This is a genomic window from Acinetobacter sp. NIPH 1852 (genome assembly GCF_022549455.1).
Lineage (GTDB): Bacteria > Pseudomonadota > Gammaproteobacteria > Pseudomonadales > Moraxellaceae > Acinetobacter.
On the sequence record NZ_JAKZGG010000015.1, the window covers coordinates 1 to 57,671 of the forward strand.

The following is a 57,671-nucleotide window of genomic DNA, read 5'->3' on the forward strand; positions in this document are numbered from 1 at the left end:
ATGATTCGTCACCATCAAGCTAGGTCGGCTATATTACTCTTAATCTCTTAAAAGTCAACAGGCAATTTAGATATTTTTAAAACTTATTCTCAAACTCAAGATTTAAATCTTTCAATCCAAATCCTTGTTTCTCAACAAGTTTTTATCTGCATCACCGCCGATGGATGTGCATTCTACAGCATTTCCAATACCACACAACCCCTTTTTTTAACTTTCCCTTTCGCTTGTTTCTTTTTTCTACAAAAACGATTGGTTTGGTGCTTTTATCGGCATAAATATGATTTTTTATGCCTTAAATAGCAAAAAAGAAGTCCCTAAGGACTTCTTTTTTGATTGTTTCCTGCTTTTATCAGCTTCTCACAACGTTAAGGAAATATAAGTGGCGTTCGTATTGATCAATAATATCTTGGATCAAGTCCTCCTGTGTCCAATCCATTACATCGTAATTTTGCCCACCTTCACGCAAGAACACCTCAGCTTGAAAGTATTCACTATCATCCGCTTCACTTTGCCCAAGCATAAAGCTCGGTGGCGTGGTCTTGCTTGAAAAAACAGTATATTCAAAGTTAATTTCTTGGTGATGATCGACACGCAAACGTAAACCTTGTTCGGTTTCATCAATAGCGACGCTTAACTTCCGACGTTTAAATTCGGCTTGGACTGCCTCAAATGCTTTTAGCACTTGAGTTGCAATATATTGCTTCACCTCATCTTCCGTATGAGGGTAATGCATAATTAAGCCTAAACGCTGTTGCCAACTGCGTGGATTGTTCATCGCTCTTGGCGTGGTTCGAGCCTCGGTCAACATTTTTGATTTGGTTGCATCGAGATTCAATGCTTTCAGTAAACCCCAAGCCATCAGCAGCATAATCACGGCAAATGGTAATGCGCTCACCAACATTGAAGCCTGTAACGTGGACAGACCACCAACCAAGAGCAAACAAATAGTGAGGATCGAGATCAACACCACCCAGAATACACGCTGCCATGCAGGTGTGTTTTCATCTTTAGCCGTGAGATAGTTCACAACTAAAGCACCTGAATCCGCAGAGGTCACAAAGAAAAGTAAAACCAGTATTGCCGCCAATAAGCTCATCACAGCCGAGAACGGCAAATGATTTAAAAACTCAAAAAGTGCCACTGATGAATCTTGTTGCACCATTTGCATCAACGCAATATTGTTTTCTTGCATGATGCTAAAGAGTGCGGCATTTCCCCAGAAACCCATCCAAACAATAGTAAAACCTGTCGGAATCAGAATAACGCCGAGAATAAACTCTCGAATGGTTCGACCTCGTGAAACACGCGCGATAAACATCCCAACAAATGGCGACCAAGCGATCCACCAAGACCAATAAAAAACCGTCCAGCCGCCGATCCAACCCGTCGACTCATAGGCCTGTAAATTAAAAGTCATCACAAATAAGTTGGAAAGATACTGTCCCGTATTTTCAACGGTAGTGCGGAGTAAGTGTAGTGTTGGTCCTGCCAAGAAAACAAAAACAACCAATATTACTGCAAGTATTAAATTAAGTTCTGATAGGCGCTTTACACCTTTATCTAACCCAGCAAAAACCGACAAAGCAGCCAAGATACTAACGAAAATAATTAAACCAATTTGTGTGCCAGTACTCTGCTCGATACCCACTAAATAATTTAAACCAGCATTGACCTGTAATACACCAAAGCCCAATGACGTTGCGACACCAAAAATCGTCCCAACAGTGGCAAAGGTATCAATGGCATCGCCCCATCGACCATAAATTCTTTTACCAATCAGTGGATACAATGCAGAACGTGTTTTTAGCGGTAAATTATGGCGATAGGAAAAATAAGCGAGAGATAAGCCCACTAAGGCATACACAGCCCAAGCATGTACACCCCAGTGAAAGAAGGTGATTCTTATTGCTTCTTTAGCTGCTTGAACCGTCTCAGGATCACTAGTTGGAGGAGTGACATAATGCATGACAGGTTCTGCCACACCAAAGAACATCAGTCCAACCCCCATCCCTGCGGTAAACAGCATCGCGAACCAAGAGCCGTTACTATAATCTGGCTGGCTATGATCGGGTCCCAATTTAATATTGCCGCTTGATGAGCACGCAATATAAACCAACAACACAAGGAAGATGGCAACACACAAAATATAGAACCAACTAAAAGAGTCCGTAATCCATTGTTTTGCTTGTGCAGTTAAGTTTTCAAAGAGATCAGGTGCAATGATTGCAAATGAAAGAAAAACGACAATGATCAATACCGTACTAAAGAAAACATTTCGGTTGACGTTAGCCAACCAAGATGATGTTTTGGAATGCATATTTTCTCCATACTGTTCTAATAGCTATTGCTTGGCTTAGGCACACTAGAAGACGGAAATTGAATAATAAAAAACGTCTAATATGTAAAAAAACTCATCAGAGTTTATCAAATGGAAGTACCAATCTTGCTCACACAAAACTGACCACTTTCCAATAAAAACCTTTCTTTCGGTTATTTTTAGGGTAACAAAGAATGTACTAAACAGCTAATCATCAACCACTTTGCTCACCAATACCCTACATATTGCAGCAAATAAAGCATGACCGTGTTCGACTTAAACTGTATCTAAAAAAGCAATAATCATTTTTCCAAGTTCTTGTTGCAATCGTTGCTCTTCAATCAAAAAAGTATTCTTACTGACATAGCGCATCATGGTAAATAAAGTACTGTTAATAATCACAAAAGATTTATGTTTCAAGGTTTCAAAATCCCAATGCGGATAATAACGTCCAAATAAATACATCCCGATTTCTAAAAAATGTCTTTCCAATAGCTGTGCCGCATCTGAATCACTATAAGCATGCCAATTTTTTAAAATTTCAATAAAAAAACCTTGATCTGATTTCAAAGATTCAAAGCCAAACGCAATACTTAATGTGATGATGTCTTGAATAGACGCTTGCTGCTGCAAGGTCACCAACTGTTTTAAAGCTTGTCCTAGATCTTCGCTTTTGCGTAATAATAATTCAGCAATAATCTGTTCTTTATTCTCAAAATACTGATAAATAGATCCAACACTAACGCCTGATTTTTCAGAAATTTTGGGCGTGGTGACATGCAATACACCATATTCTGAAATGCATTTTTGCGTTCCTTCCAAAATACTTTCCACAATCATTTTGGCACGTTGTTGCTGTGGTCGCTTCCTCATACTTCGTCTCAATTTAAATGCGAATTGAATACGAATATTTATTCATATTATGCTTTGATTAAATAACAATCAGAGGCATTATGCAATGCAAAGTATGATTAGACCAAAACGCTTAGCATCCTTTAAGCAAATGATTCAGTCAAATATCAAAACTAAAATCTTAAGTTATATGACTGATCAAAAAGTCCAACCCAGTTACGAAGAATATCTCGCCCTCAACATCGCATTGCAAAGTGGTGATGAACCGATGGATCAAGTCATGCGTTGGGTGATGCTCAACCCTCGACAACATCGAAAATATTTTGAAACGGCGCTATATCAAGGTTTAGATCAACTGCCACATGAGATTCCTGAACTGACGACCTTTTTTGATTTGGTACAACAGCCCCCTACTTGGTATGAACCGAGTAAAATAGATGCCGCACTCAAATTCACCTATCGCTTAGGTGCCAATAATGGTTTTATTTTAAGAGATTTATCCTTAATGACGGGTTATATGTATCCCGGATTTAATCAACCTTTGGTACTGACAGGCGCATTAAACAAACAAGCAGGTACACGTTTGGCTGAAACCACCAAATGGTGGATCGATATTACCGAACAAGATGGTTTTGCGCGTTTCAGCAAAGGTTTTACCTCAACGATCTATGTCCGTTTCATTCACTCCTTAGTTCGTCATCAATTGCAAAAATCGGAGAAATGGGACGCTGAAACGTGGGGTGTACCGATTAACCAGTACGATCAAGCGATGACCAATATTGCGTTTAGTGGTGTGGTTCTGATTGGCATTCGTGCACTCGGAATTTTCCCAAATCAGCAAGAAGTAGGCAGCTTTCTGCATTTTTGGAAATATGCAGGTTGGTTGATGGGGATTGATGAAAAATGGCTAGTAGATAAAGAATCAGACGGTTGGAAACTGATCTATTGGATGCAATTCGCGCACCCACAATCCGATGCCAGTAGTATTTCACTTGGTTCGAGTCTTTCTAAAGAACCTTTTGAACGGCAATATCGCTATCTTGGTACTTTTCAACAAAAGCTAGCTTATCGACAACATTTAGAAATGACCCAGTTCTTTATTGGACGTAAGAAAATGAAAAAATTGGGACTTGCCCCTCGATTCGCATCTTGGTTTGCTTATTATCTGCTGTTGCGCAATCTGACACTTTATACAGGCGCAAGATTCATTCCTCAATTGAATGTTTTGTTGGAGCGTAACGGTCGACACATGCAAAAATCGGGATTGTCTTTGTATCAGAACCAATCAAAACAGCTCGCGAGCATGCATCAATAAACATATAAAAAAACCCTCATTTGATATGAGGGTTTTGTTTTTAAGGATCAAATGTGTTTAGTGATCTGAAGCGCCTGTAGCTCCGACACCTGTCATTGAACGCACATACTGCGCATCAAATGCTTTGCGTTCTTTTTCTGCACGTGCTGACTTATCCGTTACAGAGAAGAACCAACAGCAGAAAAATGATAATGGCATTGCAAATAATGCTGGACCATTAAATGGATTTGGCGCTGTTTCAGCAATACCCAACGTATCCACCCAAACCGCTTTAGAAAGAATAATCAAACTTACAGCACCGACCAAACCAACCAAACAGCCAATCACTGCACCACGAGTGGTTAGACCTTTCCAGAACATTGATAACACAAGAATTGGGAAGTTTGCACAACATGCGACAGAGAATGCCAATCCAACCATAAATGCTACGTTTTGCTTTTCGAACAAAATACCCAAGATCATCGCAAAAATAGCTAAACCTAAAGTTGCCATTTTTGACATACGCAACTCAGATGCAGGTGTGGTTTTACCTTTTTTAAACACGTTTGCATACAAGTCATGTGAGATCGCAGAAGCACCTGAAAGGGTCAAGCCTGCAACCACCGCAAGGATCGTTGCAAAGGCCACCGCCGAAATGAAGCCCATAAACAAATCGCCACCAACGGCATCACTCAGATGCACCGCAGCCATGTTGTTACCACCCATTAGTTCTAACTTGCCTGTCACTGCCATTTTTGCAAGATCAAGGAATTGCGGATTGTTCGCAACGAATAAGATCGCACCGAAACCAATGATAAAAGTTAACAAATAGAAGTAGCCAATAAAGCCCGTCGCAACCACAACCGATTTACGTGCTTCTTTTGCATCTTTCACGGTGAAGAAACGCATTAGAATATGTGGTAAACCTGCGGTACCAAACATCAACGCTAAACCAAGTGAAACTGCATCAATTGGATTTGCGGTCAGTGTTCCCGGCCCCATAATTCTAAGTGCTTCATCCCAGCTTAAATGGTGTGCTTGACTGTACACGTCGATCGCTTGGTTAAACATATTGGTAAAGCTAAAACCAACTGCTTTCATCACCATAAAGGCCATGAAGGTTGCACCGCTGAGTAACATCACCGCCTTAATGATTTGTACCCATGTGGTGGCTAACATTCCGCCAAACATGACATAGGCCATCATCAATAGACCAACGATCACCACCGCAAGATTATAGTTCAAACCAAATAACAGTTTGATCAACTGACCTGCACCCACCATTTGCGCAATCAGATAGAAAGCCACCACCACCAATGAGCTAATGGCTGCCAAAGTACGGACTGGCTTCTCTTCCAAGCGGAATGAAACCACATCAGATAGATTATATTTACCTAAGTTACGTAAACGCTCAGCCACCAAGAATAAAACAATCGGCCAACCAACCATAAAACCGAGCGAGTACAACAGACCATCAAAGCCTGACATAAAGACGAGCGCAGAAATACCCAAGAATGATGCAGCAGACATATAGTCGCCTGCAATCGCTAAGCCATTTTGGAAGCCACTAATGCCGCCACCTGCGGTATAGAAATCTTGTGTTGATTGGGTTTTTTTGGCTGCCCATTTGGTGATCAATAGAGTTAAACCCACAAAGATCATGAACATGATGATCGCATGCCAGTTGGTCGCTTGTTGCTCTGCTGCACCGAGATCAGGCCCAGCCAATGCAATACTTGAACAACACATGCTGGTCAGTGCCAAGAGTGTCGCTTTAAATGATGTCCCTTTCATCTCAGTGCTTCCCTTTTTCATGTGCAATCGCCTCAACTTCCGTGAGTGCCTCTTCATTGAGTTGGTCAAGTTTATTATTGGCAATGTACGAATACACACCACATAATAAAAAGGACAATACGATAATGCTTAAACCGAGAGGAATGCCCCAAGTCGTGACACCACCACTAAATGAGCTTGCTAGAAATTCTTTGTTGTAGCCAACCAAAAGCATAAAGCCAACGTAGATAAACAACATGATCGCTGTTAGCGTCCAACTTAAAATACTTTTCCTTCTCACCATTTCTTTAAACTTTGGATTTTGTAGAATCTGCTCTACTTGTGAATCATCCATAATCAACTCCTTATTTTTGTGTCCAACCATGGACCCCTTTTTCTCTATGGGATTCTTCACTATCCAACTTAGCAAGTTTATGATGATGCCGTAACTTAGACTTTGGTCGTTACAAGCAGATCTGTACGCTTCACTATGCCCACGCTTCGGGTATGATAAAAAATGGAATTGATCACGTGAGCAATATGAATAGCTGGCTTATTCTTGGCATACTCGCGCTTTATATCGCGCTGTTATTTGGCTGTGCATTTTTTGGAGAAAAACATGCCAGTCGACTCAGTACGCGTGGGCGAATGTTGCTGTTCAGCTTAACCCTAGGTGTATATTGCTCATCTTGGACATTTTATGGGGCAACTGGCGCAGCAGTTCGTGAAGGTGTGTTGTTCTTACCTATTTATCTCGGACCATTGCTATTTCTTTGGTTTGGTTATGATATTTGGAAGCGTTTAGGTCGTATTCGCCAATACCACTCGATTTCATCGATTGCCGATTTTATTGCTGCCCGTTACGGCAAAAGTGGCAGCTTGGCCGCCCTTGTAACCATTTTGGCTGTGATTGCAATTGTGCCCTATCTGGCACTCCAGCTACATGCGATTGCACTCAGTGCTGCGGTGATTCTTGATCAAAACGCCAATATACATACCACCACCAATAGCGTTCTGATGTTAACTGCGGTACTTGCAATTTTGGCGATGATTTTTGGCACACGACATATTGCCAACACCGAACAACACGGTGGTCTAATGCTGGCAGTCGCATTTGAGTCCTTCGTAAAACTGTTTGCATTACTCTGTGTAGCAGGATTTTTCTTATTACAATCGCCTGAGAATATTAAACAAGTCAGCAATGACGTCTCGGAGCATTTTTATAATTTACAACAACTCGGCGTACCCGAAACCTTTTGGGTGCAAACCTTACTCGCTGCACTGGCGATGATCTGTTTACCTCGCCAATTTCATGTCGCTGTGGTTGAACTCCGCGATGAGAAACATATTCGTGGCGCACGGCATTGGTTTGCGGCTTATTTAATTCTCACCATAATCGCCATCATTCCAATCGCCAGTTGGGCACTACATGCACTTCCTGAATCCCTTGGCTCTTCTGATATTGCCGTTTTAGCACTGCCACTCAGCTACCAACAAGATTGGTTAGCATTATTGGCATTTTTAGGTGGTTTTTCTGCTTCAACTGGCATGCTATTGGTTTCATCAGTGGCACTTTCGATCATGCTCAGCAACGACTTGATCATGCCTGCGCTATGGCGCTTCAAAATTATTTCTCGACATGACCGACAGTTACCTAAAGTGCTCAAACTAACACGGCGGATCAGCATCCTGAGCGTGATGTTACTGGGCTTCTTATTTTTTAATTTCTTTAATGATATTAATCAGCTTTCGGTCTTCGGTCTGCTGGCATTTAGTGCCGTTGCACAGTTCGCACCCGCCCTCATTGGCGGACTATATTGGCGTGGGGCAAGCCGACAAGGGGTTTATGTCGGTCTGATTGTCGGTTTTGTAATGTGGAGCTACACGCTGCTTTTTCCGACTTTGCTGCGCAGCTTACCTGAACATTATCAAAACTTTGCACAACATATTTTGTTATTCGGGCCATTTGATATACATGGCTTACGTCCAGAAGCACTGCTCGGCTTTGAATCTTTTGCGCCGCTGACGCATGGTGTGCTTTGGTCTTTGGGTCTCAACCTTGTCTTATATATTTGGATCTCGCGTCTTTATCGTCCCAGTGTTGCAGAACAGATTCAGGCAGAAAGCTTTTTTTATTATGAAAGCAAACCACTTCCCTCAGCGCAATCTGCGGCTGATCTGACGGATTTACATCAAAATGCAGCCCGCCTAAAAGTCGGTGACTTATTGGCTTTGGCGAAACGGATCACAGGCGAAAGACCAACGACCCAAGCCTTTCAACAATTCTCTGAACAAAATCATGTACTTTTAAATGAGAATCATGTTGCCAATGGCATGTGGTGGCGCTTCACTGAGCAATATCTTGCAGGGATTATTGGAGCAGCTTCTGCACGTACCTTGCTGACCACTGCCATGATCAACAATGGTTTAGCTTTGGGGCAAGTTGCCAATATTTTAGACCAAGCGTCACAGTGGCAACGTTTTAACCAAAACTTACTGATGACCATGATTGATCACATGACCCAAGGTGTGAGTGTGGTTGATAAGAATATGTGTTTGGTGGCATGGAACAATCAATATCTAAAACTGTTTGATTATCCTAAAGATCTGGTTTATGTCGGCTGTCCAATTGCAGATCTAATTCGCTATAACGCTGAACGTGGTGAATGTGGACCGGGTTCAGTAGAAGAACATGTCCGCAAACGGATTCACTGGATGAAAGTCGGTAGCGCGCATGAGTTTGAACGTATTCGTAAAGATGGCTTGGTCATCCAAATGCGCGGCAACCCGATTAAAGGCGGCGGTTTTGTCACAACTTTTGCAGACATCACCGCATTCCGTACCAATGAAGCTGTGTTAGAAGAACGTGTCCACGATCGCACACAACAACTGGCAGATGCGCTCACTGAACAACAGTTGGCATTGGAACAAGCCGATAAAGCCAATCAATCCAAAAGCCGCTTTCTTGCTGCAGCCAGCCATGATTTATTGCAACCAATGCACGCTGCACGATTGTTTAGTACTGCACTGGAACAAAGCATACATTCGTCTGAAGATCAACAAACCTTACAACAGCTTGATCGTGCACTATATGGTGCAGAAAGTATGTTGTCCGCGCTATTAGATATTGCACGTTTGGAAGGTGGAACCATTCAACCTAAACGACAAGCCTATGCCTTGCATGATTTGCTCAATGATCTTGAACTGCAATTCAAATCCATCGCTGCTCAAAGAAACATTCAGCTCAAAGTCCATGACACCAAGTTTTGGGTCGATACTGACCCACAATGGATGCGACGAATTATTCAAAATTTTGTCAGCAATGCGCTCCGCTATACCGCTCAGGGTCGCGTTGTGGTGGGCGTATTACGCTCCGCACAACGACCCAATCATATCCGGATCGGGGTTTGGGATACTGGGCCGGGCATAAACGAGCAACAACGGGTTAAACTGTTCCAAGAATTTGAGCGTTGCGGGCACACATCACCTTGGGGAGAGCAAGGTCTTGGGCTGGGGCTGGCGATCGTACAACGCATGACCCATCTCTTAGATTTCCCCGTCCATGTACATTCCGAATTGGGCAAAGGCTCCTGCTTTATGATTGAAGTGCCGTTGACAGCAGCCACAAAGATACATACACCTGTCGTACCAACCACAGCACTACAACACACGGCTTATAAAGTTCTTTGTCTGGACAATGATGAAACTATTTTAGACGGGATGCGAACTTTACTCAGTAAGTGGGGCTATCAAGTTTTCACCGCAACCGAACCTGAAGAAGCGCTACAACTCATCACACAGCATGATATTCAAGTCTGGTTGATTGATCAGCATTTAAATCACGATCAACGTGGTTTAGATTTTATTGAACAACATCGACCCGCACATGTTCCGGTGGCACTGATCACGGCAGATTCAGATCCTGAATTGCCACAACGACTGAAAAAACAGAATATTGTACTGCTCAAAAAGCCACTCAAACCCGCAGGTTTACGCGCTTGGTTATCAGGTTTAAAAATCTTGCCGATGTAATAGACTGCTTTCATCATTATTTATACCCTCCTTGTATTTCACCATCGGGAGAATGAGGAACGATTGAAGTTCCGCAAGGGGATTTATGAAAGAAGTCGAATAAATAGCATAATATTTTGAAACATAGGCAAAAACCATCAAAAATCTGCACTTTGGTTGCTAAAAAATTGACCGAAGTGCTCAAATAGTTTTTGACTATGGCAAAAATTTCCACTTACATTAGTGAACGATTGTACACTTACTTACAATTTCATAATATATTGTTTTAATTATTATTTTATATCAAAAACCGCCATATAAGACTTTAGTCGTATTCTACTTGCTTTCTGAATAAAGCATAAATTTATGCGAATCAATAGAAACCTATTTGCACGTCTTTAGGATTTCTCACAATAATACCGCCAGAAAGGATATTGATCATGAATAGCCCCCAGCTTAGCTCTGAACATCGCTCGCAACAGTTTTATCGTCAATACAGCGCCAATGCACTCTTACCACAACTCAACTGGCAAACTATCTTTGCTCAAAACAAATTAAATGATACCCACTTACGCGCATTGAATACGCTGTATCAAGCGGCTGTTCCTCTGGCTTTAAATGTTTTCGATGAGCTGCATTTTGATGTATTCGCACCTGCTGCTTATCAGCCACAGGGTTTAGGTTTATTTGAAAAATTAGCCCAACAAGAAGAAATTTTCTTAAAAGCACTCGAAACTGAGTCATCTCATCTAGATCAAGATACTCGCCATCAAATGTGGAGCATGTTGTTACGCGGTGGTGCGGTACTGGTCTTTAAAGCGTGGTTGGGTCATGTAAAAGCAGGTGAAAATCAGCTCGATCGAACTCAATTTGATGAACTTTCAGATTTGCTTTTTATCAAAACACGCCCTGAAAATTTAGCGCAGCGCTTAAAAATTGAGAGTGATGCTGAAATTGAACATATTTTTTTAATGTATGAAAATGACGTCTTTTTAGATCACTTTAATAGTCTAGAAACCGCCGCATTATTTGTTGATTTAGGTGTATACGATGCTGCGTTTTTGAGTTTGCGTGATGACCGTGTAGCAGAATATCTCAAAGCCGAAGGCTATGTCACTCAAGAGCAGATTGATGATTTACAATGTGCATTAAACCCGCTGTATTGCGATAGTTTAATGCCAAAACAAGATTGTTTGGCTTAGATTTCCTATTTTAGAATAAAAACAAGGTGGGCAGTCCACCTTGTTTTTTGTTGCTTAGAACTTCATGCTCATGCGCATCCAGTAATTCCGTCCAATATTATTAAACTGTTCACTGGCGCCATATCCAAACATGGACGCACCCGCTTTATTGAGATGTTCGGTGTAGGTCTTATCCAAGACATTATCGACACCAACTGACACATCAACAGTATCTGTTAACTTATATGTCCCATTCAAAGCCAAAGTATCGAACGCTTTACTTGGATTCATGTCATAGCCAACCACATTGCCTTCATTTAGGCTAATACGATTTTGTTTAGCAACCACACGCCATAATAGCCCTAAACTATATTTCTCCTCGACATAGCGAAGATTAATACGTCCTTCTAAAGGTGCAATTTGCGGCAAAGCACGATCATCCGAGGTGTTTTTACCCCAAGCATACATCGTTGATACATCTGCTTGGATCTGATCATTAAACTGATAACCCACGCCTGCTTCAGCACCTGCAATGGTTGCATCAACATTCCGTGCTAAAGGTTTTCGCTTATCAGGCGTATGATATTCCAACAAAATAAAGTCTTTAATTAAACCTGCGTAAGCAGAAGCCCATGTATTCCATACGCCATGTTCAGCCTGAAAACCAATATCGAATTGGGCTGTACGTTCATTTTTCAGATTGTCTAAATTATCAATCATACGATAAGTGGTGACACCCATCATATCGGTTGTCCCCACCCCACGATTTGTTGAAGTACTATACAACTCCCAAAAATCAGGGGTGCGTTCAACATAGCCCACGCCTGCATAGGTTTTCACGCCATGTTCAGGTAACGCTTTTTCAATACGGATAAAGCCACTTGGCACGGTATCCTTGCGGTTTTTACCATTTTGAAGTTGATCAATTTTGACTTGATCGACGCGCATACCTGCAACTAATTTTTGATCAGCATCAACGTTATAGGTCCACTCACTAAACGCACCATAAGACTGGAACTTCAAATCCTCAGCATAAGGCGAACTCATTTTAGGCATGGCATACATCATCATGTCACCACCATGCTTGTTATGCTGGCTATCCAGTCCTGAAACCACGCTGAATTTATCCCAATCTGTCGTGACCGCCAAACGGGTATTTAAGGTTCGGCGATCGACACGCATCGACATTTTATTCGGTACCATCATCTGCATGCCGTGCATATTCATATTGGTCATCGGCGGAGTACGTAAACTAAAATTATCCATAATGTGATCGTTATAGCTATAGTCCACTTGTGCTTGGACTTTTTTAATCACGTTGTTCAGATTTTTCTGCTCGGCATGTAAGCTCAAACTTTCACGTTTAAATTGCGCGCCATCCATACCACGACCTGCATAAGCAGCTTCACCATCGCCTTTACCTGCACGAAGTTCTAACCAAGCATCCTCAGTCGGTTTCCAGCCTAAGGCAAGATCAGCACCCCAGCGTTCCCAGTTGGAGTGAACATTTTTCCCGTCACCATCTTGATAATCATTTGACACAGAACGATTGGCATTCAAACGTGCATATTTCGTTTCATCACCAATTGCAGTTTCAACATTATGATCTAAACGTCCGTAAGAACCGACCAATACACTGGCTTGACCGCGATAGGGTTGATCTTTGCTTAGGTTTTCAGGCTGACGTTCAAAAATCACCGTGGCAGCAGAGCCAGGCGTTGCATATTGAACCGTTTGCGGCCCTTTAATCACCGTGATTTGGTCAAAGCTTTCAGGTTGAATATAAGAGGTCGGTGCATCCATCCGTGATGGACAAGCACCTAGGTTTTCACTGCCATCCACCAACATTTTAATACGCGAACCAAACATACCACGGAAGGTAACATCGCCATTGCTGCCTCCATTTTTAATGGCACTGAATCCCATAATGCTTTGTAAATAATCTGCACCATCGGTTGCAGGTACAGGCTGAATCGGTTGCTTAGGATCGGCTTGAATGACCAATCCATTGCTCTGATTGGGTTGTTGTGCAGTGATGACGATCGGTGCAAGCACGACTTGAGCAGATTGTTGCGTTGATTGAGTTTCCGTACTTGCCCACACCATCGCGGTATTTGAGACAGCAAGCATCGCAACCATGAGCGGTTGTAATAAAAATTTAGGCTGAGCCATAAGAGCTTTCCTTAAAACATAAACACGGCTTGAGTTTGCAAAATCAAATTTACAAACTCTCGTAGGGGCGAATTGGATTCACCCTATTTAAAAAGCAATGATTTATGCAAAGTGTGGCGGGGCTCGCCCTTGGGGCAATAAAAACAGTTGTTGTAGCGCAAAATAAACATGTCTAAAGGCATGTTGATAGGCCACTAAACGGATCTGAATCCGAACCAAGACCTCTTTAATCCCAAGCTCAGGCGGCAGGATCAAGTTGGCATAGACAGTACAATACTGACATTGATGATTCGGATCATGATGATCATGTTGCGGCATCGAAACTTGAGTATGTTCAAGCTGATGTGGGTGATGATGCGAAGAATGTACGGCTTGGCTTGATAGGACTTGTATTTTAGGTAATAGCAAAGCTTGGGTAATGGTTTCACACACAGGTGCGATTTGATATTGCTTCGGAAGTAATGGCTGCAAAAATACCGCGATCTGTAAACAGACCGCGGCGAATGCAAACAGCAAACCACAACGAAACAAAGTAAAAATCTCCCCTACCCCTCTTTACTAAAGAGGGGAACTCTATTTTGACTTAACGTTTAACTGCCACTTTCTCTTTTTCACGCTGGCGAACCAATTTTTCCACTTTTTCACGGGCACGCTGACGTTTTAATGGCGATAAATAATCCACAAAAAGTTTGCCATTTAAGTGATCCATTTCATGTTGGATGCAAACAGCGAGAAGTTCGTCAGCTTCTAACTCAAATGCTTGACCTTCAAGGTTAATTGCTTCGATTTTTACGCGTGACGGACGCTCAACTTTGTCGTATATTTGAGGCACGGAGAGACAGCCTTCTTCATAAGGCTGAGTATCTACAGTCAGCGGAGTGACTTTGGGGTTAATGAACACCATCGGTTGGTTTTTCTCTTCAGAGATGTCCATAACAATAAGCTGAATATGATGATCAACCTGAGATGCCGCTAAACCTATACCCGGTGCCTCGTACATGGTTTCAAGCATATCTGCTGCAAGCTGACGAATATCATCAGTGACTTCTTCGACTGGCTTGGCAATGGTGCGAAGGCGGGGATCAGGAAAACTTAGAATAGGTAATAAGGCCATACTGACATCCTCAACTTATGCCGTTGATCAGAAAACCGACTGAAGGGAATGCTTGATCAAAAAAAAATGTGGGTAATGTCGTTATTATAACGCAACTACGCACATAATTTTTAGGAATTATGATAATGAAAAAGGTTTTAAACGGCATACACTCATTTCATGCCTTGGGGTTAAAAAAACAACTGATTGCCGTGGCAATTTGCGCGGGATTGGGGATGAGCGTCAATATCGCACATGCTGCAAGTCCAAACGTTAGCCCTCCTGCTGTCAAAGCAGGTGCACCCCATGTTTATGTGGTGAAAAAAGGTGACACGCTTTGGGATATCTCAGGCAAGTTTTTAAGCAAACCTTGGCGCTGGCCAGAAATTTGGGCAAGCAATAAACACGTGAAAAACCCACACTGGATTTATCCAGGTGATCGTCTGTTATTGTGCACATTGAACGGCAAACCTTTAATTGGCAAAGATGAGGGCGATGGCTGTGCTGGGATCATTCGTCGCCACAGTGGCAATACCTCAACCTTACGTCCACAGGTTCGTGTTGAAGCTCTAAATAATAGTGTTCCCGTGATTCCACTGGCGCATATTCAACAATGGTTAGAACGCACCTCGATTCTTCCAGTAGACACCATTGCTCATACTCCATATATTTTGGGTACAGCTGACAAACGCGTCCTTGCAGGTAAAGGTCAAAGTGTCTATGTACGTGGTAAAGGACTAGAAAATGGTCAGCGCTATGGCGTATTCCGCGAAGGCGAACCCTACATCATTGTTGATGAGCACGGTAAAAAGCAGAACCTCGGCATCGAACTCACTCAAGTGGCTTCAGGTGTTGCCATTCGCAATGAAAATGACATCACCACAGTTGAATTAACCGATAGCTACAATGGTGAAGTGCGTCGTGGCGATCGTGTAATGGCTGAACAAGATGCGATGTTGCCGACATTGTTCTATCCAACAGATGCAAATCAAGTCAAAGATGGCGGTAAAATCATTCGTGTCATGGGTTCAATTGGGACTGCTGCTAAAAATGGTGTCGTCACCGTTGACCGTGGTACAAATGATGGCATTGAAATCGGACAAGTGTTTCATGCTTATCAAGACGGCGAAACTGTCAAAGACCCTAAAACCAAAGAAATGGTCAAATTACCTGGACAATATGTGGGTAATGTCATGATCTTTAAGAGCTTTGATCGTCTTAGTTATGCCTATGTAATTGAAAGCGATTTACCAATTAAAGTCGGTTCAAACATCAAACCGCCTCGTCTTGAAGACTAGTTGATGACTGAGCACTGATCTGAAATGTTGAATCAACTATCACCTCATCACTACCACACTGTGTTGTTGTGGTATTTGGTTCAACATTCGCTTTCTAGTTTCAAAAAAGTCATCCACTATTTTGGGGATTGTGAACAAGCGACCCAAGCAGATCGCTTTTCGGAATGGCAACAACTCGGCTTACACGCCAATCACTTAAAACGCGTAGAAACATTCCAAACAACTCAAGGGCGACAACAGTTTGAACAACTGGTTCAACTGATTTGTCAACATAGCGATTTTATTCTAACCCCTGACGATATCGGCTACCCCACCCAACTTTTACCTTATGCTGATCATCCACCGATTTTATTTGGACAAGGTCAAGCGCACGCGCTATTACAACCACAAATTGCCATGGTTGGCAGCCGAAAGCCCAGTCCACATGGGCGACAAGTCGCTTATGATTTCGCCTATTATTTAAGTGAAAAAGGTTTTTATATTAGCAGTGGCTTAGCACATGGCATCGACCAAGCCGCGCATCAAGGTGGACTCGCTCATCAGCGCACCATTGCCGTGGTCGGCACAGGTTTAGATACCGTTTATCCAGCGCAAAATAAACAACTTGCGCAACAGATTATTCAGTCAGGTGCGATTGTGACCGAATTTCTACCCACCACAATGCCTTTACAACAACATTTTCCACGGCGTAACCGTATCGTCAGTGGTTTAAGTCTCGGTGTGGTCGTGGTAGAAGCTGCATTAAAAAGTGGTTCTCTGATCACCGCAAACGAGGCGGCTCATCAAGGCAAGATGGTCTTTGCGATTCCCGGACATATTTATAGTGAGCACCATCAAGGCTGCCACCAACTGATTCGTGAAGGCGCGATTTTGGTCGATCATCCTGAGCAAGTGATTGAAGATTTGGCTTTGCCCACCCAATGGCAAGCACAACAGCAACACGCTGAAAAACCGAACACCACCACACCGAATCTCCCCTCTCATTTGATCGGACTCTATCAACGCTTAGACTGGGTCGGACAAGACTTAGATCAACTTGCTCAAGCCAACCAAGCTGCAATTTCAGAGTTAACAGCACAATTGATGGAACTTGAGTTATTAGGTTTATGCACACAACAAGCTGGGCGCTATTTACGTTGTCGCCCAATGCTTTAAACTAAGCTTCTCTTATTAACACTCTGCACACCTCACATGATAACGTCCTCAATCTCTGAAGCCGCTCAGCTCCTCAAACAAGGTCAAGTACTGGCATATCCGACAGAAGCTGTTTGGGGATTGGGCTGTGATCCATTCAATGAGCAAGCTTTTCAAAATATACTTGAGCTAAAACATCGCCCAATCGAAAAAGGCGTAATTTTACTGGCGGGGAAAGTCGCACAAGTCGAACATTTATTACAAAGTTTGACTCCCAAAATACGTCAGCAAGTGATCAACAGTTGGTCTAACCGCACACCAGTTGAGCGCGCAACGACATGGTTACTGCCTGCTGATCAACAGATTCCAACATGGATTAAAGGGCAACACCCTTTAGTTGCTGTGCGTGTCACCACCCATCCATTGTGTGTCGAACTATGCAATGCTTTTGGTGGTTTTATTGTCTCAACCAGTGCCAATCCAGCAGGTTTAACGCCTGCGCATAGCTTCGAACAGGCACGAGGCTATTTTGGTTCTGCATTGCATTATCTCGACGGTGCTTTGGGACAAAGCCAAGAACCCAGTCGAATTTTAAATGCGCTCACTGGCGAAGTGATTCGGGCATAAAACAATGGATAAAAATGAGCCAAAATGCAGGCAAAAAAAAGCTCAGTTATATAGGGATAACTGAGCATAAAAAGGATGTGTATAATCACATCCAGAGGGTTCGTAAATTCGGCAAGCAATCTAAACACTAAAATGTATCAATTTGCTTCTGCGCTTATTATGGATCAATCATCTCATTTATACAAATATATTATTTGCCGTGCAAAAAAGGTGAAAAGCGTACCAATTTTGTCACTTCTATATTTTCAATAAAATTATATTTCTATTTTTATTCAGCTTTTTTTTGATCACAAATTTAGCATTTCTTCAAAATATACGTTTAATATCAAATAGAAAGAATTGTCTTCATATCTATTATTTTGCGCGTTTGTCTATTTTTTAAACAAGCGCGCATTTTAAATACATCTTAAATCGTCGGCTTTAACACTCGGGATGATAATTTCACGGTTTTTTTCTGTGCCATCACAATACCTACAAGAATCATCGCCCCTCCAACAGTATGATAAATCGTCCAGCTTTCTGCGAGCCAAAAACTGGCAATAATGGCAGTAAACACTGGCATTAAATTCATAAAAATACTGGTTCGGTTTGGACCGATCGATTGCACAGCAAGCATCCATAATAATGGCGCAATCAATGATGGGAACATGCCTGCATACAATACACTTGCGGCATTGTCAGCATTGATACGGTCTAGCCCAAACCACAGTAAAAATGGCAGGTGGTACAGCAGTGCAAATGAAATTTGTACATATAAACTGGTCATTAAGGGCAATTGCAGTTGCCATTTTTTCAGGAATACACCATAGAAAGCATAGAAACCAACGGCAACGACCATCACCGCATCGCCCCAGTGCCCACCTTGAGCAAACAAACTGGAAATATGCCCTTGGCTCATGACATAAATCAAACCTGCAAATGACAACAGACTACCGAAGATCGCAAAACGATTCGGTCGATCTTTCAAAATCAGATACGAAATAAATATGGTAAATACAGGGACAAAAGCATTCACAATGCCCATATTGGTGGCAGTGGTATAATGTGCGGCTGTATAAGACAAGCCTTGGTATAACACCATACCAAATGCACTCAATATGGCTAACTTACCGATCAATGGCCGAATTAAAGTGCGTTGCTGCCAAACCTTCGGCAACATAAATGGCGTCAAAATAAGAAAAGCCACAAACCACCGATAAAAACTAATACTGACAGGTGAAATCAGGTCAGCCACATAACGGGTCACCACAATATTCAGTGACCAAATTAAGACCGCTATCAATGGCAGCACAAATGCCCATTTTTGATATTTTGTTAACTGACCCATGACCTTTCTCACAATATTTCAGCAATGTGAGTATTGTGAAAGATGTCCAAATTAATTGAAATATCGTATTTCAGACATTTATATCGCAGTTACGACATCCTTTAAAATAGCTCCCAAGCACGCATCGCGTGTTCAACCACTTTGTGCAACTGTGCGACGGTTGCCCCGTCTCTTGCTTGTATGGTTAAACCTTGTAAAACCGTTGCGTAGAAATCAGCCATTTCTGCTAATGGGGCTATTGCTTTCAAATCACCATCAAAAACACCTTGCTGTAAACGTTGCAACATTTTTTGTTTAGTTTTCAATCGCTTTTCAAGAATATTGTGCTGTATCGCTTGGGTATTATCAGAACAATTCATGGTTGCAACCACCAACATACAGCCTGAAGGTTTATCGGGTTGCGCTAGACGTTGTACATTGTCATAAAGAAAAAGTTCAAAAGCCACCTTTGCGGTTTTGGCTTCTAAAAAAATTGCTTCAATTGGACAAGCTTCATGGGCGAGATAGTAATCAATACATTTATAGAATAGCCCTGTTTTATCGCCAAAACTACTATAGAGGCTCGGAGCTGTAATCGTTAAAGCCTGAGTTAAATCGCTAATCGAAGTCGCTTCATAGCCATGTTCCCAAAATAACAACATCGCCGTTTCTAAAGCCTGCTGCTCATCAAAACACTTTGGGCGTCCACGCTTCTTTTTTAGCGTGTCATCACAAGGTGACGGCAGAGACATATCTGGATGAGTCATAAGGGTCACAAATATTTTTATAACGTTCACTATAAAATAATTGACTGAATGGCTTTTATCAACTATTTTATTTTTTAACGATCGTTATAAAACATTATTCTTTTTCAAATTTTATTGTTATCTTACTAACAATAAAGGAATTTTTATGGAAAACTCCCTTTCTAGCGAAATACCCCCCATTCAGTCAAGTCAAACACAAGGCAATTGGTTTGCACTTCTATCCGTGACCCTCAGTGCTTTTGCCTTGGTCACAGGTGAGTTTCTTGCGGTTGGGGTACTGAATGAAATCGCGCGTGATTTTCAGATTTCTGTGGGCACAGCAGGTCTCACCGTTTCTTTAACTGCGGTTGTCGGGATGTTTGCAGCAGTACTCATTCCTGTATCTGCCAAAACACTAGATCGGCGGCCGCTGTTACTAATGTTAACCTTATTGATGATTCTCGCGAATTTCATCACGGCATTTGCACCAAATTTCACGCTCTTACTGCTCGGACGAATTATTTTAGGGATTGCGATTGGTGGCTTTTGGGCAACCGCAGTTGCTTTGAGTGGTCGTCTTGCCCCACCACATTTACCTATTGCCAAAGCAACCGCATGGGTCGCGTTCGGTGTCACACTGGCAAGCGTACTGGGTGTGCCAATGGGTACCTGGCTCGCGCAATATAATGGATGGCGTACATCTTTTACAGTCATTTCATTAATGGGAATTTTGCTTTTTATCTTCCAATACTTATACCTACCTCAATTAAAACCATCTTCTTCGCTACGCTGGAAAGAACTCCCAATCCTCGTACAACATCCCGCTGCTCGTAAAGGACTGATTATTTTTATCTTTATGGGTTTTGCACACTTTGCCGTTTATAGTTATTTTTCTGCCTTTTTTAAGCACCAGATTGACTTTTCTGACAGCCTGATTAGCCGTTTACTTCTGGTATATGGAATTGCAGGAATTTTTGGCAATATCTTTGCGGGTTATCTCGGACAAATCAATATTCGCTATACTTTTGCAGTCAGTGGCGTTGCCTTCTTTTTGGCATTTTTAAGCCTCCCTATGTTTGGCACACATATCATGGTCGCGATCGTACTGACGGCGTTGTGGGGCTTTGCCTATGGCATCATCCCAACGGCGGTAAATATCTGGATGTTTACTCATGCACCTGAAGCGGTGGAAAAAGGTATGCCGATGGTGACATTGACCTTCTTAATTTTGATTGCTTTAGGCAGTATGTTTGGCGGAATCATTGTCGATCATTTTGATGGCACGATCTTGTTTTTTGCCATGCTCCCGCTGGTACTCTGTTCTCTGGTATTGATTTTTACCCTCGCACGCGGTTTAAATAATCCTAAACTCACCTGCGAAAATTAACATGAGCGCCCCCAATGAAGCATGATGTCGCTGCACAATTTCCCTTTCTGAATGGTATCGAAGTACATGAATTTCTTTATCAGAAAGATGATGTTGTCAGTCCTCATACTTCACTTTGGGGTGACTTTAATTTTAGTTTAAACGGTACTTTAGAATTTGACATTGAAGGAAAGTACTATTTATCACCACCCAGTTATGGGCTTTGGCTACCACCGCGTACTGAACACCAATCTTTGCCTGTTGAACATGAAATTCATTATATTTGTATTCGGATACACCCTAAATTCGGGCAGTTTTTAGGCAATAGCTGTCGTTGCTTTAGTATCGAACCTTTTTTTCGTGCTTTGATCGTGCAGATTTTAGAACAACAAAAACAAGCGGCGCAGCCTGAATACCTTGAACATTTACTGCAAGTTTTATTTGATCAACTCAAACAAGCCCCAGCCCATTCGCACTATTTGCCACAAAGCAGCCACCCAATTTTGGCACCGATTTTAGAAAAATTATCCGATCCTGATTTATTCAACATCAGCTTACAGCAAATTTTACAAAACTTTTCTGTCAGCGAGCGTCATGTACTGCGCTTGAGCCAACAAGAATTACAACTCTCATTATCCGAATGGCGTAATCGAGCGAAAATCATTTTCGCCATTCACCAAATCCGCCAAGGCATGACCATCAAACAACTGGCCTTTGCATTGGGTTATCACCATAGTTCGAGCTTCATCGAATTTTTTAAACGCTATACGGGGCAAACGCCGATTCAACTTAAAAATGCTGCAATATAAATATTATTTTTATGTATTCATATCAATAGCATTGCACTCTAAAAGATTAGCAGTTAAAACAAACAAGTGATTTCACAACAACAAATTAGGACATACTCCATGAGCCAATCGGTTTATCACATCCCTGTTCAGGATATCAAAGGTCAAGACGTTGATCTCGATCAGTATCAAGGCAAAGTTCTACTGATTGTTAACGTTGCTTCAAAGTGTGGTTTAACACCACAATATGAAGGGCTAGAAAAACTCTATCAAGCAAAAAAAGAGCAAGGTTTAGAAATTTTAGGCTTCCCTGCCAATAATTTCTTAGAACAAGAACCCGGTTCAAATGATGAAATCCAACAATTCTGTTCTCTCAACTATGATGTGCATTTCCCATTATTTGCCAAGATCTCAGTCGCTGGCGATGATAAACATCCTTTGTACCAGACCTTAACCCAAGCGATACCAGAACGTACTGGCGAAGGCCCTTGGTGGAAAGATCTGGTTGATTATGGTCTAACACCAAATAATCCACCTGAAGTGTTATGGAATTTTGAAAAATTCTTAGTCAATAAGAATGGTGAGATCGTGGCTCGTTTTGCGCCAGATATTACCGCAGATGATGAGCGTATCGTGACTGCAATTGAAGCTGAATTAGCCAAATAAGTTACAAATGTTCAAGGAGAAGGATGGTTTTACCGTCCTTTTCTTTTAAATCATTATTATAATTTCATTTTGAATACTTTAATCAGGTAGGGGTTTCATGGCAAAATTTCTGAATACAAGTGCCACCAGTTTTTATTTAGAAGAATTGATTAAAAATGCGAAAGAAAGATTAATTTTAATTAGCCCATTTTTAAAACTGAATGATCGAATTAAAGAACTGCTAGAAGATAAAAATCGCTTAAAAATTGACATCCGCATTGTCTATGGTAAGAGTGATTTACATCCTGATGAAATTAAATGGATGCAACGATTAGACTATGTTCGTGTTAGCTTCTGCAAAAACTTACATGCAAAATGCTATTTAAATGAATCAACCTGTATTATTTCAAGTCTTAATCTTTATGAGTTTAGCCAAATTAATAATAATGAAATGGGTATTCTTATCGAAAAAGACCAAGATGAACTTGTCTTTAAAGATGCGTATGAAGAAGCACAACGCATTATTCGCATTAGTGATGAAGTGCGTATTTCTTTAGATGAAGTCAAAGGAACTGAGATCGTACAAGATATCGCTGAACAAGAAGAGTTTAGTAAGCTTACAACGTCAAAACTGGCTGCAAAACATAAACTTAAAACCACAGAACTTTTAGATCAATTTGTTCAAAACGGTTTCTTAATCATAAATGACAAAGGGAAACACCAACTGACTGATCAAGGAAAAAGTATAGGCGGTGAGTTTAAGCCCAATACTTATGGTGGATACTTTCTTTGGGCGGCAGATATGAATATCTAATAAATTGTTTTACATTAGCTCAAACATGCCTATATTTTTCTCAAAATAACAAATAGTTTGAGCTAATTACCTCCCCGAAATATCATTCAATCTATTCTTAGTTCTCATTACAATGTTAATGAATTGCAAAAATCACATTTTTCTTCATACTTTCTCATTATAGTGACGATCTTCTCATATTTTGGTGCAGTTCAGCCACGATGAAAAATCTAGCCATCAAAGCCATTTTCTCTGCAACAGTACTTGTTACTGCATTCGCGTTCGTCGGTTGTGATCAAGTGCCTCAAGAAAACCATCAAGTTGCTGAACCAAACACTGAGTTTGACTCAAACATCAGTACCGATGATGCCAATACAACAACACCGCAGGATATTCAAAAGCTAAGCAGTGGCAACCTATTTAATATGGTACGTGATGTAGCACAACTACAGCTAAAAACTGATGATTATACGACTCTGCTCAAAAGCTCACAAAACCAGCTTGAGCAAGCGATTCAAGAAAAGAATACCCAGCAACTGCAAAATGCAACCACAGATCTCAAACAAAATTTGCATGCTTTACACGATACCTTACAAGCACTTCAACTAAAGAGTCATGAAGTCGATCAAATTCGTCAGAGTCTACTTAATGCAAATCAACAACTTTTAAAAATGCCCATCCTTCATGGCCAACTGGATATTAGCCAATTAGACCTTGAAAAAATTGAGCAGCAATTCAATCGTATTCAAATGGATATGCTTAAACTGGCAACACTTATATTAGGAAAAACGGATACTGAAACTCAGACAGACATCTAAATCTGCATTGTTTGCATCTGATAAGCGGGTTTAGCAACATCATTCGATGCATGTTGAACATTTGATAAGTGCAAACCATGTTGTGTCATCTGTTTATATTTTATGAGTTCGGCATTGAGTTGAATGACACGTTGTTTTAATTCAATCGACATAAACTGATCTGACTGTGCCAGAGCAACCCAGCCCGCTTGTACTCTACGCTTAGGATTTTCATAAGCAAGTTGTTGTTGCATCCATTGATGCAATTTCAATGCACGTTGATAAGCTTCAAATTTATACGCAAATAAAGTCGTGGAAATCACCGCTTCAGGTATTTTACCCATCAGCTTCATCTCAATTTGTCGAAGTTGATACGCATATAAATCAACGCGATATTTTAAAAGGTTTTGATTAAACCATTCGGCAAAATCAATGAGTAAGTCCATTATCTGATTGCACTGTGCAACCAATTGTTGTTTTTCTTGCAACGGCTTTGCTTGCTCAACTTTCTGCACGCGCCAAGTACGATAAACAGCGAATCCGCCGACAACAAAAGCGCCGATAGACCCCGAAACAAGTCCTCCAATCGCGGCGCCGATCGCCAAACTATTTTTGATCACGGAGTTTGATTGTTTATAAGCTAAATATGGACGGGAAACTGGCTGAGCTTGTGAGGCAGAAAAATTACGATACACCGCAAAGCCTGTATTCATCAGTGGAATTGAAACAAAGTCATCAACACTAACCATATGTTGCAAACTGGTTTGGGCGGTGCGTTGCACGGACTCATAACTCAATGCCAGATCAGCAAAAACCGAAGCATATTTCTCTTGCAGATGCGCCAATTCAATATTCACAATAATCGCAATATGCGGGTGACTTTTTGCAAAGGACTCTACTGCATCCGATGCTAAAGTACACTTCACCTGCATCGGTGTACCATCTACAATCAAGTCAAAACCTGCTAAGTGAGCATGTTCTGCAAACTCAATCGTATGTCCCTGCTGGCTTAGGTTATAGGCGACTTGTTGCTTTGCCAAATAAGAGGATAAGCGTGTCAGAGCTGCATCATGATCATCATCAGGCGCTGGAATTTGTTTTAGATTATAAAAAGCATCAGGATGACCTTTAGACGCGGTGACCAAAGCATCCAAAACTAAGGGATTGATCTGTAAGTAGTTCCAGATAAAACCCAGACGATAATGCGCAGGATGAATACCACTGACCAGTTTTAAGTCTCGACCTGTTAAAATTTTCTGCAAAGCATCATTGGCCGCTTTATGCCGATCTAAGCTCACCACGAGCTCACTGTTATTTAACAGCTTCGGTGCACTTTCAATCACATTTTTATAATAAGGCACGATAAACGCATGGGTGACCAGCCAATGGTTTAAAGAATGACCCATATATTTTAATCGGTGTTGTAGATCAATCAGTAGCTTGGTTGATTCAACTGGACTGGATTGTAAGCGCTCAGGCAACATCAATGAAACAGCCCATTGGGTTAACTGCTCATGTTTCGCTTGTTGCTGGATATGTTCTAAATTTCCCAAGTGCTGTAAGGCATCAACCGCATCACGATTACCCTGTTCATTGTGATGACGATTTCGACTCAATAGGCAGTGTATAAAATCATAATGAACACTTTCAGGCTGAATGGCTTGCTGCTGAAATACGACACGGTAGTTTTCAATTGCTGCTGACCAATCCTCTAAACGCTGATAAAAAGCAGCTAAAGCATACTTAATCTCAACATCATCATATTCAGCGTGTAATTGCTTCAAGATACTTAACTTTAGCGGGCTATCTTTACAGTTTGCTAACTGCGTTACCGTTTCATCGCGTTGTTGCTCGCTAAAGCCTTGGGTCAAATATTGCAGGCGAAATGCCACGCATTGTTCAAACCAAGCAAAACGATGGGCATGTTGCTGATAAGCAGGTATAAAAACTTGATGAATCAATGTAATTAAACGTAATGAGCAATTTATTTCTTCTGTAGTATCGTGTTGAAAATGCCATGTTTTAGGCAAAGTGACCTGAAGTAGATGGCTGTATAAGCCCGCAGTTAATTCAGGTTGAGCAAGTGTGACCAACTTCAATTGATCTTTTACAGATAAATGATGTCCCTGTTGTTCAATACGATCCAAGCGCAACTTTAAGACATTACTTGCTAACATATTTTTCCTAATTTTTTATTCAATATACTCGTTATTTATCGCTTAGCGTGACGTAATCCATATCGCACCAAGTCTTCATCATATTATGTTTTTAGATAATAAAAAAGCACCTTCAAGGTCGATATCAAGATCAACTTTGAAGGTGCTTAAATTGGATTTATATTTCTAATTCACCCAATTGAGAATAACAAAATAGAAGAATAGCCACCTTAAAGTGACGATTCGTTATTTCTTGTCTAAACTAATCGTTGTTTTGCTACATTTACCAGACTGTGCGAATTGATATTCAGCAATCGCTTTTTTACCGGTTTGTTCATCGACTTGTTTTAGATTCGCCCCACCCGCCAACACGCCAGGTTTAATGTACTGCTGGATAAAATATTGTTTACCCGCTTCCGTCGTCAGTGCTAAATGATTTGGTGAAAACTCTGACTCTGTAGAAACCGTATGTTTTTGATTACCCGCCACTTCTTTTAAGAAGAACGTACCACGAGCCGTTTCGCCTAAACACTCGCCATCAATCCATACATCTTTTTTCAATGCAGCACCAACAATACTATTAGAGCGATAAACATAAATTGCGGCATTCCCTTCAGTGGGTGCATCCAGTTTTTTGGCTTGTTGTGACAATTGCGGTGTTGCTTGAGGCACTGAAGCACAACCAACGAATGCAAGGCTCAGTACAACAGGAAGTAAAATTTTCATTATGGTATTTCTCATTTAATTATAGAATGCGTGACGCACTTTATATGAAAATGACAATTATTTAAATATTGTTTTTAAGTTATTTTTCCATAAAAAAAGCCACCTGACGGTGGCTTTTTTTATCTCAAATCAGCAATTACATTGCACGATTTTTGATTTTACGAATCGTTTCAAGCTGAGCTGCTGTTTCAGCAAGCGAAGCAAGTGCAGCAGCAGAGTCCAAATCACTCTTTTGATTCGCCAACAATTGTTCAGCTTGTTTACGAGCTTCTAAAATTGCTGCTTCATCTAAGTTGTCGGCACGGATTGCAGTATCTGCAAGCACGGTCACAACATGAGGTTGAACTTCTAACACGCCGCCTGATACATAAACAATTTCTTCTGTACCATTTTCCAACTGAACGCGAATCGGTCCAGGCTGGAGTAAAGTTACTAGTGGAGCGTGCCCAGGTAAAATACCAAGCTCACCACCTGCACCTTTAGCGATCAACATCGTTACTGTGCCAGAGTAAATTGACTCATTCACACTTACGACATCACATTGCATCGTCGCCATGAGAACCTCCTAAATTAGAGTTGCTAATTAAAGTTTCTCGGCCTTAGCAATCACTTCGTCAATACCACCCACCATATAGAACGCTTGTTCTGGGATGTGATCGTATTCACCAGCTAATAGACCTTTAAAGCCACGAATGGTTTCTTTAAGCGATACTAATTTACCAGGTGCACCAGTGAACACTTCAGCAACGTGGAATGGTTGAGAGAAGAAACGTTGGATTTTACGCGCACGGTAAACAACCAACTTATCTTCTTCAGCCAATTCATCCATACCCAAGATCGCAATGATGTCTTTAAGCTCTTTATAACGTTGCAAAATGTTCTGTACAGAACGTGCAATTTCATAATGCTCTTGACCAACAACCAATGGGTCTAGCTGACGTGAAGTTGAATCAAGTGGATCGATCGCTGGATAAATACCAGAAGATGCGATGTCACGGCTCAATACAACTGTTGCATCTAAGTGAGCAAAGGTTGTTGCAGGCGATGGATCTGTTAAGTCATCGGCAGGTACGTATACTGCTTGGATCGATGTGATCGAACCCGTTTTAGTAGACGTAATACGCTCTTGAAGAACACCCATTTCCTCTGCAAGTGTCGGTTGGTAACCTACTGCAGATGGCATACGACCTAACAATGCTGATACTTCAGTACCTGCAAGTGTATAACGGTAAATGTTGTCGACGAATAATAATACGTCACGACCTTTACCATTTTCGTCTTTTTGATCACGGAAGTATTCAGCCATAGTCAAACCAGTTAACGCGACGCGTAAACGGTTACCTGGTGGCTCGTTCATCTGACCGTAGACCATTGCTACTTTGTCAAGAACGTTAGAATCTTTCATTTCGTGATAGAAGTCGTTACCTTCACGAGTACGCTCACCAACACCAGCAAACACAGATAAACCTGAGTGTGCTTTCGCGATGTTGTTGATCAACTCCATCATGTTAACGGTTTTACCAACACCGGCACCGCCGAATAGACCAACTTTACCACCTTTCGCAAACGGGCAAAGTAAGTCAATGACTTTAATACCAGTTTCCAAAAGATCAGTAGATGCAGCTTGGTCAGCATAAGAAGGGGCTTGACGATGAATCGGCAAACGCTCTTCAGTTGCAACAGGACCTGCTTCATCAATCGGGCGACCCAACACGTCCATGATACGGCCAAGCGTAGCTGGACCCACTGGAACTGAAATCGGTGCATTTGTACTGGTTACAGTAAGACCACGTTTAAGACCTTCTGTAGAACCCATTGCGATGGTACGAACTACACCATCGCCAAGCTGTTGCTGAACTTCTAATGTAGTTTCAGTACCGTCAACTTGGAGAGCGTCATAGATCTTAGGAACGCTATTGCGCTCAAACTCGACGTCGATAACCGCGCCGATGATCTGAATGATACGACCGCTACTCATTGCTGTCTCCTCAATTCAAACTTAATAATGTTAAACGGCAGCGGCACCGCCAACGATCTCGGAAATTTCCTGAGTAATCGCGGCTTGACGCAGCTTGTTGTAAATGAGTTGTAGGTCTTTAATCAACTGACCTGCGTTGTCTGTCGCTGCTTTCATTGCGACCATACGTGCAGATTGCTCACATGCGACGTTTTCAATCACACCTTGATAAACCATAGACTCGATATAGCGAACCAACAAACCATTTAACAATACTTCTGCTTCTGGTTCGTAGATATAATCCCAACCATAAGTACGGTTGAGGTCATCGCTTTCTTCTGCTGATGCTAAAGGAACAAGTTGATCTACTTTAGGCTGTTGAGTCATGGCATTGATGAAGCCATTTGAAACGAGATAGATACGATCTAATTCGCCTTTATCAAATGCATCAAGCATAACCTGCACTGAGCCAGTTAACTGTTCCAAACTCGGTGTATCACCAAGTTGGGTGGTCGCACCAAGCACTTTACCGCCGTAATTCTTAAAAAACGAAACCGCTTTTTGACCAATCAAAGCAAATTCAACTTCAATTGACTGCTGTTGTTGTGCTTTGACATGCTGCACAACTTTCTTGAACAAGTTAATGTTCAAGCCACCCGCCAAGCCACGATCTGAAGACACCACGATATAGCCAACGCGCTTTACAGGACGTTCAACCATATAACGGTGTTTATATTCAGGGTTTGCTTGTACCAAGTGAGCAATTACACGGCGCATATTATCGGCATACGGACGGCCCTGTGCCATGCGCTCTTGCGCACGACGCATTTTAGAAGCAGCTACCATTTGCATCGCGCGAGTAATCTTTTGCGTGCTCTTGATACTAGCAACTTTGGCGCGAATTTCTTTTAAATTTGCCATACGCTTAACCTAGTAGTCGAAAGCTCTTACGAGCTTCCGAAGGTTGATCCGTGAACCAAACTTAACTAAAGCTTAACTTAGTAAGTTTGAGTCGCTTTGAAGCTCTCAATACCTGCTTTGATTGCCGCTTCGATGTCTTTGTTATAATCACCAGTTTCATCGATCTGTTGCATTAACGCAGTTTGTTCAGAGCGGAAGTAAGAGATTAACGCAGCATCAAAGTCTACGATTTTCTTCACTTCTACGTCAGACATGTAGCCTTCGTTAGATGCATAAACAGAAACAGCTTGGTCAGCAATTGAGTAAGGCGCATATTGTTTCTGCTTCATTAACTCAGTTACACGTTGACCATGCTCAAGTTGTTTACGTGTTGCTTCATCAAGATCAGAAGCAAACTGAGCAAACGCAGCCAATTCACGGTATTGCGCTAAAGCAGTACGGATACCGCCAGACAATTTTTTGATGATCTTCGTTTGAGCAGAACCACCAACACGCGATACAGAGATACCCGCGTTCACAGCAGGACGAATACCCGCGTTGAATAATGATGTTTCTAAGAAGATCTGACCGTCAGTAATCGAAATTACGTTGGTTGGTACGAATGCAGATACGTCACCGGCTTGAGTTTCAATGATCGGTAATGCAGTCAAAGAACCAGTTTTGCCTTTAACTTCACCGTTCGTGAATTTCTCAACATAGTCAGCAGAAACGCGCGAAGCACGTTCAAGAAGACGAGAGTGAAGATAGAATACGTCACCTGGATATGCTTCACGACCTGGTGGACGACGTAAAAGTAATGAGATTTGACGATAAGCAACTGCTTGCTTAGACAAATCATCATAAATAATTAACGCATCTTCACCACGATCACGGAAGTATTCACCCATTGTACAACCAGAATACGGAGCTAAATACTGCATTGCTGCAGGATCAGCGGCCGCAGCTGCGACAACAGTTGTATACGCCATAGCGCCAGTTTCTTCTAGCTTACGTACTACGTTTGCAATTGTTGATTGTTTTTGACCAATCGCAACGTAAACACATTTAATGCCAGAGCTTTTCTGAGCGATGATCGCATCGATCGCCATTGCTGTTTTACCAGTTTGACGGTCACCAATAATCAACTCACGCTGACCACGACCCACAGGAATCATGGTATCAACTGATTTATAACCAGTTTGAACAGGTTCGTCGACAGACTGACGCCAAATTACACCTGGTGCTACTTTTTCAACAGCATCAGTAAGTTTTGCATCAATCGGGCCTTTACCATCAATTGGGTTACCCAAAGCGTCTACGACACGGCCAAGAAGTTCAGGACCAACCGGAACTTCTAATACACGACCTGTACAACGAGCTTTTTGACCTTCTTGAAGGCTTAGGTAGTTACCTAAAACAACGGCACCCACTGAATCCTGTTCTAGATTCAGTGCCATACCAAATAAGCCGCCGTCGAATTCGATCATTTCACCGTACATTGCATCTGCAAGACCGTGAATACGCACGATACCGTCAGATACCATGACGATGGTACCTTCATTCTTAGCGGTCGCGCTGGTGTCCAGATCGCTGATACGCTGTTTAATGAGCGCACTGATCTCGGATGGATTCAGTTGTTGCATTGCGCTATTCCTCAATCTTTTTTAAGTTCAGTCTTTTTGCTGTTAGGCAAGAAGACGAGTCCGCATTTTTTCAAGCTTGTTAAGCGCAGAGTCATCTATCACTTGGTCGCCTGCACGAATCACAACACCTGCGATGAGCGTTGGATCAACGTTCACAGTAACATGTACTGTTCTGTTAAAACGTTTTTCTAACGCATGAGCTAAAATATGCTCTTGTTTCGCATCCATTGGGAAAGCAGATTGAATCTCTACTTCCAACGTGTTGTTGTTCTGCGATTTAAGTAATTCATATTCTGCTGCGATTTCAGGTAACAATATTAAACGATCATTATCTGCAAGCAGTGTCAGAAAGTTCGACACCGATTGAGTTTGATCTTCACCTAGAATCTTAGCAAAAAGACCTACTTGCTCCGCAGGAGTCAGCTCAGGACGATTTAAATAAGCGGAAAATGCCTCATCTTGCACCGCAGCACTGAGCAGCTGTAACGCATTTGACCAAGAGTCAGTTGCATTCTGCTCAGATGCATAAGCAAATGCTGCCTTAGCGTATGGGCGTGCCAACGTCAAGAATTCAGCCATATTTCCCTCGCTTAAAGTTTAGCAGCCAGCTGAGTCAGCATGGCATTATGAGCTTCTGCGTCAACTTGTTGGTTCAGAATTTTCTCTGCACCATCAACTGCCAAGGCAGCAACTTGTTGACGTAATTCTTCGCGAGCAGCATTGATGTCTTGATCAACAGTTTCTTTCGCCTGTTGACGAATACGTTCACCTTCAGCCGCAGCTTGGGTACGCGCTTCTTCGATCAATTGCGCTGCACGACGGTTCGCTTGTTCAATCAATTGAGCCGCTTGTGCTTTTGCTGCGTCGATCTCTTGCTTCACTTGTGATTGTGCATCAGCAAGGTCAGCTTTCGCTTTTTCAGCAGCATTTAAGCCATCAGCAATTTTACGCTGACGCTCACTAATTGCATTGATTAATGGTGGCCAAACAAACTTCATACAGAATGCGACAAATACCGCAAATGCAATCGCTTGGCCAATCAATGTGAGGTTGATATTCATTTCGCTATTCCTCAATATGTGGATTTAGGAATTAAGCTATTAACCTACAAATGGATTAGCGAAGATGAAGAACAAGCCAATACCAACACCGATCATAGGCACAGCATCAAGAAGACCCGCGATTAAGAACATACGAGTTTGAAGTTGTGGAGCCAATTCTGGTTGACGAGCTACAGCTTCTAAGAAGCGGCCACCTAAAAGACCGAAACCAATCGCAGTACCTAAAGCACCGAAAGCGATCAAGATAGCAGATGCAATTGCAACTAGACCTAAAGTGAGTTCCATGAAAAATTCCTCAGAGGTTAGGTTATTACCAAATTAAACTAAAATTTAAGCCCAACCATCAACTGATGATCAGGCAATACCATTAATGCTTTTCGCTTGCCATGCTCAAGTAAACGATGGTCAGCATCATAAAGATAAATGCTTGCAACGTGATTACAAGAATGTGGAAAATAGCCCAAGGCACAGATAATGCCCACTGGATCCAGAACGGTAATAATGCGATCAAGATGAAGATCAACTCACCCGCATACATGTTACCGAACAGTCGAAGAGCCAACGAAACTGGACGAGCAAGGAAAGTTACTAATTCCAAAATTAAGTTCACTGGAATCAATAACGCTTTTGCAAATTTATTACTTGGGTTGAATGGGTTAAGTGCCAATTCACCGACGAAACCGCCGATCCCTTTCTCACGAACACTATAGAACAAGATCAATGCAAATACTGACAAGGACATACCTAGGGTAATGTTCGGGTCAGTAGTTGGTACGATCTTGAAGTAAACGTGGTGAGGGTCCATACCAAATACACTTGCACCAATCTGTTGAGCTAAATAAGGAATCCAGTCAACAGGGATTAAATCCATTAAGTTCATGAGGAAAATCCACACGAAAATGGTTAATGCCAATGGCGCAATTAAACGCGATTTGCCGTGGAAAGTATCACGAACACTTGAGTCCACAAACTCGATAATCATTTCAATTGCAGACTGGAATTTTGTTGGTACACCTGCATTTGCAGCTTTCGCAACGATCCAGAACATTAAGCAAAAAATGATGCCAAGTCCGATAGACCAACCCATTGAATCCAAGTGAATTGCAGTGAACCCCATCGATTGAGCTTCTTCAGCAGTCTCAGCTAACTTCCATGAGCCGTCTGGCATTTTGCCATAGGTCATATTGGTCAAGTGATGCTTGATATACTCGGTCGAAGTCAGGGCATGTTCTTCAGCAGCCATAAATCACACCTGGTCAATGTCAATCATTAAAAGAAGGGCAATGAATATTGCGAACTGCGAATATCTCACGCTACCCTCCAAAAATCTCAAAAAAGTGTCTTACACTTGTTTTTGCAGACGTGTCACCCAAAATGGCGCAACCCACGACATCGCTTGAACAAGGATAAATCCACCAAACAATGCAACCGGTGATAGTGGTTCAACATTGTTTAAAATTAAAATAAAACCCACGATCACAATTGCAAACTTGCCGAGTATTCCTCGATACATGTTGAGCATGACTTGTTTTGATGCTCTTGCGCCCGCCGTTCTAAACGACTGCCAAGCAAAATAACAGTGTGCTAACCAACAAACCGAAGCCCCAAGCACAGCACTCATCGCAGCAGTTATATCTTTCATCATCCATGCCAGCAAAGCTGCAATTGGAATCATACATGCTTGTAAGAAGACCAAAGCTTTTGCCAATCGTCGGTCAATCAATCGACTAGTCCGGCTCATTTTTTATCCACTCACAACATAACTGCTTGACAAGTTTTAATACGGATCGTTTCGAATCGCAGGCATTATAGAGTTACACCCCTGAACATGCAATCTTTTCTCGACCTAAGTCTGCTTTTTTCGTCACGCTATTTTCTGACGATAGAGTCAACGCTTTTTTAATTTTCTGATTAATTTTGGGCACTTAATACACATTTATCAGTTTTTGTAGCCAATTTCTTCCAAGCGGAGATAAAATTGTCCTCACCATTCATACTTTCATCCACAGTCTCAAAAATGACAGGATTCAGTCTTCGATACTGGCTACTGCTGGCTGAAATTTCAGCCAATAAACACATTTGTGTCTTAGGTCGACTGTCTTTTAAGTATTTAATTTGTGCAGCTGTTGGCGCAATATGTGGGTCATTGGTAAGTGCACCAGCAAACTTTAAATTCAATGCGCGTTCCAAGTATTGATAAGCATCATGGTATGACCAATAAGGTTTTGCTTTATTGCTTCCTTCATACTGTTGAGCAGCTTGTCGCATCTGTTGTGCGAAATCTCTAGCATTGGCTAAGTATTTGGCTTTATTTTCTGGGTACTGCTGTGAACGTAATGTCGCGATAAAAAAAGCAATACGTACTGCATTATTTGGTTCTAACCAAACATGACTGTCAATGGTATTTTCTAGTGACGCACCACGTAAATTACGTTGCGGTAATATCGTTAAGATCCCCATATCTAATAACGCAACGGCTTTACGATTTTGATGTAGCAATCTCTCTAATGGGGCTTCGTGTGCTTTACCAAGCCACACCACCAAAGAAGCCTCTTGAATTGCTTTGCGATGTGCTGGTGTGAGTTGCACATCATGCCCAGTTTGATCACTGAGTAAAAGAACAGGTGTTTCTATCCCATTGGTGACTTCTTTTGCAATCAAATAAATAGGATGCGTTGAAACGACTAAACTTTGTGTCCAGCCCCATGTGCTTAACATTGAAAATGAGACAAACAGAAAAAGGCGCAACATCACAACACTACTCAACTTAGCAAAGCATGTTATAATATAACAAAAGTTAAAAAATACCTATGTCTATTTTTATATTCATCACGCCAATGCTTGCTCAGGCGACTTATATAGTTAGTTCCAAATGAATTGCATGTTATGATATACGGTCCGTTGACACTTCATAGATACTAGGCATCCGTCATCTATAGCGTAAGGTATTTTGACAACAAGCTTATCCGTGATAGATCAACCGACTCAAGGCAAACAATGAGGTCCATTTATGAGTTCTTGCTCACATGAACATGACAACGCTTTACACGGTGTTCATGGTCATCATGATATTAAAGCTCGACTCGCAGAGGCAGAACTTTTATGTACTGCAGCTGGCGCTCGACTGACTCCTCTACGTAAAGAAGTCCTTGAACTGATATTAAATGCATCTGCACCTATGGGTGCTTATGACTTATTGGCAAAAATCAAAGGTCAAGCAGACCGCCCTGCTGCGCCGCCGACGGTATACAGAACATTGGATTTTTTATTAGAAAAGGGACTGATCCATCGTTTAACGTCTATTAATGCTTATATTCCGTGTTGCCACCCACGTGAAGGACATCAAGCTGCGTTTTTAATTTGTACTGAATGCCGCTCTGTCAAAGAGGCTTCCGCACAAGGGCTGCTTCAACAACTTGATCAACTTGCTCACTCTGATCAATTTTCAGCTCAACACAGCATCATTGAAATTTCGGGAAAATGTCATCAGTGCAGCAAATCGCAGTAAGCTCTCCCCTGATTCAGTTGGAAAATATCTCTGTCCAACGTGATGAGCGCGTTATTTTGAGAAATGTTGATTTTGCACTACAAGCAAAAGAAATTGTGACGCTGATTGGTCCGAATGGCGCTGGCAAGTCAACACTCATCAAAGTATTACTGGGCATCATGTCGCCCAATCAAGGCAAAGTTCACTTTGCTAAAAAACTTAAGATGGCCTATGTTCCACAGAAGTTCAATCCATCTGCCAGTCTACCGTTACGGGTTCAGGACTTACTCGATTTAGAAATTTGTGCAGCAAGTTTACGCCAAGAAATCATGGCGGATACAGGCATTCTTCAATTACAACATTCAAAAGTACAACAACTCTCTGGCGGTGAACGTCAACGCGTGTTACTGGCGCGTGCTTTATTGCGCCAACCTGATATTTTGGTGCTAGATGAGCCCATGCAAGGCTTAGACATCCAATCTGAAGCAGAGCTATATGAATATGTCCGCAGCTTGCCCGAGCGATATGGTTGTGCCGTACTGATGGTTTCACATGACTTACAATGGGTCATGCAAGGGACACATCGTGTTGTGTGTCTGAATAAACATATTTGCTGTAGCGGTTTGCCTGAAAGCATTCAACAACATCCTGAATACCAAGCTATTTTTGGGACGCAACGCATGTTCTATCAACACCATCATGATGATTGTGCACATAGCGATCATGTCGAACCATGTACACATGACCCACGCCCTCACATTCACCCTGAACCAAAGGTCTAAGCAATGATGGAATGGTTACAACTGCTGCTCCCTGCTTGGATTATGGGTACACTTCTGGTATTTCTAACCGCCCCTTTGGGCTGCTTGATGCTGTGGCGCAGAATGTCATTCTTCGCCGATACCATGGCACACGGCACCTTACTTGGTGTTGCTATTGCAGGCATTCTGAATTTACCTTTTTGGTTGGGCGTCGCGTGTTTAGCCGTCTTGCTGGTTGCTATTTTATGGATTTTGCATGATTCACGCCTACCCAATGATGCGCTGCTTGCTTTGTGCTCAGCCACCTTACTTTGTTCAGGTTTATTACTGATCCAACAAATTCCAAGCTTACGTCCAGAACTATTAAGCTACTTGTTTGGTGATTTACTCAGTGTTGAATGGGCTGAATTGCCAATCTTTGCTGTGGTGATTGCGGGCGCACTTATCGCGCTTTATCGCTCTTGGTCGGCACAGATTCAAATTGCGATCGACCCAGATGTTGCCATGAGTGAAGGCGTAAACGCACACTGGCAACGTTTGATTTTCATGTTACTACTAGCATTGTTTACCGTGCTGGCATTACGTGCAGTCGGTTCGTTACTGATGGGTGCCTTATTAGTCATCCCAGCGCTGAGCGCTCGCTTATTGGCACACTCCCCTAAACAAATGGTGATATGGGCATTTATATTGGCTCAATTTGGCATCACGGTTGGCCTATGGTCAAGTGCGGCATTAAACATTGCCACTGGCTTAAGTATTGTCTTATGTATGGCACTTTGTTTTGCGCTAATTTTCACAGCACAAAAATTAAAAAGTCGATCGCAATCAATTTAACCCTGTTTAGCTTGATTGCTGAATCGCACTAAGCAATAGTGCGGCACAACCAAACATCATCGCAAAGCCTCGATTTAAATACTTTTGTTGCCTAGGCGAACGCAATAATCTCAATACTTTTGAAGCCAAACCGGTATATCCCGCCATCACTATCAGATCAATCGCCACCATCGTTGACGCCATGATCAAATATTGCAGCCATTGTGGTCGAGATAAATCTAAAAACTGAGGCAACACCGCCAATAAAAACACAATTGCTTTGGGATTACTGATATTCACCACAAAACCATTGAGCATTAGATTTAAGGCCGATTTATGCTTTTGTTCATGTTCAATCTGAATCGTTTTAATCGGTGCAGTCCACTGTTGATATGCTAAATAGATCAGATAGCCCACCCCAAACCACTTCACCACTTGAAACGCCAATGGCGTCGTCGCAAAAAGCACCCCTACCCCAGCCGCAACAATCATGATTTGAATCAGCAGTGCAATCTGTAATCCAATCACATTCCAATACCCATGCTTAAACCCATAGTTCAAGCCATTGGACATCGAAGCAATTGCACCTGCACCCGGCGAAACACTAATCGCACAGCATGCCAACATAAAAGCAAACCAGACCTGTAAAGACATAATCAAAGAGCAAAATAAAAGTTGAATTATACCGTTTTATTGAGTGCAAGCAGTACTTTTTTTAGTCGATAAAAAATGAACAAAAAAATTGTTAAGTCCTGCTTAGATCAGGCACAATGACTCCTTTTTTTGCCGCCTTAAAAATGACTAAGGAGATCTTAATGGCTGCTCAATCTGTCATTCTTCCACTACCTTCTGATCATGCGCGTTTTATTGTTCTCCGTTTAAAAGATTTAACGATCGCTGAATTAAAACGACAAATTTCAGCGCTGCTTTTAACTCGTGATCGCTTGATCACCCAACACCCAGATGCTCAGATCAAAACTGCGATCGCCTTCGGTCCTGAACTTTGGTCCAAATTGTACCCACAAACACCTGATGGGTTTAAACAACTTGATCCTGAGCAAGGTGCTTTCAATATGCCTGTGGTGCCCGCAGATGTATTTATTCACATCGCAAGTGCACGGGCTGATTTATGCTTTGCAATGAGCCAATCGTTCTTTGCAGGTATTCAAGATAAAGTTGAAGTGCTCGATGAGCGTGCTTGCTTCCGCCAATTTGATGGTCGTGATTTAACTGGTTTTATTGACGGAACTGAAAATCCACAATTCCCCGATGATCGTGCCGAAGCAACATTGCTACCCGAATCCGCTGGTATCTTCCAAGAGGGTAGTTTTATTTTCGCACAACGTTATGTACACGATTTAGCGAAATGGCAACAACTGAAAGTCGATGCACAAGAACATGTGATTGGACGTACCAAGCTTGAATCAATTGAGCTAGATGACGAGATAAAACCTGAAAATGCGCATGTTGCTCGTACAGTAGTTGAGGATGATGAAGGTGAGGAAATGGAAATCTTGCGCCACAGCTTGCCTTATGGTGATGGAAAAGGTGAACAAGGCCTATTCTTTGTCGCGTATACCAACAATTTGAGTATTATTGACGCGATGCTAAAACGCATGTTTGGGACAGCAGGTGATGGTATTCATGACCGTTTACTGCACTTCACCACGGCTGTGGATGGTGCTTATTATTTTGCGCCAAGTGATGCATTGCTAGAACAAATTCTGGAAGATTAAAACCGCAAGGTGCTATGCCATTGGCTGGTGTAGCATCTTTATGAATGCCACCAAACAAAGCACTCAAAAAAGATTGATCGGAATATGTGAATTCCCTGCATAGACTCTCCCCTTAAGCCATCAAAATTTGCTATATTTAACGTTTTTCCGCGACATTTATTTCGGTAACTATGAATACGGCAATACAAGCAGCTCTTGATCATGCGGTACAATCCCTTCAACAACAAGGTGTACTCCCTTCAGATTGGACAAACACGAGCCATTTAACCCGTACCAAAGACCGAAGTCACGGAGACTTTGCTTCCAATATTGCCATGATCGGCTCTAAAGCGGCGGGCATGAAGCCACGTGATCTTGCTGAGAAGATTTTAGCAGCACTGCCTGAAGTCGTTGACATTAACAAAGCAGAAATCGCAGGTCCTGGTTTTATTAACTTCTTTTTAAATGCAGACCAACGCTTTGCTGTGCTCGATCAGATTCATGCACAAAAAGATCAATATGGTCGCAGCCAAGCCAATGCAGCCAAAAAAATTCAAGTCGAGTTTGTGTCTGCAAACCCAACCTCTAGCCTACATGTCGGGCATGGTCGTGGTGCAGCGTATGGTATGACGGTTGCAAACCTATTAGAAGCCACAGGTGCTCAAGTTGACCGTGAATACTATGTTAACGATGCAGGTCGTCAAATGGATATTTTGGCAACTTCAACCTATTTACGTTATTTAGAACTTACGGGTCAAACACTGGTCTTTCCTAAAAATGCTTATCAAGGCGATTATGTCAAAGAAATCGCACAAAGCATTATTGACCAAGATGGTGATGCGCATGTTCGCCCAGTCGCTGACATCTATAAAGATGTGCCAGAAGACGTTCAATACGCAGAAGAATTAGATGCTGAAGGCAACAAAGTTGTGCTTTCTGGTGATAAAGAAAAACATATCGATGGTTTAATCGCAAACTCACAACAACAGTTAGCTGAAGGCTACCGCGTTTTCCATCAAGCAGCATTACATGCCATTTTAGATGACATCAAAGATGATCTTGCTGACTTTGGCGTAACCTTTGATGAATGGTTTAGCGAAGCATCACTGGCCGACAAAATTGATGAAGCACTTGCAACCTTAGATCAACGTGGCTTCCTCTATGAAAAAGATGGCAACATCTGGTTTAAATCGACTGAATTTGGCGATGAAAAAGATCGTGTTGTAAAGCGTCGCAATGGTCAAACCACTTACTTTGCATCAGACATTGCCTACCACCTCAATAAATTACAACGTGGTTATACTGACCTGATTGATATTTGGGGTTCAGACCACCACGGTTATATCTCTCGTGTGAAAGCGGCGATTGATGCGATGGGTTATGACTCGAAGAAGTTAACTGTTCTTTTGGTTCAATTCGTCAGCTTATGGCGTGGTGGCGAGATGGTACAAATGTCATCTCGTTCAGGTCAGTTCGTGACTTTGCGTGATTTACGTAAGGAAGTTGGTAACGACGCTGCGCGTTTCTACTACGTGATGCGTAAATCTGAGCAGCACATTGACTTTGACTTAGACCTTGCGGTTTCACAAAGTAAAGACAATGCGGTGTATTACATTCAATATGCATATGCACGTGTAAACAGTATTGTGAATCGCGCTAAAGAAAAAGGCATTGCATTTGATGTGACATCTGCACGACAAGTTGCTGATTTGTTGACTTTAGATACTGAAACAGAAATTCTTGCGAAATTAGCGGCTTATCCTGAAGTTGTGGTACGAGCTGCGAATGTATGTGAGCCACATCAGATCGGTACTTATTTGAAAGATTTAGCTGCGCTATTCCATGGTTGGTATGCACAAGATGGTGTGAAGTTTGTAGATGAAACAAATATTTCATTATCACAAGCCCGTTTATTATTATCAATAAACGTACAGCAAGTGATTCGAAATGGTTTAACATTACTGGGTGTATCCGCTCCTGAGACAATGTAAGCAAATCAACGCTTTGCATGGTCGCAAGACCTTGCGCCATATATGGCTCATATGCTCGAGTAAGCTGTAACAAGCAAAGCAACACTCTTACACAAGAGTAAGTAAAATACAGTAAACAAAGCATTATTTTAAACATAATGCTTTGTTTCTCAAAAGATTCAAGCTAGAAATAACATAATAGAATCAAGAGGAATTTCAGGTGTTTGGAAAAACGCAACGTGGTGTATCTGAACGACCAAATAAGCCCAAAAAACCGCTTATTCCGAAATGGCTAGGCATGTTTGTCGCCATTCTAGCGATCCTATGTGCCGCAGTCATGTTGATGCTCTGGCAGCCATGGCAACCTGTCCCTACAAAAACTCAGGTGCCTGCTGAACACTATCAAGAAGAAAACACCAACAAAGATTATCGTTTCTACGACTTGTTGCCACAACAACAAGTGACTCCGATTCCACAACAAGCTGTGCCTGAAACCAAACAACAAGGCAATATTGTGATTATTGAATCACCTAGAGTCGAAACAACAGAAGATTCAGCCAATCTCACCGCAAGTGAGCAAACACCGCCTGCACCGACCACCTATATTCTACAAGTCCGTAGCTATCCTGATCCTGATAGCGCAGATGCGCGTCGTGCAGAAATTATTCTAAATGGATTGTCTGCCGATGTGGTGAGAACTGTTGAAAATGGTCAGACATGGTACCGCGTGTTTTCTGGTCCGTATGATAGCCAAGAAGCTGCTTTAGCTGCACAACAAACACTACAGCATAGTGGCATTGATTCGATTGTCATTAAACGCTAGTCACATGATTTTAAATAAAAAAGGAACGAAAAATCGTTCCTTTTTTGCATCTCAACCACTCATGCACATTCAGAATCTAAACTCTTTTGCTCTGTGCGTTGAAAGGCTGCACGCTCCTGAACACGTTGTACAAAAGCTTGAATATGCGGATATTTGCCATGTAATCGATTTTGAATAGCGATGAGTGGGAATGCCATCTGAATATCAGCAAAAGAAAAATCCCCTGCAAAATAATCATGTTCTGACAAATAATTCTCAAGATAAAGAATATGCTCTTTTACACGCGGGCGAACAAAACCGGCTTTAACACCATCTGTAATCTTCTGAGCAATTGGGCGAATCACCCACGGCACGTGTTTACTTACACTATTCATCACCAAAGTCATCACCAATAATGGCATCAGAGAGCCTTCTGCATAATGCATCCAATAAGCATATTGCATCTGATCTTTAGCACTTTGTGGTTTGAATCTTTGCTGTTCATCATACTTTTGTTGCAGATAATCCAAAATCACAGCAGATTCAACAATCACCTGTCCATCATCCACTAAAATTGGCGCTTTGCCCAATGGGTGAATCTGTTTTAGGCTTTCTGGCGCGGTATAACTGGACGACCTTTGATAATATTCAACATGGCAATCCAAACCCAGTTCTTCTAATGCCCACAATATACGAAATGAGCGCGAGCATTGTAGATAATGTAAGGTAATCATTTTTGTGCCTGCTTTTTTGCTGTGTGATTGCTGTTTTGATCCCTCTAACAATCACACTTAGAATTATGTTTTGCCCAAGCACAATAGCACTTTAGTCTTAAAGAATCACGGTCTCTATGTCTAAACTGCGTAACAAAGTTTTAGTCACTGGTGTTTTGCTACAGACATTGAGAAGCTTTTCTTTTAAGTCTTGTGAAATAGGTTGCGTAAAGATTACGCGGCGCTGTATTTTTTCCTGTTGTTCGCGATTAGTATGAAAATCGACCTCAACTTGAAAATCACCCAACTCCATTTCCTTGTGTTTGGCATACATCCGCAAGGTAATCATGGTACATGATGCCAAACTCGCGGTGAGGAAATCATAAGGTGCGGGGCCAGTATCGTGTCCGCCAGCAGCTTCTGGCTTATCGGTGAGAAATTGATGTGTACCACTCGTCACCTCACCTTTCCACGGTGCTGCCAAAGTCTGTACTTTTGCACTTGCAATCACACTCATTTCGACGCCCTCATTTGATCAGGTAATACTGGTGCTTCTAAGCGTTTGCCTTGATAATCAGCAATCTCGCCAAAGCGTGCATCATGGTTAACCCAGTCTTGACGTGCTTGTTTCAAATCATCCATGGTACGTGCAACAAAATTCCACCACAGTAAAATAGGTGACTCAAAGGGTTCACCGCCAATCAATAACACACGATGACCTTTTGTCAGCTCCACTGATATTTCAGTTAAACCTTTTTCCAAGACCACCATATTGTCTATGTTTAGCTCATGACCATTGACGCAAGCCGTTCCCTCAAGTGCCATAAAGGCATATTCAAACTCTGGGTTTAACGGAATACGTGTTTTCGTATCGGCTTGGGCGGTGAGATCTACACCCACCAAAGGGGTATGCACTTTCACAGGTGATAACGTTTCTAAAAAGTCACCGACCAACACCGTAAACTCAACTTGGTCTTTGGTGACCACAGGCAATTCTGGATAATGTTCAAAGTTCGGTTCCATATCACGCTTATCATCTGGCAATGCAATCCAGAGCTGTGCCGCATGCATTTTGGTTTCAGTATCAGGGGCAACTTCAGTATGCGAAATCCCACGCCCTGCCGTCATTAAATTGACCTGTTTTGGGCGAATCAACTGTTTTGAACCCAGACTATCGGTATGCATCATGGTGCCTTCAATCATCCATGTAAATGTCTGCAAACCAATATGTGGATGTGGCCCCACATCTAAACCATCCCCTGCAGGGAACGTCACAGGCCCAGCATGATCAAGGAAACACCAAGCGCCGACTAAGCGTTTATGTCGACTTGGCAAAGCACGTTTAATCACGGTCCCCTTACCAATTTCAGCCGAACGAATTGTAAAATCTTGAATAAATTGATTGATATAAGTTTCGCAGTCTTTTGAATCAGAAATATCGTAATCGTTGTTATTGCTCATGATATCGCTCTCTTTTTTACCTATGCTATTGCAATGAGTTGTTTTATTGATCTTAACAATACACACATCAATCAATATAGTCTTTTAGTAATACGCAGAGTGTCATGAATGAGATAATCCATTTTTAGAGGGCACAAGAGAATACACAATGGGGTTAAGCGATTTCTATCTGCCCCACTTGATGATAAGCACGATTGAAATAAACTAAGCTTTGATCGTGCTGACTTTGTTGAATCGCAACAATAGGACAAATAAAAATAGTGTGCGTTCCGACTTGTTGAATTTGCTCAATCTCACAATCAAAACTCACCAAAGCATCATTTAAAACGGGTGCACCAGTTTCCAATTCTGTCCAAATCCCATGTTTAAATCGTTCTTCTGGACCTAACTTAGACGAAAATACTTTGGAAACATGCTCATGCTGCGCGCCTAACACATTCACGGTTAAAATTTTGTTTTCTACAAAATGAACATGTGAGCTAGACGCTTGATTCATACAGACCAACAATGTCGGCGGCGTATCTGTAACACTACACACGGCAGATGCAGTAAATCCATAACGACCAGATAAGCCTGCCGTAGTCACGACACTAATTGCACTGGTTAACAAAGACATTGCATTTCTAAAGTCTGTTGCTTCAATCATCACATTGTTCCTAAATTGCACCTTAGTTTTGAGATTTAGTGATACCAAGCTATTCCGTCACGCAAGCACTTCATCTTTATGGAGTGGGATGAGCAGTTTGATCATGAAAAAATCCAATCAAACTGCCTCATCCCTTTACACATACGATTTTGGTAAGTATTAAGCAGAAAGTTCTCTACGGATGATTTCAGCACCTGCACTTAAAGCATTGAGCTTGCCTCTTGCGACTTCACGCGCTAAAGGTGCCATGCCACAGTTCGTCGATGGATAGAGCTTGTCAGCATCAACAAACTGAAGCGCTTTGCGTAAGGTATCGGCAACTTGTTCAGGTGTTTCAACTTGATTCGTTGCCACATCGATCGCACCCACCATCACTTTCTTGCCTCGAATCAACTCAATCAGATCCATTGGCACACGTGAGTTTTGGCATTCTAACGAAACGATATCAATCTTGGATTTTTGCAGCTTTGGGAATGCTTCTTCATATTGACGCCACTCTGAACCGAGTGTCTTTTTCCAATCGGTATTGGCTTTGATGCCATAGCCATAGCAAATATGAACGGCAGTTTCACACTTAAGACCTTCGAGTGCTCTTTCTAAGGTGGCAACACCCCAATCATTCACTTCATCAAAGAAAACATTAAATGCTGGCTCATCAAACTGAATGATATCTACACCTGCGGCTTCTAACTCTCTCGCTTCTTGATTAAGAATTTTGGCAAATTCCCAAGCGAGTTTTTCACGGCTTTTGTAGTGACCATCATAAAGCGTATCAATCATGGTCATCGGACCAGGCAACGCCCATTTGATCGGTTGCTTGGTTTGCTGACGTAAAAATTTAGCATCTTCAACAAAAACAGGTTTTTGACGACTTACAGCACCCACAACTGACGGTACACTCGCATCATAACGATCACGGATTCGAACGGTTTCACGTTTTTCAAAATCTACACCGTCAAGGTGTTCAATAAAAGTGGTGACAAAATGCTGACGGGTTTGTTCACCATCGCTAACGATGTCAATGCCTGCATGCTGCTGTTCTTGCAACGACAAACGTAACGCATCTTGTTTGCCGTGAATCAGTTCTTCATCTTGCAACTTCCAAGGTGACCAAAGCTTTTCTGGTTCTGCAAGCCAAGATGGTTTTGGTAAGCTGCCAGCTGTTGAAGTCGGTAATAATATTTTCATCGTCAATCATCTTCTCAATATGAATAGTTAAACAGCAGCACAGTTTTGATCAGCATAGTTCTTCGCCCACTGCTCAAGAATCTTCTGATAGGGTTTGATGAACTGCTCTTCAACGAATTTGCCTTGTTCAATCGCCAATCGGCTACGCTCTTCTCGGTCATACACAATGCGAGTAAGTGAATAATCTTGGTTCTTCAAACTCGGTTGATAAGATGTTCCTGCCGCAGCGTTAGCATTGTAAATCTCAGGACGATAAATCTTTTGGAAGCTTTCCATGGTACTGATCGTGCTGATCAACTCAAGATTGGTGTAATCACTTAACAAATCACCAGAGAAATAGAAAGCCAAAGGTGCAACACTATTTGGCGGCATAAAGTAGCGAACTTTTAAGCCCATTTTTTGGAAATACTCATCAGTTAAAGAGTATTCATCTTGCAGGTATTCGACACCCAAAACTGGATGTTGATTATCACTACGGCGATAAACTTTACTGCTTGAAACACTGAGGCAGATCACAGGCTGTTTTTTGAAGTTTGCTTTGTAAGTATCAGAACTAATAAAGCTCTTAAATAAGTTGCCGTGTAGATCACCAAAGTTTTCTGGTGTTTTAAATTCAGACTGATTTTTATTATGATCAAGCAATACCACACTAAAATCATAATCACGTACGTAAGAAGAAAAATTATTCCCGACAATGCCTTCAATGCGCTGATTGGTTTTTTTATCAACGATATTGGTTTTCAATATTTCAATCAAAGGCAGTGCATTTGTATTGCTTTCAGCATCAATTTTCATTTCAACGGAAATAATTTCAAGTTCGACAGAATAGCGATCGCTATTTGGGTTATCCCAATGTGCCAAAGTATTGAAACGATTGTCGATCATTTTTAAAGTATTGCGTAAATTTTCTTGACGACTTTCGCCTCTAGCCAAATTCGCAAAGTTGGTGGTAATGCGAGTATTGTCTGAAGGGCGATAGTCTTCATCGAAACGAATACTCTTAAGCGTAAATTTAAATTCTTTACTCATTGATCTGACACCCTAATTTCCGTGATAAATCTAATTTCTTTATGATGTGATTTATACCCGATTCACAACATGAATAAAAATGATTTAGTTTCATAGAAAAGTGAGTGAAATTCATCTTTATGAATTTATTATTTATTAACAATATCTTGTGTAAATGTAGAGCCGCTTAGATTTGTGATCAAGGGTATAATTAAACAGGTTTCATGTTTGAAGTGATGGGGCTGATCTTTTTTTGTTTTGTGAATCTAAGAATAATAAAAAGACGCTTTTGGCGTCTTTAAAAGTTATCTTCATCAAACCGGTCTTGATCTATTTTATAAATTTGAAAACTTCGTTCTATTTGCACCCCTAACCCAAACTCGATCATCAATGAGGTTAATTTGTCACCATCAATTAACACAATTCCTGATTTCTTAGCTGATTCAACTGCTTCCTTACTAAAATTTGATGTGGTAATGAATACACCTTTCTTAGCAACCTGATCTGTCAAAGCACCTTTAAATTGTTGAATATCAGGTCGACCGACTGTATTTCCCCAACGCTTCGCCTGTATATAGATTTTATCTAATCCCAAACGATCTTCACTGATGATTCCATCAATACCACCATCACTTGTTTTACCTATTGCTTGTGCCGCATCTTGATGTGAACCGCCATAACCCATAGCAACAAGCAAATCTACAACTAATCGTTCAAAAAATGAAGGATGCTTTGCTTTTACAAGATTCAGCAAATCATCTTTCAAACTGGATAATAAAATTTCATTTATTCTTTGAAGTGACTCTTCGGGCGTTTCTAAATCAGATTTTCCTAACATAGAGGTGATTTGTTTATCGCCTTTAATATTTGGCGGCATTTTAAAATTACGGAAGCTTTCATATTGCATTAAAAAATCATTATCTATTTTATTTAATAACTCTAAATTTAACTTCTTAGCTTCCTCAGATAATTCACACAGTCCCCAATCTGGTTGAAAAATTAATCCTGCCTTAACTAAATATGTTTTCGCCCAGCCAACACGATCATAAAAAACCGTTCTTTTACCACTAGGAATCATCTTACTTAATTCTTCTGCCGTTAAATTTGACTGTTCAGCCAATAATTTTCCAGCATGACTAATTTGGATCGGTTGACTTTGTTTTTTTAAAACCTTTAATAACGGTAGCATCAATTCTTGATGGTTAGGTAAAGCCATACTTTTTCTCTTATAAATTTAATCTTTATCAATTATAAATCAAAAAAAGAGCACCTAAGCGCTCTTTTTTAAAGGTAATTTTATCTCGATGCGAAGATAGCTCTTAGCATAAAACTGGCATGAAGCGTTGCTTCATGAAACCCCGTACTGCCTCAGGCGTAGCCTTTAGCGTAAATTTGGCTAAAAGCTATCGCTTTTAGAAAGCTCAAATTTACTCCCATTCAATCGTTGCTGGTGGCTTAGATGACACGTCGTACACAACACGTGAAACATCTTTGATTTCGTTCATGATACGTGTTGAGATTTTATCAACCAAGTCATACGGTAAATGAGCAAAACGCGCTGTCATAAAGTCAACGGTTTCAACCGCACGAAGTGCAATTACCCATGCATAACGACGACCATCACCTACCACACCAACTGATTTTACAGGTTGGAATACCGCGAATGCTTGAGCAGTCTTGTCATACCAACCACTTGCACGAAGCTCTTGCATAAAGATGTCATCGGCAAGACGTAGAATATCTGCATATTCTTTTTTCACTTCACCCAAGATACGCACGCCCAAACCTGGACCTGGGAATGGATGACGATAAATCATGCTGTGTGGCAAACCAATGGTGGTTCCCAATTTACGTACTTCATCTTTGAACAAGTCACGTAATGGCTCAACCAATTCAAACTCTAAATCATCAGGTAAACCACCAACATTGTGGTGTGATTTAATGACGTGTGCTTTACCTTGTTTGCTCGCAGCAGATTCAATAACATCTGGGTAAATCGTACCTTGCGCCAAGAATTTCACGCCATCCAATTTACGCGCTTCTTCAGCGAAGACGGCAATAAATTCACGACCAATGATTTTACGTTTTTTCTCAGGATCAACTTCACCAGCCAATGCAGATAAGAAACGCTGTTCCGCATCGGCACGAATGACTCGAATCCCCATGTTTTCTGCGAACATTTGCATCACTTGATCACCTTCGTTTAAACGAAGCAGACCATTGTCTACAAATACGCAAGTTAATTGATCGCCAATCGCTTTGTGCAACAATGCAGCCACGACAGATGAATCGACACCACCAGATAAACCTAACAGAACTTTTTCATTACCAATTTGTTGGCGTAGTTGTTCGATACGCAAATCAATGATGTGTTCAGGTGTCCACAAACCACGGCAACCACAAATCTTGTGCACAAAGTTAGAAAGTAACTCAGCACCTTTAGCAGTATGCGTGACTTCAGGGTGGAACTGCACACCATAAAAACGGCGTGTTTCATCACTCACTGCAGCAAATGGACAGCTCGGCGTACTTGCTGTGACTTGGAAACCTTCAGGAATCGCACCGACTTTATCGCCATGGCTCATCCATACATGCAGTTGGTTTTCACGATCTTGCAAATGACCAATTAACTGATCACGCACCACAATATCAACTTCAGCATAGCCAAACTCATGAACTGTACCAGCTTCTACTTTTCCGCCCAGTTGTTCAGACATGGTTTGCAAACCATAGCAAATACCCAAAACTGGCACACCCAGCTCAAATACAACTTGAGGTGCACGTGGACTACCTTCTTGATGTACGCTTTCAGGGCCACCTGATAAAATAATCCCGTTTGGATTGAATGCACGAATGTCTTCTTCAGACATATCGAAGGCATACATTTCAGAGTAGACACCTGCTTCACGCACACGTCGTGCAATCAGCTGGCTATATTGAGAGCCGAAATCCAAGATAAGGATACGATCTTCAGTAATTTGAGTATTGGTCGTCATAGCTAAACATAAAAGCAAATGAAATAAGCGCCCTATTCTAACATTTTTCATGCTTTGGCGCACCGCAATTCATCACCTATCTTATTTTTTAGCGCTACTCATCAACGGCCGCTAATATTTAAATTAAATTTTTGCTGCACAACATCGAAAAAGAGAGCTAAATCAACAATTCTTGCCAATTCTGCTCAACACAAAGCAAAAATTGGTGCTAATATGATGAAGCGAAAATTTGCATTACCATGGAAAGGTATTCAATCGACGCCATCGTTTGCTTATTTTTTTGCGATTTCGATGTCCTTGAAAAAGGAAAACTAACAAAAGGGGACTCAAAGCCTAATACATACATGTATAGGCGAATCATCAACATCTATCCTCAAATATTTAACTCTTTATCTATGGCTTGCCCGATCACGAGCAACAATTAGGACTTGAAGGACCAATAAAATAATGTTTCAAGAAATGATTGCGGATTTTCAACAGAATTTCTGGTTATATATTTCCATCCCGTTTATTAGTGGCTTTATTGGTTATATAACCAAAGTCATTGCGGTTCAAATGATGTTCGGGCCACTTGAATTTAAAGGGCTTAGATTATTTGGCTTACCGCTGGGATGGCAAGGAATTGTACCCCGTAAAGCAGAAAAGATGGCAACCACAGCCGTAGAGCTGATGACCTCGAAGCTAATTAAACCTGAAGAAATTTTTGCCAGACTCGACCCAAAGCGTATCGCCCAAGAAATTGAAAAACCATTAATGGCGGCCGCAGAGGACATTACCCGTGAAGTAGCTCAACAGTATCAACCCGGCTTGTGGGAAGGTATGCCAGAGTTTGCACGTCAGAGATTGATTAAGCGAGTTCAAGCCAAAGCGCCTGAAATTGTTGAACATATCATGGGTGAAGTACAAAAAGATGTCACTAAGTACTTCGATATTAAGCACATGGTGGTCAACAATCTGCTTAAAGACAAACGCTTACTCAACGAAATCTTTAAAAAAGTCGGCAAACAAGAATTCAAATTCTTTAGTAATGTCGGCTTTATTTTTGGTTTCGGGATTGGTGTAATTCAGATGGTATGCTGGGTTGTGACCCAAGGTCAGTATCCATGGATGCTCCCATTATTTGGTGGTTTTGTCGGCTTTTTCAGTGACTGGATTGCTTTACAAATGATGTTTAGACCACTGCACCCGAAAAAAGTTATGGGTTTTACATTCCAAGGGCTTTTCATTAAGCGCCAAAATGAAGTCGCAGCCGATTACGCCGCTTTAATTTCAAAGCAGTTACTCACTTCTCGCAACATGATGGAAGAGCTTTTTTCTGGTACACACTCAGATAAAGTCATTGATCTGGTCAGTCGACATGTCAAACAAGAAATTGACTTACAAGCAGGCGTGGTTCGCCCTCTCGTGGTCTATGCGATTGGCGGTGAGAAGTATCAAAATATCAAAACAGAAGTAACTGAACGTATTTTGCAACAACTACCAGAAACAATGCGTTATGTAGAATCTTATGCTGAAGATGCAATGGATGTCCGCAATACGCTGGTCAAACGCATGCAACGACTCAGTCCTGAAGAATTTGAAGGTATGCTACGCCCCGCATTTAAAGAAGATGAATGGTCATTGATCATCGTGGGTGCGGTACTTGGTTTTATGGTGGGCGAGATGCAAATTCTCTTTATGCTCTAAATTTTTCCCAATCAAAAAAGGAAGCGCTCGCTTCCTTTTTTTATTTTTAATCAGTGCTGATGTTTCTCAATGCTAATCACTTCTATATCAGTCGGCTTATAACGATGGGTATCCACCTCACCCACGAGTCGTACATGATCACCGACCTTTAATCCTGCTTGACGCCAAATATCATCATCAATTTCAACACCAATCGTACCACTGGCATCTTTGAACTCATAGTGATCACTTTTGAGATGTTTAGTAATTTGACCCGTCAAGGTAACGCCTGTTTCATCTGCCATTTTTGCTGCCTGACTCACTGTCACGACATTCTTAGCGGCTTCTTGTACCAACACATGATCATCTTTACCTGCCCAAGCACCTGAAGACAATCCCAGTACAATCAAAAGCCCACAACTCACCATCATTCTTTTCATTTCAAATCCCGCTGTGTTTAACATCTTATGATCTAAGCAGAAATTTCGACTTTTGTTTGTAATCATCGGTAAAATTTATAGGTAAAAAAATAACCCTCACTGGTTTAAGTGAAGGTTATTTGCATCGATGATTATTTTTCAATGGCATGATCAAGACTAAAACGACCTGCGCCATGCAGCATCAGATAAAATAGACCGCCTGACATCGCTAAATTCTTCATAAAGTTAATTTGTTGTGCTTGATCATCGGCAGCATGAAAAAGAAATGCGGTCAAAATACTAAAGATCGCTAGGCCAAATGCAGCAAAACGTGCTTGGAAACCAAATAACAGTGCTAAACCACCACCAAGTTCAACCAAAATAGTCAGCGGCAACAATGCAGCAGGCACACCCATGGCTTCCATATAACCTGCGGTAGCACCATAGGCGGTAAGTTTCCCCCAACCTGCAAGAATAAAAATGAGCGCCATTAGAATACGAGCAATTAGCGCAACTGTGCTTTCTACACCAGACTGCGTTACGATATTTTTTACAACAACATTCGGATTTAACATGTTTTATTCCATGTGATTTTTTAAGATAAGAACAGTTTATGTATCTTTTATTTTGCAATAAACACTATATTTGTTCACGCATCGTTCTGTATTTGAAACAATGAGGGCTTTTTCATCTTGCGTAACCTCGTCTGTGACTCAAGTAAAGTTACCAATTAATTTGCTTTTTATACTGACATTCCACACATGCACTGTTAGGATTTAGCTCAAATTTATAGTGTTAACATTTTCATGGAACTCATTGATTTTATTCTGCACGTTGACGAGCACCTTTTAGAGTTTATCACCAATTATGGCGTATGGATCTATGCCATTTTGTTTCTCATTATTTTTGTCGAAACTGGCTTTGTAGTTATGCCATTTCTACCGGGTGATAGTTTACTTTTTGCAGCCGGTGCACTTGCCGCTTCAACAGGTGTCATGGATCCATGGGTATTAGGTGTGTTGCTGTTTATTGCGGCTGTATTAGGCGATACCGTCAATTATCATATTGGTCACTATATCGGCCCGCGTGTATTTGAAACTAATTCGCGTTTTATCAATAAACAGCACTTGTTTAAAACGCAGCAGTTTTTTGAACGTCACGGCGGAAAAACCATTATATTTGCCCGATTTATTCCATTCGCACGCACCTTTGCGCCCTTTGTTGCTGGTGCGGGTAGCATGAACTATAAATACTTCCTCACCTACAACGTCATAGGCGCTTTCTGCTGGATTTCCTCATTTATTACATTGGGTTATCTATTTGGTAACATGCCAATTGTGAAAGACAATTTCACCTTTTTGATTTTCGGCATCATTATTCTCAGTATTTTACCGGGTATTATCGGTTTTATTCGTCAAAGAATGAATCGTCGCAAAGCCTAGCCAGCTCTGCTACTACTTGAGTTTAAAAGAAACGAAATACCATCGGTAGCATACAAATCAGCAATAACATCGCCGATCCTTTATATAAATGGTCGGCTTTAATTCCAGCCAAACTTCCCGCCAACAAAGCACGTCCAAAGACCATCCAGAAAATAGAAACTGGAATCAATATCAACGTAAAAATCGTAAATACTAAAGCCGCATTTTGGACCGAATTCCATGTCTCAAGCGGAAAAATTCCTGCTGCCAACAGCACCGTTTTTGGGTTTTTTAAGGTCGATATAAATAACTGTGTCTTGCGTATATGTTGATGATGTTGAGAATGTTTTTGTAGATGAGAGCTTTTCCAAAGATGGAATGCCATCCAAAGCACGTAGAGTAAACCACCAACATGGAGAATCACCCCCAGCGCGGGCCAAATAGGTTCAAAAAGATGGATAAACAATGCCCATAAACTCACACCATATATATAGCCTAACCATTCTATAGGGATAAACGCGAGTGTTTTAGGTACACCTTGTTGGTGTGTTGCACTGGCAAGCATAGCATTGGTTGGACCGGGAATAAGTAACACCGCCAACATTGCCAAAACAAAAAACCAACTCTCTATCATATATATACCGAATGACTGTTCGTGGTCGCCACCTTAAACGAATTTAGGGGGAATAGACAAGTTTTAAGCGACTGCCTGAATAGACAAGATGAAGATAATAGCACGGGAAATAAATACAAATTATTGATTTTTATAATTTTCACTTGAAACATTTTGCTAAGATTTAGTTTTTATTGCCGTAGCGAACTACGGCAATAATCGCTAAAAACTATGATTTCGGTCGTGGTTTCACAATAATTGGACAGCCTTTAAACTGTGCTGCTTGCACAATTGCATCTTGCTGACCTAAAACTTTTGCGAGCTCAGTATTTTTGGTATTCATCGACTGGCCCATATTCACAGAAACTGATGGACCAAAGCCCCAACCGCTTTTGCCTCCCCAGCCACCACCAAGTCCCACGCCAACTCCGACACCAGTTCGTTTCGGCGTCTGTACACCATTGTCAATATAATGCTGAATACGGTTGTATTCCGCTTGTAGTTGTTGACAGTTTAAAGCTTGGTATTGTGTTGGCGAGACATAAGCGGGTTTAACCGTTGATGCACAAGCACCCAATAGCATACTCGCTGCCAAAACAGGCATCCAATATAAGCGTTTCATAACGTTCTCTTATTGCTTTGATTCAATCTCATTGAACAAGGTGACATAAGCAAGCGTCAACTTATGTTCAGATGCCAAATGAATCAAGGGTAGATTCTTTTGATGTGATTCTTTCATCAATACAGATGGGGGCAGCATGCTTGCTAACACAGGTAAACCTTCATCTTTTAACTGTTGAACCACTTCGCGCGGTAATTTTGCTTGAGCTTGGAATTGATTGACCACGATTCCTTCAATCTCCAAGCGATCATTATGATCATCTTGGGTTTCGAGCACATTTTCAATCAAAGTTTGTAACGCACGTTTTGAAAATACATCACAATCAAATGGAATCAACACACGTTGTGCTGAAATCAGCGCGGATAATGTAAAGAAATTAAATGCAGGAGGCGTATCAATATAAATACGGTCATAACGTGAACTTAACACCTGAATCGAATCACGTAACTTATAAATTTTATGCTTACTTTCCAAAGCATGTTCAAGCGCACCTAAACTTGGACTGGCAGGAATCACATCCAAATTTTCAAAAGATGTGCGATGAACATAACTGTCCAAACCTTTGCTGCGAGGCGCTTTAAGAATTGAGCCGATCGCATTGCCGATCAAGCCCTTTTGCTGTGTTGTCGCTAAAATATCGTCAAAGAAATTTTCAATGTTTGGCTCTAATGCGGCTTTGTCCGCAGAATATGTCGCATCTTCACCTAAAAGGTATTGGCTTGAATTTGCTTGTGGATCTAGATCAATCACCAAGGTTCTAAATCCTTGTTTAGCGCTAATCGCGGCTAAATTTACAGTGATACTTGACTTCCCCACACCACCTTTTTGGTTAAATACCACACGAGTTAACATGATTTCCCTCTACACGATTTTTTTTCAAATTGCACACAGTTTAACCTAGTGCCCCAACAATTACTAAAACAATGTCAGACAATTACCCAAAAACAGGCTTCATCATCACCAAGCCAAGAATCCCCACCAATGCAACTGCACCGATCAAAACACCGACGCGACGCTGCACCAATAAAATGCTGCTATCCTCTCGATACGTTTTAAGCATAGACGACCAAAGTACAAAAAATAGAATCACTTTGGCATAGAACCAAGACTGTATTTCAAAGTTATTCATCACCAGTAATATTGCGCCAGTAATGATGATCAGCGTCAGTGACAAGTGTTGTAAACCCACAAAACCTTTACGTACTTTAGGGCTAGGTTGTTGCTGTTGTGTCCCTACAAATAACGTTGCGGCGCGTGCAACAAAGACCAAAATCAACAGACTGACTGCTGACATATGAATAATCTTGGTGATTAAATGTGCATCCATAATCTATCCTTAAGGTTTTGGTGCATGTGCACATTCAGGGCTTGCGGGCGCTTGACCTTGCCACTCACTTGGCACATAGGCGTGAATGGCTAAAGCATGAATCTGTCCTGGACTCATCAGCTCAGCGGCAACTGCATAAATTTTTTGGTGGCGTTGTACCAAACGTAAGCCTTGGAACGCATCACTGACCACGATCACTTTAAAATGTGATTCTTTCCCAGGAAAATAACCACCATGTCCTGCCGACTCATTGATCACTTCAAGGTGGCTCGGAGCGAGGGTTTGTAAACGTTCAATCAACTGTTGTTCTAATTTCATCAGTCACTCTGTAGGTTCAGATTGAGGTAGTCCACTAGTATACATGAGCGTACCTTGAGTAAAACGCTTATACAAAATTTCGCTTTTTGCCTTTTAAAAGCATAGAAGTGCTTTTATTTTATGCAATTAATCATTTTCTTTGCATAAAATTATTGACCCTATTTTTGCATAATGTATTATACACGGCATGCGGGAATAGCTCAGTTGGTAGAGCATAACCTTGCCAAGGTTGGGGTCGGGAGTTCGAGTCTCCTTTCCCGCTCAAATTTTTTAGTGTAAGTTTTAGAAAAAACTGCTCAATAAGCGGGAATAGCTCAGTTGGTAGAGCATAACCTTGCCAAGGTTGGGGTCGGGAGTTCGAGTCTCCTTTCCCGCTCCAGATTCAAAAAAAGCCCTAGTCGAAAGATTAGGGCTTTTTTCTTATCTTTTAAGCAAGATTGCCAGCTAGCCTTAATTGCATTTTAAAGCCGACTAACTTTTCATATTCGTAGATCTCTTCCAGAATGATAAAGTTTTTACGCTCATAAAATTTTTTCGCAGTGAGTGTAGATTCAAGCGTAATTTTATCGAGTTGGTGAGAAAGAGAAATGATGAAATCAATCATTGCACTTCCGATGCCATCGCCTTGATAATCAGGCAGAACATAATTTAGAAGGATGACTCCACCTTTAGACATCAAAATAAAACCTACAATCTTATTGCCCTTTTTATACACATACGAATAAGAGCTGTTTATCCAGTGAATGATATTTTCTTCAGTTTTATTTGATAACCATTCATCAATAACATTTTGATTACCTTGATGATCTAGAGAGCAGGACACTATACTTTTTTTGATAACATTTAAGATTACTTTTGCATCTTGCTGTTGAGCAATTTCAATCATATTCAAACCTCAAAACAACGATTAGCAATAAATGGTAGTTCTATAGATTATCATCTAGCATAATTTATGTCCGTGACTATAGCTAAAGTTAGATTGGGTGTTCGAGTCTTCTTTCCCGCTCCAGATTCAAGAAAAGCCCTAGTCGAAAGATTAGGGCTTTTTTCTGTCTATACATCTATTCGCTATGATTGTTCAGTGATTTTG

58 protein-coding genes and 2 tRNA genes (1 of these 60 running past the window's edge) are annotated in these 57,671 nt (G+C 41.4%); 21 read left to right on the plus strand and 39 right to left on the minus strand.

What is annotated here, in order from left to right; genetic code table 11:
* Positions 1-349: 349 nt before the first annotated feature.
* Together betT and MMO38_RS12150 are read right to left on the minus strand one after the other, a co-directional pair.
* Positions 350-2,317 carry a choline BCCT transporter BetT gene (gene betT, locus MMO38_RS12145; protein ID WP_241323698.1) on the minus strand — a complete coding sequence of 656 codons (1,968 nt, stop codon included), beginning with the start codon at positions 2,315-2,317 and terminating at the stop codon, positions 350-352.
* A 276-nt stretch (positions 2,318-2,593) separates the two neighbouring features.
* Positions 2,594-3,190, minus strand: coding sequence for a TetR/AcrR family transcriptional regulator (locus tag MMO38_RS12150; protein WP_241323699.1), 597 nt, complete (start codon positions 3,188-3,190; stop codon positions 2,594-2,596).
* 85 nt (positions 3,191-3,275) lie between these two features.
* Here MMO38_RS12150 and MMO38_RS12155 point away from each other — a divergent pair, with 85 nt between their 5' ends.
* Positions 3,276-4,484, plus strand: coding sequence for an oxygenase MpaB family protein (locus MMO38_RS12155; protein ID WP_241323700.1), 1,209 nt, complete (start codon positions 3,276-3,278; stop codon positions 4,482-4,484).
* 57 nt (positions 4,485-4,541) lie between these two features.
* Here MMO38_RS12155 and MMO38_RS12160 read toward each other — a convergent pair whose 3' ends face one another.
* Positions 4,542-6,257, minus strand: a complete 1,716-nt coding sequence (locus MMO38_RS12160; protein WP_034594862.1) for a cation acetate symporter — start codon at positions 6,255-6,257, stop codon at positions 4,542-4,544.
* Position 6,258: 1 nt separating this feature from the next.
* Positions 6,259-6,591 (minus strand): DUF485 domain-containing protein, encoded by a 333-nt coding sequence (locus MMO38_RS12165; RefSeq protein ID WP_241323701.1) that lies wholly within the window; start codon positions 6,589-6,591, stop codon positions 6,259-6,261.
* 185 nt (positions 6,592-6,776) lie between these two features.
* Here MMO38_RS12165 and MMO38_RS12170 point away from each other — a divergent pair, with 185 nt between their 5' ends.
* Positions 6,777-10,268, plus strand: a complete 3,492-nt coding sequence (locus MMO38_RS12170) for a PAS domain-containing hybrid sensor histidine kinase/response regulator (protein ID WP_241323702.1) — start codon at positions 6,777-6,779, stop codon at positions 10,266-10,268.
* Positions 10,269-10,687: 419 nt separating this feature from the next.
* Complete coding sequence (locus MMO38_RS12175) at positions 10,688-11,449, plus strand: hypothetical protein (RefSeq protein WP_004668132.1); 762 nt, start codon at positions 10,688-10,690, stop codon at positions 11,447-11,449.
* Positions 11,450-11,503: 54 nt separating this feature from the next.
* On the opposite strand, the gene MMO38_RS12180 is transcribed toward MMO38_RS12175, so the two are convergent.
* The 3 genes from MMO38_RS12180 to def form a co-directional block, all read right to left on the minus strand.
* Positions 11,504-13,600, minus strand: a complete 2,097-nt coding sequence (locus MMO38_RS12180) for a TonB-dependent copper receptor (protein ID WP_241323703.1) — start codon at positions 13,598-13,600, stop codon at positions 11,504-11,506.
* A gap of 102 nt (positions 13,601-13,702) precedes the next feature.
* On the minus strand, positions 13,703-14,140 hold the full coding sequence (locus MMO38_RS12185) for a DUF2946 family protein (RefSeq protein WP_241323748.1): 438 nt from the start codon (positions 14,138-14,140) through the stop codon (positions 13,703-13,705).
* 43 nt (positions 14,141-14,183) lie between these two features.
* The gene (gene def / locus MMO38_RS12190) at positions 14,184-14,714 is read right to left on the minus strand and encodes a peptide deformylase (protein ID WP_004668129.1); all 531 of its coding nucleotides are present in this window, start codon (positions 14,712-14,714) and stop codon (positions 14,184-14,186) included.
* A gap of 125 nt (positions 14,715-14,839) precedes the next feature.
* Between def and MMO38_RS12195 the strand changes: the two genes are divergently transcribed.
* From MMO38_RS12195 to MMO38_RS12205, 3 genes are read left to right on the plus strand one after another with little or no spacing between them, the layout of a single operon-like run.
* Positions 14,840-15,991, plus strand: a complete 1,152-nt coding sequence (locus MMO38_RS12195) for a LysM peptidoglycan-binding domain-containing protein (RefSeq protein ID WP_241323704.1) — start codon at positions 14,840-14,842, stop codon at positions 15,989-15,991.
* 24 nt (positions 15,992-16,015) lie between these two features.
* On the plus strand, positions 16,016-17,146 hold the full coding sequence (gene dprA, locus MMO38_RS12200; protein ID WP_241323705.1) for a DNA-processing protein DprA: 1,131 nt from the start codon (positions 16,016-16,018) through the stop codon (positions 17,144-17,146).
* Between the two features lie 36 nt (positions 17,147-17,182).
* On the plus strand, positions 17,183-17,752 hold the full coding sequence (locus MMO38_RS12205; protein WP_241323706.1) for a Sua5/YciO/YrdC/YwlC family protein: 570 nt from the start codon (positions 17,183-17,185) through the stop codon (positions 17,750-17,752).
* 406 nt (positions 17,753-18,158) lie between these two features.
* Here the strand turns inward: MMO38_RS12205 and MMO38_RS12210 are convergent, their stop codons facing one another.
* Positions 18,159-19,079, minus strand: coding sequence for a DMT family transporter (locus MMO38_RS12210; protein WP_241323707.1), 921 nt, complete (start codon positions 19,077-19,079; stop codon positions 18,159-18,161).
* 101 nt (positions 19,080-19,180) lie between these two features.
* Positions 19,181-19,825: a TetR/AcrR family transcriptional regulator gene (locus tag MMO38_RS12215; protein WP_241323708.1), complete on the minus strand. Its 645-nt coding sequence runs from the start codon at positions 19,823-19,825 to the stop codon at positions 19,181-19,183.
* Between the two features lie 145 nt (positions 19,826-19,970).
* Between MMO38_RS12215 and MMO38_RS12220 the strand changes: the two genes are divergently transcribed.
* The 5 genes from MMO38_RS12220 (at position 19,971) to MMO38_RS12240 (ending at position 24,214) form a co-directional block, all read left to right on the plus strand.
* A complete protein-coding gene (locus MMO38_RS12220) occupies positions 19,971-21,191 on the plus strand; it encodes an MFS transporter (RefSeq protein ID WP_241323709.1) in 1,221 nt (406 codons plus the stop codon).
* A gap of 14 nt (positions 21,192-21,205) precedes the next feature.
* A complete protein-coding gene (locus tag MMO38_RS12225; RefSeq protein WP_241323710.1) occupies positions 21,206-21,979 on the plus strand; it encodes a helix-turn-helix transcriptional regulator in 774 nt (257 codons plus the stop codon).
* 99 nt (positions 21,980-22,078) lie between these two features.
* A complete protein-coding gene (locus tag MMO38_RS12230; protein WP_004668118.1) occupies positions 22,079-22,624 on the plus strand; it encodes a glutathione peroxidase in 546 nt (181 codons plus the stop codon).
* Positions 22,625-22,721: 97 nt separating this feature from the next.
* A complete protein-coding gene (locus MMO38_RS12235; RefSeq protein ID WP_241323711.1) occupies positions 22,722-23,417 on the plus strand; it encodes a phospholipase D family protein in 696 nt (231 codons plus the stop codon).
* Between the two features lie 200 nt (positions 23,418-23,617).
* Positions 23,618-24,214 carry a hypothetical protein gene (locus MMO38_RS12240; RefSeq protein WP_241323712.1) on the plus strand — a complete coding sequence of 199 codons (597 nt, stop codon included), beginning with the start codon at positions 23,618-23,620 and terminating at the stop codon, positions 24,212-24,214.
* On the opposite strand, the gene MMO38_RS12245 is transcribed toward MMO38_RS12240, so the two are convergent.
* From MMO38_RS12245 to MMO38_RS12300, 12 genes are all read right to left on the minus strand, one after another.
* The gene (locus MMO38_RS12245; protein ID WP_241323713.1) at positions 24,211-26,370 is read right to left on the minus strand and encodes a hypothetical protein; all 2,160 of its coding nucleotides are present in this window, start codon (positions 26,368-26,370) and stop codon (positions 24,211-24,213) included. The genes MMO38_RS12240 and MMO38_RS12245 overlap by 4 nt on opposite strands.
* 225 nt (positions 26,371-26,595) lie before the next feature.
* Complete coding sequence (locus MMO38_RS12250) at positions 26,596-27,075, minus strand: DUF2846 domain-containing protein (RefSeq protein WP_241323714.1); 480 nt, start codon at positions 27,073-27,075, stop codon at positions 26,596-26,598.
* 136 nt (positions 27,076-27,211) lie between these two features.
* A complete protein-coding gene (locus tag MMO38_RS12255) occupies positions 27,212-27,631 on the minus strand; it encodes a F0F1 ATP synthase subunit epsilon (protein ID WP_004668114.1) in 420 nt (139 codons plus the stop codon).
* A 27-nt stretch (positions 27,632-27,658) separates the two neighbouring features.
* Positions 27,659-29,053: a F0F1 ATP synthase subunit beta gene (gene atpD, locus MMO38_RS12260; protein ID WP_004668113.1), complete on the minus strand. Its 1,395-nt coding sequence runs from the start codon at positions 29,051-29,053 to the stop codon at positions 27,659-27,661.
* 30 nt (positions 29,054-29,083) lie between these two features.
* The gene (gene atpG / locus MMO38_RS12265; protein WP_004668112.1) at positions 29,084-29,953 is read right to left on the minus strand and encodes a F0F1 ATP synthase subunit gamma; all 870 of its coding nucleotides are present in this window, start codon (positions 29,951-29,953) and stop codon (positions 29,084-29,086) included.
* 77 nt (positions 29,954-30,030) lie between these two features.
* On the minus strand, positions 30,031-31,575 hold the full coding sequence (gene atpA / locus MMO38_RS12270) for a F0F1 ATP synthase subunit alpha (RefSeq protein ID WP_241323715.1): 1,545 nt from the start codon (positions 31,573-31,575) through the stop codon (positions 30,031-30,033).
* A 42-nt stretch (positions 31,576-31,617) separates the two neighbouring features.
* Positions 31,618-32,154, minus strand: coding sequence for a F0F1 ATP synthase subunit delta (locus MMO38_RS12275; protein ID WP_241323716.1), 537 nt, complete (start codon positions 32,152-32,154; stop codon positions 31,618-31,620).
* Between the two features lie 11 nt (positions 32,155-32,165).
* Positions 32,166-32,636 carry a F0F1 ATP synthase subunit B gene (locus MMO38_RS12280; protein WP_004668107.1) on the minus strand — a complete coding sequence of 157 codons (471 nt, stop codon included), beginning with the start codon at positions 32,634-32,636 and terminating at the stop codon, positions 32,166-32,168.
* 39 nt (positions 32,637-32,675) lie between these two features.
* On the minus strand, positions 32,676-32,921 hold the full coding sequence (atpE, locus tag MMO38_RS12285) for a F0F1 ATP synthase subunit C (protein ID WP_000424060.1): 246 nt from the start codon (positions 32,919-32,921) through the stop codon (positions 32,676-32,678).
* Between the two features lie 82 nt (positions 32,922-33,003).
* The gene (gene atpB / locus MMO38_RS12290; RefSeq protein WP_004668106.1) at positions 33,004-33,879 is read right to left on the minus strand and encodes a F0F1 ATP synthase subunit A; all 876 of its coding nucleotides are present in this window, start codon (positions 33,877-33,879) and stop codon (positions 33,004-33,006) included.
* A 99-nt stretch (positions 33,880-33,978) separates the two neighbouring features.
* Positions 33,979-34,377: an ATP synthase subunit I gene (locus tag MMO38_RS12295; protein WP_241323717.1), complete on the minus strand. Its 399-nt coding sequence runs from the start codon at positions 34,375-34,377 to the stop codon at positions 33,979-33,981.
* 170 nt (positions 34,378-34,547) lie between these two features.
* Positions 34,548-35,387 (minus strand): zinc ABC transporter substrate-binding protein, encoded by an 840-nt coding sequence (locus MMO38_RS12300; protein WP_004668104.1) that lies wholly within the window; start codon positions 35,385-35,387, stop codon positions 34,548-34,550.
* A 259-nt stretch (positions 35,388-35,646) separates the two neighbouring features.
* Here MMO38_RS12300 and MMO38_RS12305 point away from each other — a divergent pair, with 259 nt between their 5' ends.
* Genes MMO38_RS12305 through znuB form a run of 3 tightly spaced genes read left to right on the plus strand, consistent with a single transcriptional unit; the run spans position 35,647 to position 37,718 of the window.
* Positions 35,647-36,144: a transcriptional repressor gene (locus tag MMO38_RS12305; protein WP_241323718.1), complete on the plus strand. Its 498-nt coding sequence runs from the start codon at positions 35,647-35,649 to the stop codon at positions 36,142-36,144.
* The gene (gene znuC, locus MMO38_RS12310) at positions 36,117-36,905 is read left to right on the plus strand and encodes a zinc ABC transporter ATP-binding protein ZnuC (protein WP_004668102.1); all 789 of its coding nucleotides are present in this window, start codon (positions 36,117-36,119) and stop codon (positions 36,903-36,905) included. Before MMO38_RS12305 ends, znuC begins: the two co-directional genes overlap by 28 nt.
* A 3-nt stretch (positions 36,906-36,908) precedes the next feature.
* On the plus strand, positions 36,909-37,718 hold the full coding sequence (gene znuB / locus MMO38_RS12315; protein WP_005194582.1) for a zinc ABC transporter permease subunit ZnuB: 810 nt from the start codon (positions 36,909-36,911) through the stop codon (positions 37,716-37,718).
* A gap of 6 nt (positions 37,719-37,724) precedes the next feature.
* On the opposite strand, the gene MMO38_RS12320 is transcribed toward znuB, so the two are convergent.
* Positions 37,725-38,351: a LysE family transporter gene (locus tag MMO38_RS12320; protein ID WP_241323719.1), complete on the minus strand. Its 627-nt coding sequence runs from the start codon at positions 38,349-38,351 to the stop codon at positions 37,725-37,727.
* Positions 38,352-38,512: 161 nt separating this feature from the next.
* Here MMO38_RS12320 and MMO38_RS12325 point away from each other — a divergent pair, with 161 nt between their 5' ends.
* The 3 genes from MMO38_RS12325 to MMO38_RS12335 all read left to right on the plus strand — a co-directional run bounded on the left by MMO38_RS12325 (position 38,513) and on the right by MMO38_RS12335 (position 42,205).
* Entirely contained in the window at positions 38,513-39,433 is a 921-nt protein-coding gene (locus MMO38_RS12325) for a Dyp-type peroxidase (RefSeq protein ID WP_241323720.1), read from the plus strand.
* 170 nt (positions 39,434-39,603) lie between these two features.
* A complete protein-coding gene (gene argS, locus MMO38_RS12330; RefSeq protein WP_241323721.1) occupies positions 39,604-41,403 on the plus strand; it encodes an arginine--tRNA ligase in 1,800 nt (599 codons plus the stop codon).
* Between the two features lie 199 nt (positions 41,404-41,602).
* The gene (locus MMO38_RS12335; RefSeq protein ID WP_005194574.1) at positions 41,603-42,205 is read left to right on the plus strand and encodes an SPOR domain-containing protein; all 603 of its coding nucleotides are present in this window, start codon (positions 41,603-41,605) and stop codon (positions 42,203-42,205) included.
* 59 nt (positions 42,206-42,264) lie between these two features.
* On the opposite strand, the gene MMO38_RS12340 is transcribed toward MMO38_RS12335, so the two are convergent.
* From MMO38_RS12340 to guaA, 8 genes are all read right to left on the minus strand, one after another.
* Positions 42,265-42,918, minus strand: a complete 654-nt coding sequence (locus MMO38_RS12340) for a glutathione S-transferase (protein WP_005194573.1) — start codon at positions 42,916-42,918, stop codon at positions 42,265-42,267.
* A 97-nt stretch (positions 42,919-43,015) separates the two neighbouring features.
* The gene (locus tag MMO38_RS12345) at positions 43,016-43,414 is read right to left on the minus strand and encodes an OsmC family protein (RefSeq protein ID WP_005194571.1); all 399 of its coding nucleotides are present in this window, start codon (positions 43,412-43,414) and stop codon (positions 43,016-43,018) included.
* Positions 43,411-44,358, minus strand: coding sequence for a pirin family protein (locus MMO38_RS12350; RefSeq protein WP_241323722.1), 948 nt, complete (start codon positions 44,356-44,358; stop codon positions 43,411-43,413). The genes MMO38_RS12345 and MMO38_RS12350 overlap by 4 nt, the downstream gene beginning before the upstream one ends.
* Positions 44,359-44,512: 154 nt before the next feature.
* Positions 44,513-45,004, minus strand: a complete 492-nt coding sequence (locus MMO38_RS12355) for a flavin reductase (protein WP_241323723.1) — start codon at positions 45,002-45,004, stop codon at positions 44,513-44,515.
* A 159-nt stretch (positions 45,005-45,163) separates the two neighbouring features.
* A complete protein-coding gene (locus MMO38_RS12360) occupies positions 45,164-46,192 on the minus strand; it encodes a methionine synthase (RefSeq protein WP_004668092.1) in 1,029 nt (342 codons plus the stop codon).
* Between the two features lie 27 nt (positions 46,193-46,219).
* Positions 46,220-47,221 carry a DUF1852 domain-containing protein gene (locus MMO38_RS12365; protein WP_241323724.1) on the minus strand — a complete coding sequence of 334 codons (1,002 nt, stop codon included), beginning with the start codon at positions 47,219-47,221 and terminating at the stop codon, positions 46,220-46,222.
* 277 nt (positions 47,222-47,498) lie between these two features.
* Complete coding sequence (locus MMO38_RS12370; RefSeq protein WP_241323725.1) at positions 47,499-48,416, minus strand: restriction endonuclease; 918 nt, start codon at positions 48,414-48,416, stop codon at positions 47,499-47,501.
* Between the two features lie 211 nt (positions 48,417-48,627).
* Positions 48,628-50,196, minus strand: a complete 1,569-nt coding sequence (gene guaA, locus MMO38_RS12375) for a glutamine-hydrolyzing GMP synthase (RefSeq protein WP_034594860.1) — start codon at positions 50,194-50,196, stop codon at positions 48,628-48,630.
* A 459-nt stretch (positions 50,197-50,655) separates the two neighbouring features.
* On the opposite strand from guaA, the gene MMO38_RS12380 reads away from it, so the two are divergent.
* On the plus strand, positions 50,656-51,882 hold the full coding sequence (locus MMO38_RS12380) for a DUF445 family protein (protein ID WP_241323749.1): 1,227 nt from the start codon (positions 50,656-50,658) through the stop codon (positions 51,880-51,882).
* A 50-nt stretch (positions 51,883-51,932) separates the two neighbouring features.
* Here the strand turns inward: MMO38_RS12380 and MMO38_RS12385 are convergent, their stop codons facing one another.
* Positions 51,933-52,301 carry a NirD/YgiW/YdeI family stress tolerance protein gene (locus MMO38_RS12385; protein ID WP_241323726.1) on the minus strand — a complete coding sequence of 123 codons (369 nt, stop codon included), beginning with the start codon at positions 52,299-52,301 and terminating at the stop codon, positions 51,933-51,935.
* Positions 52,302-52,432: 131 nt separating this feature from the next.
* Positions 52,433-52,855 (minus strand): DoxX family protein, encoded by a 423-nt coding sequence (locus MMO38_RS12390; RefSeq protein WP_241323727.1) that lies wholly within the window; start codon positions 52,853-52,855, stop codon positions 52,433-52,435.
* A gap of 231 nt (positions 52,856-53,086) precedes the next feature.
* On the opposite strand from MMO38_RS12390, the gene MMO38_RS12395 reads away from it, so the two are divergent.
* Positions 53,087-53,722 carry a DedA family protein gene (locus MMO38_RS12395; protein WP_004668083.1) on the plus strand — a complete coding sequence of 212 codons (636 nt, stop codon included), beginning with the start codon at positions 53,087-53,089 and terminating at the stop codon, positions 53,720-53,722.
* A gap of 22 nt (positions 53,723-53,744) precedes the next feature.
* Here MMO38_RS12395 and MMO38_RS12400 read toward each other — a convergent pair whose 3' ends face one another.
* The 5 genes from MMO38_RS12400 to MMO38_RS12420 form a co-directional block, all read right to left on the minus strand.
* Positions 53,745-54,335, minus strand: a complete 591-nt coding sequence (locus tag MMO38_RS12400) for a LysE family transporter (protein WP_004668082.1) — start codon at positions 54,333-54,335, stop codon at positions 53,745-53,747.
* A 208-nt stretch (positions 54,336-54,543) separates the two neighbouring features.
* Positions 54,544-54,936, minus strand: coding sequence for a hypothetical protein (locus tag MMO38_RS12405; RefSeq protein ID WP_004668081.1), 393 nt, complete (start codon positions 54,934-54,936; stop codon positions 54,544-54,546).
* A gap of 9 nt (positions 54,937-54,945) precedes the next feature.
* On the minus strand, positions 54,946-55,788 hold the full coding sequence (locus MMO38_RS12410; RefSeq protein WP_241323728.1) for a ParA family protein: 843 nt from the start codon (positions 55,786-55,788) through the stop codon (positions 54,946-54,948).
* Between the two features lie 82 nt (positions 55,789-55,870).
* Positions 55,871-56,263: a SirB2 family protein gene (locus MMO38_RS12415; RefSeq protein WP_241323729.1), complete on the minus strand. Its 393-nt coding sequence runs from the start codon at positions 56,261-56,263 to the stop codon at positions 55,871-55,873.
* A 9-nt stretch (positions 56,264-56,272) separates the two neighbouring features.
* Positions 56,273-56,581 (minus strand): BolA family protein, encoded by a 309-nt coding sequence (locus MMO38_RS12420; protein WP_004668077.1) that lies wholly within the window; start codon positions 56,579-56,581, stop codon positions 56,273-56,275.
* Positions 56,582-56,770: 189 nt separating this feature from the next.
* Between MMO38_RS12420 and MMO38_RS12425 the strand changes: the two genes are divergently transcribed.
* Positions 56,771-56,843 (plus strand) — tRNA-Gly (locus MMO38_RS12425).
* A gap of 41 nt (positions 56,844-56,884) precedes the next feature.
* A tRNA-Gly gene (locus MMO38_RS12430) sits at positions 56,885-56,960 on the plus strand.
* Between the two features lie 48 nt (positions 56,961-57,008).
* Here MMO38_RS12430 and MMO38_RS12435 read toward each other — a convergent pair.
* Positions 57,009-57,467, minus strand: coding sequence for a GNAT family N-acetyltransferase (locus tag MMO38_RS12435; RefSeq protein ID WP_241323730.1), 459 nt, complete (start codon positions 57,465-57,467; stop codon positions 57,009-57,011).
* 182 nt (positions 57,468-57,649) lie between these two features.
* On the minus strand, positions 57,650-57,671 hold the final stretch of the coding sequence (locus MMO38_RS12440; protein ID WP_241323731.1) for an MFS transporter. Its footprint extends 1,340 nt past the window's final position; the window shows 22 of its 1,362 coding nt (coding positions 1,341-1,362); its start codon lies off the right edge, out of view; it ends in the stop codon at positions 57,650-57,652.

Excerpts from the sequence above, each read along its gene's own strand:
- MMO38_RS12195 (WP_241323704.1), top strand. The coding sequence starts at position 14,840 with ATGAAAAAGGTTTTAAACGGCATACACTCATTTCATGCCTTGGGGTTA.
- MMO38_RS12210 (WP_241323707.1), bottom strand. The coding sequence starts at position 19,079 with ATGGGTCAGTTAACAAAATATCAAAAATGGGCATTTGTGCTGCCATTG.
- MMO38_RS12340 (WP_005194573.1), bottom strand. The coding sequence starts at position 42,918 with ATGATTACCTTACATTATCTACAATGCTCGCGCTCATTTCGTATATTG.
- MMO38_RS12365 (WP_241323724.1), bottom strand. The coding sequence starts at position 47,221 with ATGAGTAAAGAATTTAAATTTACGCTTAAGAGTATTCGTTTCGATGAA.
- MMO38_RS12235 (WP_241323711.1), top strand. The coding sequence starts at position 22,722 with ATGGCAAAATTTCTGAATACAAGTGCCACCAGTTTTTATTTAGAAGAA.
- MMO38_RS12205 (WP_241323706.1), top strand. The coding sequence starts at position 17,183 with ATGATAACGTCCTCAATCTCTGAAGCCGCTCAGCTCCTCAAACAAGGT.
- dprA (WP_241323705.1), top strand. The coding sequence starts at position 16,016 with ATGTTGAATCAACTATCACCTCATCACTACCACACTGTGTTGTTGTGG.
- MMO38_RS12390 (WP_241323727.1), bottom strand. The coding sequence starts at position 52,855 with ATGTTAAATCCGAATGTTGTTGTAAAAAATATCGTAACGCAGTCTGGT.
- MMO38_RS12395 (WP_004668083.1), top strand. The coding sequence starts at position 53,087 with ATGGAACTCATTGATTTTATTCTGCACGTTGACGAGCACCTTTTAGAG.
- MMO38_RS12300 (WP_004668104.1), bottom strand. The coding sequence starts at position 35,387 with ATGTTGCGCCTTTTTCTGTTTGTCTCATTTTCAATGTTAAGCACATGG.
- argS (WP_241323721.1), top strand. The coding sequence starts at position 39,604 with ATGAATACGGCAATACAAGCAGCTCTTGATCATGCGGTACAATCCCTT.
- MMO38_RS12355 (WP_241323723.1), bottom strand. The coding sequence starts at position 45,004 with ATGATTGAAGCAACAGACTTTAGAAATGCAATGTCTTTGTTAACCAGT.
- MMO38_RS12175 (WP_004668132.1), top strand. The coding sequence starts at position 10,688 with ATGAATAGCCCCCAGCTTAGCTCTGAACATCGCTCGCAACAGTTTTAT.
- def (WP_004668129.1), bottom strand. The coding sequence starts at position 14,714 with ATGGCCTTATTACCTATTCTAAGTTTTCCTGATCCCCGCCTTCGCACC.
- guaA (WP_034594860.1), bottom strand. The coding sequence starts at position 50,196 with ATGACGACCAATACTCAAATTACTGAAGATCGTATCCTTATCTTGGAT.
- MMO38_RS12380 (WP_241323749.1), top strand. The coding sequence starts at position 50,656 with ATGATTGCGGATTTTCAACAGAATTTCTGGTTATATATTTCCATCCCG.
- MMO38_RS12435 (WP_241323730.1), bottom strand. The coding sequence starts at position 57,467 with ATGATTGAAATTGCTCAACAGCAAGATGCAAAAGTAATCTTAAATGTT.
- MMO38_RS12275 (WP_241323716.1), bottom strand. The coding sequence starts at position 32,154 with ATGGCTGAATTCTTGACGTTGGCACGCCCATACGCTAAGGCAGCATTT.
- MMO38_RS12165 (WP_241323701.1), bottom strand. The coding sequence starts at position 6,591 with ATGGATGATTCACAAGTAGAGCAGATTCTACAAAATCCAAAGTTTAAA.
- MMO38_RS12420 (WP_004668077.1), bottom strand. The coding sequence starts at position 56,581 with ATGAAATTAGAACAACAGTTGATTGAACGTTTACAAACCCTCGCTCCG.
- atpB (WP_004668106.1), bottom strand. The coding sequence starts at position 33,879 with ATGGCTGCTGAAGAACATGCCCTGACTTCGACCGAGTATATCAAGCAT.
- atpD (WP_004668113.1), bottom strand. The coding sequence starts at position 29,053 with ATGAGTAGCGGTCGTATCATTCAGATCATCGGCGCGGTTATCGACGTC.
- MMO38_RS12320 (WP_241323719.1), bottom strand. The coding sequence starts at position 38,351 with ATGTCTTTACAGGTCTGGTTTGCTTTTATGTTGGCATGCTGTGCGATT.
- MMO38_RS12360 (WP_004668092.1), bottom strand. The coding sequence starts at position 46,192 with ATGAAAATATTATTACCGACTTCAACAGCTGGCAGCTTACCAAAACCA.
- MMO38_RS12180 (WP_241323703.1), bottom strand. The coding sequence starts at position 13,600 with ATGGCTCAGCCTAAATTTTTATTACAACCGCTCATGGTTGCGATGCTT.
- MMO38_RS12160 (WP_034594862.1), bottom strand. The coding sequence starts at position 6,257 with ATGAAAGGGACATCATTTAAAGCGACACTCTTGGCACTGACCAGCATG.
- MMO38_RS12415 (WP_241323729.1), bottom strand. The coding sequence starts at position 56,263 with ATGGATGCACATTTAATCACCAAGATTATTCATATGTCAGCAGTCAGT.
- MMO38_RS12155 (WP_241323700.1), top strand. The coding sequence starts at position 3,276 with ATGCAAAGTATGATTAGACCAAAACGCTTAGCATCCTTTAAGCAAATG.
- MMO38_RS12150 (WP_241323699.1), bottom strand. The coding sequence starts at position 3,190 with ATGAGGAAGCGACCACAGCAACAACGTGCCAAAATGATTGTGGAAAGT.
- MMO38_RS12370 (WP_241323725.1), bottom strand. The coding sequence starts at position 48,416 with ATGGCTTTACCTAACCATCAAGAATTGATGCTACCGTTATTAAAGGTT.
- MMO38_RS12245 (WP_241323713.1), bottom strand. The coding sequence starts at position 26,370 with ATGTTAGCAAGTAATGTCTTAAAGTTGCGCTTGGATCGTATTGAACAA.
- znuC (WP_004668102.1), top strand. The coding sequence starts at position 36,117 with ATGTCATCAGTGCAGCAAATCGCAGTAAGCTCTCCCCTGATTCAGTTG.
- MMO38_RS12295 (WP_241323717.1), bottom strand. The coding sequence starts at position 34,377 with ATGAGCCGGACTAGTCGATTGATTGACCGACGATTGGCAAAAGCTTTG.
- MMO38_RS12410 (WP_241323728.1), bottom strand. The coding sequence starts at position 55,788 with ATGTTAACTCGTGTGGTATTTAACCAAAAAGGTGGTGTGGGGAAGTCA.
- MMO38_RS12350 (WP_241323722.1), bottom strand. The coding sequence starts at position 44,358 with ATGAGCAATAACAACGATTACGATATTTCTGATTCAAAAGACTGCGAA.
- MMO38_RS12225 (WP_241323710.1), top strand. The coding sequence starts at position 21,206 with ATGAAGCATGATGTCGCTGCACAATTTCCCTTTCTGAATGGTATCGAA.
- MMO38_RS12405 (WP_004668081.1), bottom strand. The coding sequence starts at position 54,936 with ATGAAACGCTTATATTGGATGCCTGTTTTGGCAGCGAGTATGCTATTG.
- MMO38_RS12255 (WP_004668114.1), bottom strand. The coding sequence starts at position 27,631 with ATGGCGACGATGCAATGTGATGTCGTAAGTGTGAATGAGTCAATTTAC.
- betT (WP_241323698.1), bottom strand. The coding sequence starts at position 2,317 with ATGCATTCCAAAACATCATCTTGGTTGGCTAACGTCAACCGAAATGTT.
- MMO38_RS12325 (WP_241323720.1), top strand. The coding sequence starts at position 38,513 with ATGGCTGCTCAATCTGTCATTCTTCCACTACCTTCTGATCATGCGCGT.
- MMO38_RS12400 (WP_004668082.1), bottom strand. The coding sequence starts at position 54,335 with ATGATAGAGAGTTGGTTTTTTGTTTTGGCAATGTTGGCGGTGTTACTT.
- MMO38_RS12250 (WP_241323714.1), bottom strand. The coding sequence starts at position 27,075 with ATGAAAATTTTACTTCCTGTTGTACTGAGCCTTGCATTCGTTGGTTGT.
- MMO38_RS12230 (WP_004668118.1), top strand. The coding sequence starts at position 22,079 with ATGAGCCAATCGGTTTATCACATCCCTGTTCAGGATATCAAAGGTCAA.
- znuB (WP_005194582.1), top strand. The coding sequence starts at position 36,909 with ATGATGGAATGGTTACAACTGCTGCTCCCTGCTTGGATTATGGGTACA.
- MMO38_RS12220 (WP_241323709.1), top strand. The coding sequence starts at position 19,971 with ATGGAAAACTCCCTTTCTAGCGAAATACCCCCCATTCAGTCAAGTCAA.
- MMO38_RS12170 (WP_241323702.1), top strand. The coding sequence starts at position 6,777 with ATGAATAGCTGGCTTATTCTTGGCATACTCGCGCTTTATATCGCGCTG.
- MMO38_RS12215 (WP_241323708.1), bottom strand. The coding sequence starts at position 19,825 with ATGACTCATCCAGATATGTCTCTGCCGTCACCTTGTGATGACACGCTA.
- atpE (WP_000424060.1), bottom strand. The coding sequence starts at position 32,921 with ATGGAACTCACTTTAGGTCTAGTTGCAATTGCATCTGCTATCTTGATC.
- MMO38_RS12305 (WP_241323718.1), top strand. The coding sequence starts at position 35,647 with ATGAGTTCTTGCTCACATGAACATGACAACGCTTTACACGGTGTTCAT.
- MMO38_RS12280 (WP_004668107.1), bottom strand. The coding sequence starts at position 32,636 with ATGAATATCAACCTCACATTGATTGGCCAAGCGATTGCATTTGCGGTA.
- atpG (WP_004668112.1), bottom strand. The coding sequence starts at position 29,953 with ATGGCAAATTTAAAAGAAATTCGCGCCAAAGTTGCTAGTATCAAGAGC.
- MMO38_RS12385 (WP_241323726.1), bottom strand. The coding sequence starts at position 52,301 with ATGAAAAGAATGATGGTGAGTTGTGGGCTTTTGATTGTACTGGGATTG.
- MMO38_RS12345 (WP_005194571.1), bottom strand. The coding sequence starts at position 43,414 with ATGAGTGTGATTGCAAGTGCAAAAGTACAGACTTTGGCAGCACCGTGG.
- MMO38_RS12240 (WP_241323712.1), top strand. The coding sequence starts at position 23,618 with ATGAAAAATCTAGCCATCAAAGCCATTTTCTCTGCAACAGTACTTGTT.
- atpA (WP_241323715.1), bottom strand. The coding sequence starts at position 31,575 with ATGCAACAACTGAATCCATCCGAGATCAGTGCGCTCATTAAACAGCGT.